38 protein-coding genes are annotated in these 41,502 nt (G+C 51.0%); 24 read left to right on the forward strand and 14 right to left on the reverse strand.

Annotated elements, in window-relative coordinates:
* Positions 1-372 precede the first annotated feature (372 nt).
* Entirely contained in the window at positions 373-840 is a 468-nt protein-coding gene (locus E1189_RS15870; RefSeq protein ID WP_155161350.1) for a NifB/NifX family molybdenum-iron cluster-binding protein, read from the forward strand.
* Positions 841-957: 117 nt separating this feature from the next.
* Here E1189_RS15870 and miaB read toward each other — a convergent pair whose 3' ends face one another.
* From miaB to E1189_RS25945, 3 genes are all read right to left on the reverse strand, one after another.
* Positions 958-2,328, reverse strand: coding sequence for a tRNA (N6-isopentenyl adenosine(37)-C2)-methylthiotransferase MiaB (gene miaB / locus E1189_RS15875; RefSeq protein WP_155161352.1), 1,371 nt, complete (start codon positions 2,326-2,328; stop codon positions 958-960).
* Positions 2,329-2,592: 264 nt separating this feature from the next.
* The gene (locus tag E1189_RS15880) at positions 2,593-3,243 is read right to left on the reverse strand and encodes a hypothetical protein (protein WP_155161355.1); all 651 of its coding nucleotides are present in this window, start codon (positions 3,241-3,243) and stop codon (positions 2,593-2,595) included.
* A 50-nt stretch (positions 3,244-3,293) separates the two neighbouring features.
* Complete coding sequence (locus E1189_RS25945) at positions 3,294-4,610, reverse strand: J domain-containing protein (protein ID WP_155161357.1); 1,317 nt, start codon at positions 4,608-4,610, stop codon at positions 3,294-3,296.
* A gap of 210 nt (positions 4,611-4,820) precedes the next feature.
* Between E1189_RS25945 and E1189_RS15890 the strand changes: the two genes are divergently transcribed.
* The 5 genes from E1189_RS15890 (at position 4,821) to E1189_RS15910 (ending at position 11,326) form a co-directional block, all read left to right on the forward strand.
* Positions 4,821-5,267: a YiiD C-terminal domain-containing protein gene (locus E1189_RS15890; protein ID WP_155161359.1), complete on the forward strand. Its 447-nt coding sequence runs from the start codon at positions 4,821-4,823 to the stop codon at positions 5,265-5,267.
* A gap of 155 nt (positions 5,268-5,422) precedes the next feature.
* On the forward strand, positions 5,423-7,039 hold the full coding sequence (locus E1189_RS15895; RefSeq protein WP_155161361.1) for an FAD-binding oxidoreductase: 1,617 nt from the start codon (positions 5,423-5,425) through the stop codon (positions 7,037-7,039).
* On the forward strand, positions 7,036-8,628 hold the full coding sequence (locus tag E1189_RS15900; RefSeq protein WP_155161363.1) for a glycerol-3-phosphate dehydrogenase/oxidase: 1,593 nt from the start codon (positions 7,036-7,038) through the stop codon (positions 8,626-8,628). Before E1189_RS15895 ends, E1189_RS15900 begins: the two co-directional genes overlap by 4 nt.
* 62 nt (positions 8,629-8,690) lie before the next feature.
* Positions 8,691-10,274, forward strand: coding sequence for an FGGY-family carbohydrate kinase (locus E1189_RS15905; protein WP_155161366.1), 1,584 nt, complete (start codon positions 8,691-8,693; stop codon positions 10,272-10,274).
* A 71-nt stretch (positions 10,275-10,345) separates the two neighbouring features.
* The gene (locus tag E1189_RS15910) at positions 10,346-11,326 is read left to right on the forward strand and encodes a CAP domain-containing protein (protein ID WP_155161368.1); all 981 of its coding nucleotides are present in this window, start codon (positions 10,346-10,348) and stop codon (positions 11,324-11,326) included.
* 75 nt (positions 11,327-11,401) lie between these two features.
* Here the strand turns inward: E1189_RS15910 and E1189_RS15915 are convergent, their stop codons facing one another.
* The 3 genes from E1189_RS15915 to thiE are packed head-to-tail and all read right to left on the reverse strand — an operon-like array spanning position 11,402 to position 13,967.
* On the reverse strand, positions 11,402-12,034 hold the full coding sequence (locus tag E1189_RS15915) for a hypothetical protein (protein ID WP_155161370.1): 633 nt from the start codon (positions 12,032-12,034) through the stop codon (positions 11,402-11,404).
* Positions 12,034-13,317 carry a glutamate-1-semialdehyde 2,1-aminomutase gene (gene hemL, locus E1189_RS15920; RefSeq protein WP_155161372.1) on the reverse strand — a complete coding sequence of 428 codons (1,284 nt, stop codon included), beginning with the start codon at positions 13,315-13,317 and terminating at the stop codon, positions 12,034-12,036. The genes E1189_RS15915 and hemL overlap by 1 nt, the downstream gene beginning before the upstream one ends.
* A gap of 14 nt (positions 13,318-13,331) precedes the next feature.
* Positions 13,332-13,967, reverse strand: a complete 636-nt coding sequence (thiE, locus tag E1189_RS15925; RefSeq protein ID WP_155161375.1) for a thiamine phosphate synthase — start codon at positions 13,965-13,967, stop codon at positions 13,332-13,334.
* Between the two features lie 137 nt (positions 13,968-14,104).
* On the opposite strand from thiE, the gene E1189_RS15930 reads away from it, so the two are divergent.
* The 5 genes from E1189_RS15930 (at position 14,105) to galE (ending at position 20,975) form a co-directional block, all read left to right on the forward strand.
* The gene (locus E1189_RS15930; RefSeq protein WP_155161377.1) at positions 14,105-16,144 is read left to right on the forward strand and encodes a protein kinase domain-containing protein; all 2,040 of its coding nucleotides are present in this window, start codon (positions 14,105-14,107) and stop codon (positions 16,142-16,144) included.
* A 73-nt stretch (positions 16,145-16,217) separates the two neighbouring features.
* Positions 16,218-17,417 carry a dicarboxylate/amino acid:cation symporter gene (locus tag E1189_RS15935; protein WP_329602076.1) on the forward strand — a complete coding sequence of 400 codons (1,200 nt, stop codon included), beginning with the start codon at positions 16,218-16,220 and terminating at the stop codon, positions 17,415-17,417.
* 31 nt (positions 17,418-17,448) lie between these two features.
* On the forward strand, positions 17,449-18,105 hold the full coding sequence (locus E1189_RS15940) for a dioxygenase family protein (RefSeq protein ID WP_196221475.1): 657 nt from the start codon (positions 17,449-17,451) through the stop codon (positions 18,103-18,105).
* A gap of 106 nt (positions 18,106-18,211) precedes the next feature.
* Complete coding sequence (locus E1189_RS15945) at positions 18,212-19,588, forward strand: MATE family efflux transporter (protein ID WP_155161384.1); 1,377 nt, start codon at positions 18,212-18,214, stop codon at positions 19,586-19,588.
* A 370-nt stretch (positions 19,589-19,958) separates the two neighbouring features.
* On the forward strand, positions 19,959-20,975 hold the full coding sequence (galE, locus tag E1189_RS15950; protein ID WP_329602077.1) for a UDP-glucose 4-epimerase GalE: 1,017 nt from the start codon (positions 19,959-19,961) through the stop codon (positions 20,973-20,975).
* A 110-nt stretch (positions 20,976-21,085) separates the two neighbouring features.
* On the opposite strand, the gene E1189_RS15955 is transcribed toward galE, so the two are convergent.
* The 7 genes from E1189_RS15955 to E1189_RS15985 all read right to left on the reverse strand — a co-directional run bounded on the left by E1189_RS15955 (position 21,086) and on the right by E1189_RS15985 (position 28,418).
* The gene (locus E1189_RS15955; protein WP_155161388.1) at positions 21,086-21,502 is read right to left on the reverse strand and encodes an RING finger domain-containing protein; all 417 of its coding nucleotides are present in this window, start codon (positions 21,500-21,502) and stop codon (positions 21,086-21,088) included.
* A 61-nt stretch (positions 21,503-21,563) separates the two neighbouring features.
* On the reverse strand, positions 21,564-22,157 hold the full coding sequence (locus tag E1189_RS15960) for a lipid-binding SYLF domain-containing protein (protein WP_230460443.1): 594 nt from the start codon (positions 22,155-22,157) through the stop codon (positions 21,564-21,566).
* Positions 22,158-22,345: 188 nt separating this feature from the next.
* Positions 22,346-24,004: an energy-dependent translational throttle protein EttA gene (ettA, locus tag E1189_RS15965; RefSeq protein ID WP_155161390.1), complete on the reverse strand. Its 1,659-nt coding sequence runs from the start codon at positions 24,002-24,004 to the stop codon at positions 22,346-22,348.
* Between the two features lie 161 nt (positions 24,005-24,165).
* The gene (gene ugpC, locus E1189_RS15970; protein ID WP_155161392.1) at positions 24,166-25,275 is read right to left on the reverse strand and encodes a sn-glycerol-3-phosphate ABC transporter ATP-binding protein UgpC; all 1,110 of its coding nucleotides are present in this window, start codon (positions 25,273-25,275) and stop codon (positions 24,166-24,168) included.
* Between the two features lie 12 nt (positions 25,276-25,287).
* Entirely contained in the window at positions 25,288-26,139 is an 852-nt protein-coding gene (gene ugpE / locus E1189_RS15975; RefSeq protein ID WP_329602078.1) for a sn-glycerol-3-phosphate ABC transporter permease UgpE, read from the reverse strand.
* Between the two features lie 14 nt (positions 26,140-26,153).
* Entirely contained in the window at positions 26,154-27,002 is an 849-nt protein-coding gene (locus E1189_RS15980; protein WP_329602079.1) for an ABC transporter permease subunit, read from the reverse strand.
* A 111-nt stretch (positions 27,003-27,113) separates the two neighbouring features.
* Positions 27,114-28,418 carry an extracellular solute-binding protein gene (locus E1189_RS15985; RefSeq protein WP_155161397.1) on the reverse strand — a complete coding sequence of 435 codons (1,305 nt, stop codon included), beginning with the start codon at positions 28,416-28,418 and terminating at the stop codon, positions 27,114-27,116.
* A 171-nt stretch (positions 28,419-28,589) separates the two neighbouring features.
* Here E1189_RS15985 and E1189_RS15990 point away from each other — a divergent pair, with 171 nt between their 5' ends.
* The 5 genes from E1189_RS15990 (at position 28,590) to E1189_RS16010 (ending at position 33,135) form a co-directional block, all read left to right on the forward strand.
* Positions 28,590-29,789: a paraquat-inducible protein A gene (locus E1189_RS15990; RefSeq protein ID WP_155161399.1), complete on the forward strand. Its 1,200-nt coding sequence runs from the start codon at positions 28,590-28,592 to the stop codon at positions 29,787-29,789.
* The gene (pqiB, locus tag E1189_RS15995; RefSeq protein ID WP_155161401.1) at positions 29,786-31,414 is read left to right on the forward strand and encodes an intermembrane transport protein PqiB; all 1,629 of its coding nucleotides are present in this window, start codon (positions 29,786-29,788) and stop codon (positions 31,412-31,414) included. Before E1189_RS15990 ends, pqiB begins: the two co-directional genes overlap by 4 nt.
* Before the next feature lies 1 nt (position 31,415).
* Entirely contained in the window at positions 31,416-31,961 is a 546-nt protein-coding gene (locus E1189_RS16000) for a PqiC family protein (protein WP_155161404.1), read from the forward strand.
* 67 nt (positions 31,962-32,028) lie between these two features.
* Positions 32,029-32,418, forward strand: a complete 390-nt coding sequence (locus tag E1189_RS16005; RefSeq protein ID WP_155161406.1) for a hypothetical protein — start codon at positions 32,029-32,031, stop codon at positions 32,416-32,418.
* A 24-nt stretch (positions 32,419-32,442) separates the two neighbouring features.
* Complete coding sequence (locus E1189_RS16010; protein WP_329602080.1) at positions 32,443-33,135, forward strand: YoaK family protein; 693 nt, start codon at positions 32,443-32,445, stop codon at positions 33,133-33,135.
* Positions 33,136-33,180: 45 nt separating this feature from the next.
* Here the strand turns inward: E1189_RS16010 and E1189_RS16015 are convergent, their stop codons facing one another.
* Entirely contained in the window at positions 33,181-34,206 is a 1,026-nt protein-coding gene (locus E1189_RS16015; protein ID WP_155161408.1) for a threonine aldolase family protein, read from the reverse strand.
* A gap of 310 nt (positions 34,207-34,516) precedes the next feature.
* Here E1189_RS16015 and glyA point away from each other — a divergent pair, with 310 nt between their 5' ends.
* The 8 genes from glyA to thiL all read left to right on the forward strand — a co-directional run bounded on the left by glyA (position 34,517) and on the right by thiL (position 41,433).
* Positions 34,517-35,782: a serine hydroxymethyltransferase gene (glyA, locus tag E1189_RS16020; RefSeq protein ID WP_155161410.1), complete on the forward strand. Its 1,266-nt coding sequence runs from the start codon at positions 34,517-34,519 to the stop codon at positions 35,780-35,782.
* Between the two features lie 187 nt (positions 35,783-35,969).
* On the forward strand, positions 35,970-36,449 hold the full coding sequence (gene nrdR, locus E1189_RS16025; RefSeq protein ID WP_155161412.1) for a transcriptional regulator NrdR: 480 nt from the start codon (positions 35,970-35,972) through the stop codon (positions 36,447-36,449).
* 3 nt (positions 36,450-36,452) lie between these two features.
* Positions 36,453-37,577, forward strand: a complete 1,125-nt coding sequence (gene ribD, locus E1189_RS16030) for a bifunctional diaminohydroxyphosphoribosylaminopyrimidine deaminase/5-amino-6-(5-phosphoribosylamino)uracil reductase RibD (RefSeq protein ID WP_155161414.1) — start codon at positions 36,453-36,455, stop codon at positions 37,575-37,577.
* A 15-nt stretch (positions 37,578-37,592) separates the two neighbouring features.
* Positions 37,593-38,273 (forward strand): riboflavin synthase, encoded by a 681-nt coding sequence (locus E1189_RS16035; protein ID WP_329602081.1) that lies wholly within the window; start codon positions 37,593-37,595, stop codon positions 38,271-38,273.
* Positions 38,274-38,331: 58 nt separating this feature from the next.
* On the forward strand, positions 38,332-39,441 hold the full coding sequence (ribBA, locus tag E1189_RS16040) for a bifunctional 3,4-dihydroxy-2-butanone-4-phosphate synthase/GTP cyclohydrolase II (protein ID WP_155161416.1): 1,110 nt from the start codon (positions 38,332-38,334) through the stop codon (positions 39,439-39,441).
* A 12-nt stretch (positions 39,442-39,453) separates the two neighbouring features.
* On the forward strand, positions 39,454-39,930 hold the full coding sequence (ribH, locus tag E1189_RS16045) for a 6,7-dimethyl-8-ribityllumazine synthase (protein WP_155161418.1): 477 nt from the start codon (positions 39,454-39,456) through the stop codon (positions 39,928-39,930).
* 85 nt (positions 39,931-40,015) lie between these two features.
* Positions 40,016-40,459 (forward strand): transcription antitermination factor NusB, encoded by a 444-nt coding sequence (gene nusB, locus E1189_RS16050; protein WP_329602084.1) that lies wholly within the window; start codon positions 40,016-40,018, stop codon positions 40,457-40,459.
* Positions 40,460-40,494: 35 nt separating this feature from the next.
* Positions 40,495-41,433 (forward strand): thiamine-phosphate kinase, encoded by a 939-nt coding sequence (thiL, locus tag E1189_RS16055; protein WP_155161423.1) that lies wholly within the window; start codon positions 40,495-40,497, stop codon positions 41,431-41,433.
* Positions 41,434-41,502: the final 69 nt, after the last annotated feature.

Raw genomic sequence — 41,502 nt, forward strand, 5'->3', positions numbered from 1 at the left:
CCCGGACGACAACAGAGTCAGGGTCAGCAGGGGCTTGGCAAGGAGATTGGACGCGCTTTCCATAACTCACCTCATAGCGGCAGTTTCACAACAGCGAGGCAGTGCAGTATAGTAGCGCCGGGTGACAAGCCAATTATTGGTAAGTGCTCAGTGAATCCATAGCTCCCCCGCCATTCTTCGCACAGGCCTGCAGGTATTCACTCAGCCAGATGACGAAGAAGAAAAACTAAGAGTGCCTAAATCATCGGAGACTGTCTGAAGCTCCGGTTTTCAAAGTGGTTGGGGTTTAAGTCAGAGAACAGCTGTCGTATTCCAGCAAGAATAACCGGTTGTCGAATTGCTCTCACGCTGATTTATGAACAGGGCTGGTTTATGAAAAGGATTGTTGTTACGACTCAAAATCGCCGTACCGTCACAGGTTATGCGGCTCGCTGTCGGAATCATCAGGTTTTTATTGTACAGCCAGAGCGCAAACGCATTGTCAGCTGTGAAGTGCATGAGCTGTTCAAGAATGAAACCTGGTTTGATACCGAGAGCGGGCAAGCTCACCCCTTCGATGAAATGGATGTTCTGATTACCGCCGGAATGGGCAGTGGCCTGCAGGCGGAGTTGGCGAATCGGGGGATTGAAGGGCTGGTCACAACGGAGAAAGACCCGAAGCTGGCGGTGAAAATGTATCTTCGTGGCACGCTGCCCCAGGCTGAAATCGCCGAGTTTCACGACACGGATGATTACATTGAAGACCTGAGTCGTCTTCCCAATGAAGTGCGTAATAAGTGCTGTGGTAATACCGATTTGAATGGTGGTTGCTGTGGCCGGGGCTTGAGAGGGCTGGTTTGATGATAACTGAATATGCCAGACGAGCCATTATCTGCCAAGACGATAAGATAACTACCCGGAACCATCAGCTCTTTCTTCTCCTTTAAAGAAGAATACGAAAGAGCTGATGTTTAAGCGTTAGGCGCTAGCCGCCGCAGTCCACTCGCTATCCAGCTCGGAGCAAACCATCTCACCACGCAGGCTGTGTGGCAGAGCCTCACCAATCTTCACATCCGCAAAGTGGCCGATCATACGCGGGTTGTCGCAGCGGAAGTTCACCACACGGTTACACTCAGTACGACCCTGCAGCTGGCCGGGATCCTTCTTGGAGTAGCCGGTAACCAAGATACGCTGAGTTGTACCTACCAGACGACGGCTGATCTGCATCACCTGCTGGTCAATGCGGTTCTGCAAAATCTTCAAACGCTGCTTCTTGGTCTCTTCGGTCACATCATCCGGGTAATCAACCGCAGGGGTGCCAGGGCGCTTGCTGTAGATAAAGCTGAAGGAAGCATCGAAACCTACTTCGGCAATCAGATTCATAGTGTCTTCGAAGTCCTGGTCGGTTTCACCGGGAAAACCTACGATAAAGTCGGAGGACATTTTCAGCTCAGGGCGAATCGCTTTCAGACGGTTAACCTTGCTCAGGTATTCGTCGGTGGAGTGATCACGCTTCATGGCCGCAAGAATGTTGTTGGAACCACTCTGAACCGGCAGGTGCAGATGACTCACCAGCTCAGGCACTTCGCCGTATACCTCAATCAAGCTGTCGGAGAATTCCATAGGGTGAGAGGTGGTGAAGCGGATACGGTCGATGCCGTCGATAGCTGCAACGACAGTAATCAGCTCGGCCAGATCAGCCGTATCGCCATCGTGACGATCGCCACGGTAGGCGTTTACGTTCTGGCCCAGCAGGTTGATTTCCCGCACACCCTGTTCCGCAAGGCCCACACATTCGGCGATAACGTCGTCAAACGGGCGGCTGACTTCTGCGCCACGGGTAAAGGGCACGATGCAGTAGGTGCAGTACTTGCTGCAGCCTTCCATGATGGAAACGAAGGCGGTTGGGCCGTCAACGCTGGGCTCTGGCAGGTTGTCGAATTTCTCGATTTCCGGGAAGGTCACGTCCACCACTGGGATGCCCTGGGCTTTGGTGGCGTCGATCATCTCTGGTACGCGGTGCAGGGTCTGAGGGCCGAAGACCATATCCACGTGACGGGCACGCTTGCGGATGGCTTCGCCTTCCTGACTGGCTACGCAGCCACCCACACCAATCACCAGATCGGGGTTTTCTTCTTTCAGTTTTTTCCAGCGACCCAGCTGATGGAAGAGTTTTTCCTGAGCCTTTTCCCGCACAGAACAGGTGTTCACCAGCAGGACATCGGCTTCCTCAGGGTTGTCCGTCAGTTCCAGTTCGTGGGTTTCTCCGAGCAAATCCGCCATACGGGCAGAATCGTACTCGTTCATCTGGCAACCGTGGGTCTTGATAAAAAGCTTCTTTGTAGCCATGCGCAGTTGATGTCACCGTATTCTTCAGGGGCTGCACCCGTTTTTGCATGTATGTTTGTGTTTACTTACAAACTGCCGGGTGCGAAATCGGAGCATTATAATAGCCAACTGCACAGGTGCCTAGTTGAGCTTTGTCTGATCGTTTTGGGGTGATTACTGTTTTTTTGCAGCAACTACGGAAACTTCTACCAACAGCTCTGGGCGAGCCCTACGGACTTCTCCCCTCTCTGTTCGGGACGTGAGAGAGGAGAGTCAGTGAAGAAGCTATTGGGATTTGTTCAGGGTGACGGAGCGGTCGTTGACATTGATGCCATTGCCTTTGAGTACCATGGAGCCGGACAGTGAACCGTTCTGATAATCCAGTATGAGTTTACCGCTCAGTGAGCCCGGTACGGAGGCGGCGGCTCCCCAGGCAAATGTTAGCTGAGTTCCCTTACAGATTTTGGGTTCCATATGAGGAGGTGGGGGTTTGTGGGGATGCGGCCCCCGACAGCCGCCATGCCGGCGTTCGTGGTGAGGTCGTGGTCCTTCGTCCTCCCAGTAGGGACCCTCGCCTCTATGAGGCCCACATTTTCCTCTCGGGCCGTGGTGGGGGCCCCTCGGAGGTGTTGCCAGATATTCTTTCTGACTGCCTTGATCCGCCACAATAACAACCGGCATGCCCTGTTGGATGAAGAGGGTGACAGACACCTTTTCATTTTGCTCGAGCAAGCCGTATAGCTGATAGCGATCATCAGGAATATCACACCTGGGAGGTGGCTGGTGGAAATCCATGGGGGGACCATCAAATCCGTGTGGTCCGCCATGGTGAGCGCTGGCGGCGAGGGGCGTCAGAAGTAAACCAAGTGCGAGCGGCAGGGCTTGCGGTTTCTGGAAAAATGTCAGTTTACTGGTGGCTTGGCTGTTTATCATCATACATCCTTGTGATTGTGATAACTCAGAAGTAAGTATAGGTTGTGGTGCAATTACTCTGTCAGTAGCGTATAGGCTTCATTAACCTTCTGAAATATTGACGTGTAGACTTCAACATTATCCGGGTGTTTGTCTGGATGGTTTGCCAGTGCTTTTTGCTTATAGGCTTTTCTGAGGTCTGCATCGGTGCAGCTTTCTGTAACACCAAGAATTTTTCGTGCCTCTTTCAGCCGGGTCTCTTTTGCATTGCTCTTGCTGTTCTTCATATTGGGGTAAGTACGCTGTCCTTCTCTGGTGCTTCTTATTTGTTCGACATTCATTTCCAGAAAATCAGATGCTAATTGTGTTTCGATGTCCGCGAACTGCCGGTCTGTTTTCCCAAGGCCGGCTTCACCTTCCAGGCTTTCCAAGTGATGTATGGCCTCGTCGCGAATAGGTAAGCCATGCTCGCTCACATGTGTGGAGGCTTTTTGCAGAATGTCGTGAATCTTTTCCAGTGCTGTTTTTTCTGGAGAATTGTCAGGCCATTGGCTGGGGTTGAATTTGGCAGCTTCTTCATAGAGGCTGTTAGCGATTTCTCTGTGTTTGGCGATATAGCTATCGTGTAACCGCCTTTTCAATATTCTCAACTGGGACGAGGCATTAACGTCTTGCTCCCTGACAATGACTCTCAGGCTTTTATAGTGAACAGAGAGTTCACCACAAAGGCTTTCAAGGGCGCGTGCTCGCTTATCGGCGTCCATGATTTTTCGTACCTGCCCATACCGAACCATAATCCCAGCCCGCTGCCTGCGATATTCACACATGGCCTGCGTTTGCTGCAGTACTGCCGTTTCGACAATAGATGAAGCCTCTTGTTTGAGTGCGTTGGCGATGTCCAGAGCCTTCTGGTAGATACCATCCACATACTCCTGCGCGGCTTCTGGCGTAAGAATATGAGAGTCGACCATGGGTTTGTTGAACTCTTGCGCCTGTATTTTCTGGTGTTCTTCTCTCTCTTTTTGCCGCGTTTCAGAGAGAGCTTTTCCACGGAAAAACAGAGGTGTGCTTCCCTGAGGGGGCTGCATATGGTCAGGCCTGGGTGCTTTGAAAGAACCTCTCAGCATCTCAAGGGATTTGCGGGCATAGGGGTAGCCAGGTATCGGTTTTGCAGAGGTTTGACTGATACGCCGGGGCTTTTGGCTTTCCGGCAAAGAGCTATCTGTGGCCGAAAGAGAATGTGATGTATGCAGAGGAACCATCCTGACCCTTTTTCTCTGCAGTGTTGAGGAAGATTGGCTGGCGATTTCTGTTTCTGGTGGCTCACTGGTCGCTGGTCGAGTGCGCACCACGGGTTTTAATCCGTAGGAGATATTAAATTTTGTGTACACAGCACTGTCCCTCAGTAGCGTCAGAAAATCCTTGTGTCAGATAAGACTGAATAATCGGAGTCCGGTTCCACTGCGAGAAGAGCTGACCAAGATGTTATTTCCAGTCAGTGTGAATGGTTTCTCCGGTAAATGCCGAGTCTGTGAACTTCCATTACGCTAGTAACCGTTATCAAGGCAATCAATATTGTTACTGAACCTAACGAAGGTGTTATGAAACTGACAGAAGAGATGCTGAAAAGCTTCGCTCAGGAAAAGATCGAGTTTGTACATCGAACCGGTTTGCAGGTTCTGGAAGCAAAACCCGGTTATGTGAAGTGCCTGATGCCAGCCAGGGGCAATGAAAACCACATGGGTACTATGTATGCAGGAGCCATGTTTACTCTGGCTGAAATTCCCGGTGGTGTGATGTCGCTGGCGTGTTTTGAGTTGGGGACATATGTTCCCATTCTGAAAAATATGTCTATCAGATACCTCAAGCCTGCCAGGGGCGATATTACTTTTGAAACAACGCTGCCTGATGAAGAGATAGCCCGTGTGGCCAGCGATGCACAGGAAAACGGTAAAGCGGACTTCATTTTAACCGGAGAGCTGAAGGATGCTGATGGCCTTGTGGTTGCGATAACAGAAGGGCTTTATCAGGTGCGTGCGACCTTTTAAGCCTATGCTGATGGCCGTAAATGACTGAGAGTATCTGTAGGCTGTCAATGACAGTGAGTTTCTCTTAGCTAGAATGCTTCTAACAATAAAAACAGTACCCCGAGCCTTTCGTTGTTAACACAACACGCCTCGGGTTGTCTTTTGCGGAGTAAAACATGCGCTACTGGAACAGCTGGGGTCACGACGGTACAGAAAAACCGCCTCTTACAGATGCTGCTCTGATATTTGTTAAACACACACTGGGCGACAGTTCCCCATTACCGGAAGCCACTCTTGAGCAGGTGTGCAGTAGGGTTCCCGTATCCCGCTTGCCCGACCATCCTCTTATCGAAAAAAATCCGGAAATTCGTGTGCGGCACGCCCGTGGTCAGTCTTTACCTGACTGGATTGCCATGAAGAGTGGTAACTTTGGCTGCTTCCCTGATGGCGTTGCTTTGCCAGAAACTCCCGAACAGATTCGTGAACTCATGGATCTGGCCCGAACAGAAGACTTTACTGTGATTCCTTATGGTGGTGGCACCAGCGTTGTGGGTCATATCAACCCGCAAAAGCAGGAGCGTGCTGTGCTCACCGTCAGCCTGGAGCGTATGACTCGCCTGCTGGATTTGAATGAAGAAAGCCAGATTGCCACCTTCGGCCCCGGCACTCCCGGCCCTATGGTGGAAGCACAACTGGCGGCCAAAGGGTATACGCTTGGGCACTTCCCGCAGTCTTTTGAACTGTCCACTATTGGTGGCTGGGTAGCCAGCCGTTCCAGCGGGCAGCAATCTTTGCGTTATGGGCGTATTGAACAGATGTTTGCCGGTGGTCGTTTAGAAACTTTTGATGGCACCATGCCGATTCCTACTATTCCGGCCTCCTCTGCGGGCCCCGATCTTCGGGAAATGGTGATGGGGTCGGAAGGCCGTTTTGGCGTGATCTCGGAAGTGAAGGTGCGGGTCACCCGTGCGCCGGAAAAAGAAGAGTTTATCGTCGTTTACTTCCCGAATTGGAGTAGCGCCTATTCCTTCTGCCGGGAGGCCACGCAAAAGAAACTCCAGCTCTCCATGCTGCGAGCCTCTAATGCAGTGGAAACCTGGAGCCAGTTCAAGCTTGCCGGTCACGATGACCTTGTTGCATGGCTGGAGCGTTACCTGCGCCTGCGGGGTGTGGATGAAGGCAAGTGCATGGTGACCTTCGGTATCACGGGCACCAAAGCACAGGTGAAAGCGGCGAAGAAGCAAACTCATAAAATGGTTCATCAGCACAATGGCGTAGGCATGACAGGGCTTGGGCCAAGGATTGGCAGGCTTTGGGAGAAAGGTCGTTTCCGCTACCCTTATCTGCGGGAAAATCTGTGGAAACACGGCTATGCGGTAGACACGCTGGAAACCAGTGTGAACTGGGACAAAACCAATACCACTATCGATGCCATTGAGAGTGGGTTGCGCAATGCGCTGGTGGATGAAGGGGAAACCGTTCACGTATTCACTCACCTCTCCCATGTGTACACGCAGGGTTCCAGCATCTACACCACCTATCTGTTCCGCTTTGGCAAAACCCACGAAGAGACGCTGGTCCGTTGGAAAAAGCTCAAGGCTGCAGGTTCAACAGCCGTTGTCGAGAGCGGTGGCACTATCAGCCATCAGCACGGTGTCGGGCGTGACCACGCACCCTATCTGGCAGCAGAGAAAGGGCCTCTGGGTATGGCGGCATTGAGCAAACTCAGTGAACATTTCGACCCCCAAAAACGTCTCGTACCCGGAGTGCTGCTTGAGGAGACAGAGGCATGATAGACCCCAATCTGACTATCAGTGCTCTGCAAAAGCAGGAGTGGGATCTGATTGTTGTAGGGGGCGGCATAACGGGCGCGGGTATTCTGCGGGAAGCGGCCCGGTGTGATTTGAAGGCGCTGCTGGTGGAGCAGCGAGATTATGCCTGGGGTACATCGAGCCGCTCTTCCAAGATGGTTCATGGCGGCTTGCGCTATATCGCTCAGGGGCAGATCAAAGTGACGCGGGAATCTGTATTGGAGCGGGAGCGTTTAGTAAAAGAAGCGCCGGGGCTGGTGAACTTTGGTGGTTTCACCATGCCCCACTACAAAGGCAAGTTTCCCGGCCCTCTGGCATTTGGGGCTTTACTCACGGTTTATGATTTTCTGGCCGGGCGTAAAGACCACAGCTTTTCTAATTCTATTCATGTTGATCATAGTTTGATGCCTGGTTTACGGCAGGAAGGCTTGCAGGGGGCAACCAGCTTTCAGGATGCGTTTGTGGACGACGCTCGTCTTGTGCTTCGCACCCTTGATGAGGCACGTATAGACGGTGGCGTGACAACAAATTACTGCAAGGTTGTTGAGTTGCTGAAAGGCAATGCTAAAGGCCGTGAACAAGTAAGCGGCGTGATAGTAGAAGATAGCCTGTCGAAAGAACGAGCAAGAATCAAAGCCAAAGTGGTGATCAGTGCCACGGGAGCCTGGAGCGACATTTTGCGGGAGAAAACCGGCCAAAAGCCCGTTGTGCGCCCACTACGAGGGAGTCATCTGGTGCTTCCATTCTGGCGCGTGCCTGTGGCTCAGGTTTGTTGTTTTATGCACCCGGATGATGGTCGGCCAGTGTATGTGTATCCCTGGGAGGGGAGCACGGTGATTGGCACCACAGATCTTGACCATCCTGCATCTCTGAATGATGAACCGGCTATTACCAGTGGAGAAATTGATTACCTTTTGAAAGCAGCAAATGGTGAGTTTCCCAGCGCTCATATTCAACGTGACGATATTACCTCAACATGGTCGGGTGTAAGACCGGTGATCAGTAGCGGTAAAAATATTGATCCATCTAAAGAGAATCGTGAGCACGCAATCTGGGACGACAGTGGTCTTATTTCTGTGTGTGGCGGCAAGCTGACAACCTTCCGTCTTATCGCTCGGCAGGCTCTCGCCAAGGCTGCTCGCTATTTGCCTGATGTGGTTATTCCCGCTGCGGAAGATCAGTCGACACTGTTCCGCCGTTATACCGGTGGAATCATTGATGAGCGTTTTGCTGCGTTGGAAACCGGACAGAAAACCCGCCTGCATGGTCGCTTTGGTGTGCATTTGCCTGCCGTGTTGAATTTGGCGAAAGATTCTGAATTTGAGCGTGTAGGTGCCACCGATTATCTCTGGCTTGAGCTACGCTGGGCAGCGCGCAATGAACAGGTGCGGCACTTGGATGACCTGCTGCTTCGCCGGACTCGCATAGGGAACCTTTTGCCGGCAGGTGCCACAGAGTATCTGGATCGCGTTGGGCAGATACTATCGGAAGAAGCTGGCTGGTCGGAGCAGCACTGGCAGAATGAGGTTGCCCGTTATCGGAAGCTCTGGCGGACAGCTTACAGCATCTGATTGCTTATCTGTGTCGGCTGCCAACGTCACTGTTTTATGGCATGTATGAAAGGTCAGGCCTTATGACTGCAGTAAAAAATAATAAGAATATCGACGAATCTGAAGACCTTATTCTTGCTATCGACAACGGCACCCAGAGCGTACGAGCGCTGTTGTTTGATTTGACAGGTAATGTTGTTGGCAAGAGCAAGGTTGAGCTTGATCCCTATTTTTCCCGCGAGCCGGGCTGGGCAGAGCAGGAACCCATATATTACTGGGAGTCTCTGTGTCAGGCTTGCCAGCGATTATGGGAAAGCACGGACATTGATAAGAGCCGCATCAAAGGTATAACCCTCACCTGTCAGCGTGGTACCACAATGTGTGTGGACGACAATGGGCAGCCATTGCGCCCTGCGGTTGTGTGGCTGGATCAACGGCGTGCCAACACGGATGATCCTATCGGCAGTTTCTGGGGGCCGCTGGGAACGATGACTGGCCTGAAAGGGCTGGTGAACTATTTTCGCAGCAAGTGCAGTTCCCGCTGGATTGCTCAACATGAACCTGAGGTTTGGGCGAAAACCAAACATTTCCTGCTGCTGTCTGGCTGGCACACATTCAAGCTCACCGGCGAGTACAAAGACTCCGTTGGCGGCACTGTTGGTTATCTCCCTTTTGATTATCGCAAGTTGAACTGGGCGCCCCATTGGGATTGGAGCTGGGGCGCAACCTGTTTGAAGCGGGAGCAGCTGGCAGAGCTGGTAAAGCCCGGTGAGCTGCTTGGAAGCATCACCGATGACGCTGCCCGGCAAACAGGTATTCCACAAGGTTTGCCTTTGATTGCTGCTGGGGCTGACAAGGCCTGTGAGGTGATTGGTTCAGGCTGTTATGAGAAAAATACTGGCTGCCTGAGCTACGGCACAACGGCCACCATCAATGTGGTACACGACAGGTTTCGAGAGCCACAGTTTCTTGTGCCCCCCTGGCCTGCAGCTATTCCCGACACGTGGAACAGCGAGTTTATGGTGTACCGGGGCTACTGGATGGTGAGCTGGTTTAAGCAACAGTTTGGCCATCATGAGTGTTCGGTGGCGGAGCGTGAAGGCGTGTTGCCGGAGGAGCTGTTTGAGGATTTGATTGATCAGGCTCCAGCCGGTTCTATGGGGCTTATGCTCCAGCCTTACTGGTCACCGGGGCTAAAAAATCAGGAAGCAAAGGGCGGGATTATTGGCTTTGGGGATGTCCACCACCGTGCCCATGTGTATCGCGCTATCGTTGAAGGTTTAGCCTATGCCTTGCGGGAAGGAAAGGAAAAACTAGAGAAGAAAGGACGGCTAAAGCTCCATCGTCTGGTGGTGTCTGGCGGTGGTTCCCAGAGTGATGGTGCGTTGCAGCTGACAGCGGATATTTTCAACCTGCCGGTTATTCGCCCTCATACGTATGAAACCTCAGGGCTGGGGGCTGCTATCAATGTTGCCGTCGGGCTGGGTTATTACCCGGACTACAGCTCTGCTATTCGCGGGATGACACGGGCGGATAAAACCTTTGATCCAAACCCTGATAACGTGAAAATCTATAACCGTTTGTACTCTGAGGTGTATTTGAAAATGTACAAACAGCTTCAACCCCTCTACCGGAAAATTCGTGAAATCACCGGTTATCCGGAGTGATGAAGCCGTCAGGAACTTTTCTACGTTCGTCTGTCTAAAAGCCAGATTGTTCTGCTATTGGGCTTTCGCGTGTGCTTTTAAAAGGGTTTCTCTGGCTGGTGGTTTGTTGTGCTGTTGCGATAGGGGCCGCAGCAGATACCGATGATTCTGCCGTTGCGCTGGAGTTTATTAATCAGGCTCGTTCAGGCCTTCAGCCTTTGTCCTGTCATCCTCTCCTTTCGAAGGTCGCCTGGCACCACAGCCGTTATATGGCTGCTAATAATTCTCGAGGGCACAGGGAGCAGGAGGATTGTCCAGAATTTACCGGGGTAACCTGTGCTGAGCGTTTGGTCACTTCGGGGCACCCTTCCCGTATGTATATTGAAAACCTGTCTACTGGTCAGCTTTCCTGGCAACACTCTGTTCAGGAGCTGATGAGTGCTATTTATCATCGCCTTGGTTTTTTAAGTTTTTATATCGACAGTATTGGTTTAGCCAGAGCTACAGCTATTCATAAGGCTTATTCAAAGGAGAGGAAACCTTTTTACAGCTATGTGATGACGTACTCCGGTTATGAACTTCTGTGTGCAAAAGGTATTAGTGGGGATGTGAATACCATTTGCAGTGATACGAATATCACTGTCGATAGCCGTGAACTCTATAAAACCATTGATGAACCCGCTCTTAAAAGCGTGGAGTTTGTCGTTTATCCATGGAATGAACAACAAGGCGTGGTTCCATACTTTATTAACAACGAACAACCATCACCTATTGCCGGGAAAGACATTGTGGGTCAGCCCTTTTCTATTCACTTTAATCCGGCAAAATTCTATGGTGTGCCTATTTTGGTGCTGAAAGTCGAGCTGGTAAGTGAACAGCAGGAGGTGATTAATCTGTTACCGGGAATGAATAAGGCTACTGATCCAAATCGTAAATTCACAGCGTTTGACTTTGCCTGGTTTCCGGAAGAGCCTTTGGAAGACAATACCCAATACACCGTACGGCTTTTGGTGGTGATTGGGAGAAAGCCCCAACCTATTAGCTGGAGCTTCCACACAGGGACAAGCAATTGACTCAAGCACGCGTCGTAATCTATCGATTAGATTGTCGGGCTTAGCTTCGCTCAACACCGGTCTACGGGTAATGCATTAGTTCTTGAATACCTGCTTCAACATAATAAAAATGCCGCTTGCTGCAAACAGGTTGCCCAGTGCCAGCAGGTAGCGATAAAGGTCCAGGCGCAGATAACCCGCCAGTGAACCTTCGGTACCAATCACCAGTGCTGCAAGGCCGTAGGCTGCTACCGCAATAATCATAAACAGCCCAAAAAATCGTTCACGCTTAAGCATGGTCACGGCTGCTGCACCCGTCACAATCAGAGATATTGTGATGGTGGTTGTGATGAAATGCTCGTGATAACCAGACTGACGGCACAGTTCAAAACCTGCCATCAGTCCAATTAATAACCGCCACCAGGCTGGACGGCTCCAGCCTAATTTCCAGCAGAATTCTGCCATGGAGAGTGCCAGTAAAGGTGGAGCCAGCGTTTTTGCAGCGGTGGTCATCGTGTTATGAGGCCCTGCCCATGCGGAAGAAAGCCCGAAGTGCAGAGTGCCCAGAATGGCACTTATACCAACCAGAAGAAACGATATGATAACGCCGGTCACTGGCATTCTTTCACTGGTGAGACGATAACTCTGCGTCATCAGAAACACACCAAAGAAACTGGAGAAAGCCAGTATGGCATCTGAGATAGCTAATGAAGTCCAGGTATATTGCATCAGGCTATCCGGGAAAAAGCTCTTTCAGCTGCGTCCAGAGTGCTCTGAATATCTTCATCGCTGTGGGCGCTGGAGATAAAGCCGGCCTCAAAAGAGGCGGGGGCCAGATAAACGCCTTCTTCCAGCATGGCATGGAAGAAACGGTTGAAGCGCTCACCGTCGCAAGCCATCACTTCTTTGAAGTTGGTTACAGCGTTCTGCTCGGTGAAGAATAGCCCGAACATAGCGCCTACCTGATTGGTGCGCAGGGCAATGCCAGCGGCCCTGGCACGCTCTTTCAGACCATCCAGCAGGTAGGTCAGCTTCTCTGTCACAGACTGGTGGAAGCCGGGTTTTGCTATCAGGTTCAGAGCGGTCAGACCAGCGGTCATGGCAACAGGGTTACCGGACAGAGTACCCGCTTGATACACAGGGCCAAGAGGGGCGATCTGTTCCATGATTTCACGCTTACCACCAAAGGCGCCAACGGGCATACCGCCACCGATAACTTTACCCAGAGTGATCAGGTCAGCCTTCACATTGTACTGCTCCTGAGCACCGCCCAGAGCCACACGGAAACCGGTCATCACTTCGTCAAAAATCAAAACGGTGCCGTACTCATCACAGATGCTGCGCAGTCCTTCCAGGAAACCGGGAACAGGTGGTACGCAGTTCATATTGCCCGCCACAGGTTCAACGATGATACAGGCAATATCGGAGCCGGACTGTTCAAAGGCAGCGCGCACGCTGTCCATATCGTTGTAGTTTACGGTGATGGTGTGCTGGGCCAGATCAGCCGGTACGCCAGGGGAATCAGGAATACCCAGAGTCAGTGCACCGGAACCGGCCTTGACCAGCAGGGAGTCGGAATGACCGTGGTAGCAGCCTTCAAACTTCATGATTTTGTCGCGGCCGGTGTAACCACGGGCCAGACGAATGGCAGACATGGTGGCTTCGGTACCAGAGTTCACCATGCGTACCATATCCATGTTAGGTACGATTTCGCACACGCGGTCGGCCATCGAGATTTCGATAGCAGTAGGGGCGCCAAAGCTCAGGCCCAGATCAACCTGCTTGTGAACGGCAGCAATAATATCCGGGTGGTTATGACCCAGAATCATGGGGCCCCAGGAGCCTACGTAATCAATGTAGGATTTGCCATCCTCATCAATCACTTTGGAGCCACTGGCTTCACGGAAAAAGACAGGAGTGCCGCCAACGCCTTTAAAGGCGCGAACAGGAGAATTTACACCCCCGGGAATGTGCTGTCGTGCCTGTTCAAACAGAATTTCGGAACGGCTCATATCTTGGGTCCTGTCTAAAAGAGTTGGTGATAGCTTTGGGCGCGACGGGTAATCGTAGCCGGCGTTTCGGGAGAGAACAGATCGTTCACTACCGCCAGCATATCCGCACCAGCTTCTACGAGTTGCGGCGCATTATCTCTGGTAATTCCGCCGATAGCTACCACTGGCAGCCGGAACTCTTTTCGGGCTTCGTTCAGCAGGGAGAGCGGTGCGGGTTTGGCATCGGGTTTTGTAACAGAAGGGAAGAAGCGACCGAAGGCAATATAGTCCGCTCCCTGCGCTGTAGCCGTGCGTGCCAGCGCCAGTGAGTTTTCACAGGTGATACCAATAATGGCTCTTTCTCCCAGCCGCTTACGGGCACTGGTGAGACCTTCATCGCTCTGACCGAGGTGAACACCGTGGGCACCGCAGGCTTCAGCCAGATCCACATCGTCATTGATTAAGAACAGAACGCCAGCCCTGTCGCACAGCGCCATCAGCATTTTAGCCTGACGCAGACGGCGTTCCTGATCCTGGCTTTTATCCCGGTACTGGAGAATAGTCATGCCACCATCAATGGCTGCCATCACACGCTCTTCGAGGGTTGCATCATCAGGCATAAGTTTGGAATCAGTAATGCCATAAAGGCCACGCAGGGCTGGAACAGACATGGGAGTCCTAAAACAAGAATGAGTATTGGCGGGTATTGTTAGTGGGGAGTGGCAGGAAAACAAGCTTTTGAACTACTCTTGCCGCGAATAATAAAAACGGATAACGGAAAGCTTTGAACTCTTTTGCTCATGTTGTAATGCTGCTCATTGTAATCGCCTATACAGGAGCGGCGCAGGCCGTCGATTTGGTCGATGAGCAAAACCTGAAAACGTATAATGTGTTTGCCAGCTCTCCGATTTATGTCACACCGTCGGGCACATTTATTCGTTACAAAGAACAGACGGTATTTGTTCAGGGTGTCCATTTACCCCATCAGGTTGTCAGCACCCTGCTGCAGGCCGGGGCAGAGGCCATTCTTCCCAAGCTGATGCATCACTTTATGGTGTTTGGCATGGCTCGGGCTGAGGGGTATATATCAGAATACAGTTACCAGAAACTAAAACGCTGGTTTCGGGAAGGGACTTTACTGAAACCTCTCGATTTCTGGTACTGGCTCAACTCATTGCGGCGTGCAGTTACACTGGGGCTGGCGACTTACGGGGAAGCTCGCAGTCGTTATCTCAATATTAAAATGGGAGATCACTTAGGGCACATTCCGTTTTATATGGGAAACCGGCTGGAACAATCTGTCTTTATTGATGTGTTCTTTGCGGAGTCAACGAACACCAGCCTCTCGGACACTGATGTGTCCCGTATTGAAGTGACCCCTCTCGCAGCTCCTGTTGACTTTCAGTGCAAGAGCTCCTGGGAGATGGCACTGGCTTATCTTGTGCACACTCTTTTAAAACATGGCGTGAAGCAGCTGCAAATACTTGAAAGGGCAGAGGGTGAACTGTTTCTCAGATGGTTTCAGGAACGAGAGGGGAGAGGTGAGGAGAGAGGTGAGGAGAGAGGTGAGGGGAAAGGTGAATGGATAAAACACTTTTTCCGCAAAGCATACTCTGTAACCGGCGAGTTGCGCAGAGAGCGGAATCTGCTTTCAGCCTTATCTCCTGAGAACCTGTACTGTGTTGCTGAGATAGTTGCCGGTAAAGCCTGCAACTGTGCTGTAGACGAAGCTTTAACCATTACAGGGGAGAAGACATTGCATCTTGCGCCTCTCCACGCTTTAGTGGGAACAGGGTATTTACGCTTTTCCGGTAGCCAGTCTTGGTCACCCGGATTGCCGGGGCAATTGTCCCTTGTAAACAGTATCTACGAGCCGGAAGTCTCTGGCCTTTCCCACCAGTTTCGTTTGCCTTACTGGGCTGCTTTGTGGGCTGAAGAGTTATTCCATCAATTGGCCGTTACTGTTGTCCGGCAGTCTGTTGATGCTGGTGAGGCGCTTTTAAATCAGTGGCTCCATCACTCTCACAGCTACACAGTTACGAAGGTTTTAAAGACAGAAGCTAATCTGGCGGGAGAAAAAAAACCAACGGTTGAGCTTGTACAAGATCGGTCAGGAAAGTCATGGGTAAGAAAATCAGCCCCATGGAAACCCATATGTTCAACCAATCAGTATTGTTTTCTTCACCTTGCGGAGGAAGCTCATATTCTTTCCCACTTAAATCACAAAAATATAGTGAAGTATCACGACAGCTGGCTGGAGAGATCGGGCAGTGATCAGACGCGATTGCTCATGATTGAGGAATATGGAGGAGCGGTCACACGTGAAAATCCACCGAAAAACCTCAGGGAGTTTAAAACCATGATGACGGATGCGCTGAAGGCGGTTGAGGCAGCAGAGAATGCAGGTGTCGCTCACTTTGATATCAGCGATGCCAATTTGGTGAAAGATGAAAGCGATGTTGTTCGACTGATTGATTTTGGTGTGGCACGCCATTTAGATAAAAGCGGGCACGCCTACCCTCAGCGCGGTACGGATACTTACTTGGATCCCAATCGATATAGCTGGAAGAAAACATCCCATAAAACAGATATCTGGGCTTTGGGAACAGTAGGGCTTAACTGGATTCGCAATTTCAAAATAAAAGGAGCTGACATAGCAGGGCGTGCCCTGATGGTGGCGAATAGAAATCGTGAACCGTTTGACCTTGGAAACTATCTGGATACAGATTCAGAGTTGTTTAATTTCCTCAATAGTATGCTGAGCCAGGATATGGACAGGCGCCCCACGGCCAGAGATCTGCTGAAACATAAGTTTCTGCAGGAGAGAACATCTCCCAGATCCCGTTAACAGAATAGTTAGCAAACCCTATGGTAAATCCGTCTATGCTTTCCCAAGATTGATAAGAAAGGTTGTTCGACACGTGAAACTAATAATCAGATTAGTGCTGGGGATTGTTGCTGGGGTGCTCATTGGACTGTTTTTGCCGGAGGTTGTTACAAAGGCTTTGGTGACATTCAAAGGAGTCTTCGGAGAGTTTTTGAATTTCACTGTGCCTCTTATCATTTTGTTTTATGTGATGTCCGGAATCGGCAGCATGCAAAAAGGCTCTGGTCGCATGCTGGGATTGACACTGTTTTTTTCCTATGCCTCAACCATTGCTGCGGGCGTGTTGGCATTTCTGGTTGCCAGAGAAGTTCTTCCTGTACTGGTGAACACTTCCGCTGAAAATGTCACTCAGGGAGCCATTATCACACCCTGGATTTCAATAGATTTACCTCCTATCCTCAGCGTCGCCACAGCACTGGTCACTGCTTTTATGTTTGGTATGGGTGTGTCCGTTACCCGAAGCAGGGAGTTGCTTGAGCTGATGGATCATGCTCGAGATATTGTTGAACTTGTTCTTTTGAAGGTCATACTTCCGGGGCTTCCTCTTTATATCTGTTCAGTTTTCGCGGAAATGGGCGCGTCTGGCACTGTGTTCTCAACACTCTCAACTTTTGCCTGGGTTTTGGGCATGGCTATCATTCTGCATTGGGTATGGTTGTTGATACTGTTCTCTATTGTGGGAGCAGGAACGGGCCGTAACCCGTTGAATATGATGAAAATCATGATGCCCAGCTATATTACAGCGGTAGGAACGCTGTCCAGTGCGGCTGCCATCCCGGTTACCGTAGACTGCGCCCGCAAGCTGCGCCTCAATGCTCATGTTGTAGATTTCGCAATTCCCCTATGTGCCACGATTCATCTCTCTGGCAGTGCAATTACCCTGACAGTGTGCGCCTCGGCTGTGATGCTGATGTCGGCGACAGGCCTGGTGAGTATTGGCGTATTCTTTCCCTTTTTGATGACACTGGGAGTAACACTGGTGGCGGCACCGGGTATTCCCGGTGGTGCGGTGATGGCCTCTATCGGTTTGTTGGTGAGCATGCTGGGTTTTGATGACTCTGCCGTAGCTTTAATGATTGCGCTTTATCTGGCTCAGGACAGTTTTGGTACTGCCTGTAATGTAACTGGTGATGGGGCTATTGCTACGATTGTGGATTATATCGGAGCGGACAGATGGGAACATGCCGAAGGCGACTCCCGGCATCGCCATACCGAGAATCAAAGTCAGGGATAGGCGAATAATCAGCTATTTCCTGGAGATAGAAATGAAAAGAAGACGCTTTTTAGGCAACCTTGTTACCGCCAGCGCACTGGCAGGCGCGTCCAGTGTATATGGTGGTCAGTGTATAAAAGTACCTGCCAGTGGGGCTGGCCCTATGAAACCTTTGAATAAACCATTTCTCGAGAACGACCTTACCCGTGTTTACCCTAATGGCCCAGAAGCGGTTGGCCAGAAAATGACATTATCAGGTCAAGTGGTAAATGAAGATTGTGAACCTTACAGTGGCGCGGAGGTTGTGATCTGGCAGGCTTGTGTGAATGGCATCTACAACCATCCCAACGAGGCAAGAAAAGGTTGGCGTGACCCAAACTTTCGTTATGAAGGCCGGTATATGACCGGCGACAATGGCGCCTATATTTTCCACACAATTCTGCCGGGCTCTTACCCTGTTCCAGCACGAGCCGATGCTGAGCGAGGGCTGGTGGCTTTTCGTGCGCCCCATGTACATTTCACTGTTACAATTCCCGGGCAGGAACCCTTCACTTCACAGATGTTTTTTGACTTGTTCGAGCTGACGAATCGGTTTGATCTGGTGCTTTACAAGAAAACGGAGAAACAGTGCGCACTGCTCACGGCAAGGGTGGAGGAACCGGAAAATCAGAGTCTCCCGATGAGGGCGCACTTTGATATCGTGATTTAAATAAGCGGCAATGCAGGTATAACTACTCACTCCCAGTTTATAAGAGGGAGAATATGATTGCTTGGTTCAGCTTACTCAGAATTAAAAAGAGAAACCAGGCAGCATTATGGATCACCTCAAAAAACTGGGGACGCAACCGGTTGGCCAGTTACTATGGAACATGTCTTTGCCCGCTGGTGCCGGGCTAATGTCCATCATGCTTTACAACGTTGTGGATACCATCTTTGTAGGACGCTTTGCCGGCCCCCTGGCAATTGCCGGGGTCTCCATTGTTATTCCTGTTCTGAATCTGTTGCCCACCTTTGGCATGGCCATTGGCATAGGCGCGGGTTCGGTGATTTCCCGTGCTTTGGGGGCTGAAAACCGCCCGCAGGCTCACAGAGCATTTGGGAATGCTGTTTCCTCTGCAGCAGTCATCTGTGTTCTTCTCACAGTGTTCGGTTATTTGTTTACCGATGAGGTTTTGGCAGCCTTCGGTGCCCGGGGTGATATGTTGCCTTATGCCCGCACTTATTACCGCACTGCTCTGCTTGGCATTCCCTTTGTTGGCGTATGGATGTGCCTGAACAGTATTCTGCGGGCTGAGGGCCACAGCCGTCAGGCCATGGGAGGCATGTGGTTCGGCGCTATTTTGAATGTCATCCTCGATGCTGTTCTGATTGCTGGATTTGGTATGGGGCTGACCGGTGCGGCTATCGCGACTGTTATCTCACAGGCTTTATCGTTGCTTTACTCCCTGCACTTTTATTCCCGGGGACGTAGTATTTTCAGTTTCTCCCTGAAAGATATGGTGTGGGAGAAACCTCTGTTGAAGGAGATCCTTTCTCTGGGAGCATCCTCCCTTGCACGACAAGGTGCGGGCAGCATGATGGTGGTTGCCCTGAACTATAACCTTTACCTGTACGGCGGCAGTATGGCCGTTGCAGTGTATGGAGTTATCAACCGTATTTTCTCCCTGATGATGGTTCCGACCATGGGAACGACGCAAGGTTTTCTTCCCGTGGCAGGCTATAACTACGGTGCCAGGCGTTATGACCGTGTTAAAGAAAGTCTTCTGACCTCTATCAAAACCACCTCGATTCTGAACGTCTTTATTGGTGGCTCAGTGTTTTTATTTCCGGAAGCCGCTATTGGCGTATTTACTGATGAACCGCTGGTGATGGAGTACGGCACGCTGGGCCTTCGTACTCTAACTTTGTTTATGCCGCTGATTCCTGTTCAGATCATTGGCAGTGGTTATTTTCAGGCGGTGGGTAAGCCGCTTTATGCCTTGTGTTTAACCATAAGCCGGCAGATTGTTTTATTGATTCCGCTGATCTTTATTCTGGGGCACTTTTATCAGGTTGCTGGAGTGTGGATGGCTTATCCAGTGTCGGATATGCTCTCCAGTTTGCTGGTGCTGGGTTTTCTACGCAAGGAGTGGCTGAAGCTCGAGCAGGAAGAGACGTTGAAAGCGAAAGCAGAGTATGCGCAGGCAGCCTGAGAAGACATTCTGACAATCGTTTTTTGTTTCTCTGGCTATGATAAGTACCCAACCCCTTATTCCTTGGAGAGCGGCTCGGGTACTTAGGTGGCATGTTAATGTCATTTGAGTTGTCTGCAAAGAGTTCTTATCTCCTGGATACTTGGAGGTTCGCATGCATAGTTGGTTTCCAGGTTCTTTATTCCTGTTGTTTAAGTACCCGGGCCATTGCTTTCGCATAATGATGGCGAGTGGATTTTTTCGCTCTTCAAGGAACAGCGTCGGGAGCGTAGCCCGCTACGTGATAAGAGTTGTGACGCAGCAAGGGCGGAAAAAGACGCCGCCAGACTATGCGAAAGCAATGGTCCGGGTACTTATCTTAATGTGCCCAGTGAGCAATGCTGACACCATTTTGGTCACAGGAGGCCTGGGCTATATCGGCTCCCATGTCGTACTGGAACTCATGGAGGAAGGTCATTCTGTTGTGGTTTTTGATAATGGCTCAAATGCCTCGCGGGATGTTATAGACTCTGTCAGTCGACTTGCTGCTGGCAAGGGGAGGGTTGATCTTTTTGAGGGGGATATAACAGAGCCAGCACAAATGGATAAAGTGTTTCAGGAGTACAGCGCTATAAGCACTGTTATACATTGCGCAGGGTTGAAATCTGTTGCGGAGTCTGAACGAGAACCTGATCTTTACAGGGCAGTAAACGTAACAGGAACCAGCCATTTGCTCAGTGCTATGGAGCGGGCAGGAGTGAAACATTTTATTTTCAGTTCATCAGCAACAGTATACGGAAACTCGGCTATTTTACCTATGCTGGAAACAGCACCTTTGAGCCCTCAAAGTCAGTATGGAAAAAACAAAGTAGAGATTGAGAAGAATTTGCATGCATGGCAGAAAAAGAATGGTGGAATCGTCGTTGTTCTTCGCTACTTCAACCCTATTGGTGCTCACAAATCTGGCCTGTTGGGTGATCGCCCTAAAAAAGAGGCTGCGAATCTGTTACCCGCTATTCTTGAAACTGTCAGTGGAAAGCGCCCTGAACTGACGATATATGGAGGATACAATACTCCGGACGGAACAGGCATTCGGGACTATATCCATGTTGTCGATCTTGCCCGAGGTCACCTTCAAGCCCTGAAATATGAACCCGATAACGATGGTGTTTATATATTCAATCTGGGTCTTGGGAAGGGTTATAGCACACAGCAGGTAGTGGATGCTTTCATCCAGGAGACAGGGCTAACTATTAAACAAAGAAGGGGGCAACGACGTGAAGGAGATGTTGACGCCTGCTATGCCGATAACACACGCGCTCTTCAACAGCTCAATTGGAAACCTGAATACCAGCTTAATGATATGCTCAGCCATGCATGGTTGAGCCATAAATCTTCACTGATGTGATGGGATGGTTCGCCCCGTTTTCAAGAGTCCGCACATCATCGCGTACGGCAACAAGCTGCCTGAGACGCCTTCGGCGCCTCACACGCAGGCTACATGGACTCGTTATGCTCTCAATCATAATCTTGCTCTAATAAATCCTTTAAACGGTCTATTTCTTGTTTGTGACTTTCTCTTAATTGATCTCGTTCTTCTCTCTGCTTTTGAATTAGTACTTGTTTTTCAAATGTTCTAGTTCCTTGTCGCTGCTCATCTTGGATTCTCTGGAGGATTGTCATTTCACATGAGTGCCTAAAATATAGTCGATTTACATATCTTTTTATTTCTTCTTTGCTTGGTCTTCCACACATTGGGCAAATCGGATTAACGGAAAGGCAATACTCAATACAATCGCTATGAAAAATGTGATGGCACTCTAAGGTTTTTGCATCACCTTCAATATTGCATAGGCATATTGCGCAGGTTTCATTTGCTTGTAGCTGTTGGCTCATTAGGGTTATATAAGATAAAAAAATGATAAGGGTTTTCATGCCTTACTTACCTTTAGGTGAGAGCTGGAACGGAGCCAGTTCTCACCATGTATATTCCAAATTAATTCAACTCTTTATCTTTCCAGAATTTAGTGCCTTTGATGGTGGCTTGCAGGGCTAAACCGGTTTCTGTCATGGTATACACTGTAACGTCACCGTAATAGGCTTCGCCTTCGAGCGAGCCGCCTTTCTTAGCTGCTTTAGCAGAAGCATCGGCATTACCGCCAAAAGTCCAACCATTGTCAATAAAGTGATTCATGGCAGCCGCTGTGTGGAATACCATCACAATGCGGTAATCCTTGGCACCAAGCCCTAAGCCCACACCAGCTTCTGCCATATTCATATATGTATGTTGCTTAGTCTGCCTATTTGTCACTACGCCGTAACCAGTGCCAGCCGACAAAAGGATAAGATTAATATTAGCGTTGCTGAAAACGGCATAGCCTGGGGCTGAATTGATCTGTGCACGGGTATTTGGTTTTTTAGCAAAGAGCTGCGCTAGAACCTCATCCTTCATTTTAAGGATCTCCCGCTGTTTTTCTGCTTTACTACCATCGCCCATTGATGCACAGCCGACCAGAGTAAAAATCAGCAAAAAAATAGTGGTAAGGCGGAACGTTGACATGGTGTACCCTTTCTTCACTAAAAAAATCATATGAGAAGGCTTATTTTACACTACAAACAACGACAATGATCGTATATAAAAGCCGCATCCCAAAACCTGCAAAGTAGCACACCAGTCTGGTATCCGCAGTTTCAGAAACTCTGCCCGGCGAGCAGGAGCTCCCCGGTTCAGAAATTTTTTAGCTTCAATGCCCGACGAAGAGTTTCACAACTGCAGCTTCAGCCATCAATCCTCTTGTACTTCATTCGATGCGGATTAAGCTTCTGTTCTTCGGGTAATGAAGCCTCGTACTCGGTGTAGTTACCTTCAAAGAAGGTCACCTTGGAATCACCTTCGTAAGCCAGAATGTGAGTGGCTACGCGGTCGAGGAACCAGCGGTCGTGGGAGATCACCATGGCGCAGCCGGGGAAGGCCAGCATGGCTTCTTCCAGTGCACGCAGGGTTTCTACGTCCAGGTCGTTGGAGGGTTCGTCCAACAGCAGTACGTTACCGCCGTGCTTCAGGGTTGCGGCCAGTTGCAGACGACCACGCTCACCACCAGACAATTCACCCACACGCTTCTGCTGATCACCGCCCTTGAAGTTAAAGCGACCAATGTAGTTGCGGGAAGGTACTTCATAGTTGTTGATGCGCAGGATGTCCTGACCGTCGGAAATTGCTTCCCATACAGTTTTGGTGTCGTCCAGATCATCACGCAGCTGCTGCACGTTGGAGATCTTCACGGTTTCACCCAGCTCGATGGAACCGGCATCAGGTTGTTCCTGACCGGTGATCATCTTGAACAGAGTGGACTTACCGGCACCGTTACCACCGATGATGCCGACAATGGCACCCTTGGGAACGCTGAAGCTCAGGTCGTCGATCAGCAGGCGGCCATCAAAGCCCTTGGATATGCCGTTAACCTCGATCACCTTGTCACCCAGACGTGGGCCGGGTGGAATGTAGATTTCGTTGGTTTCGTTACGGGCCTGGAATTCCTGTGACTGCATCTCTTCAAAGCGTGCCAGACGCGCCTTGGACTTGGACTGACGACCCTTGGCGTTAGAACGTGCCCATTCCAGTTCGTGGGCCATGGCTTTGCGGTGAGCGTCCTGCTGTTTCTGCTCAGTTTCCAGGCGGGCTTCTTTCTGCTCCAGCCAGTTGCTGTAGTTGCCTTCCCATGGAATACCGTATCCACGGTCCAGTTCCAGAATCCAGTTAGCCGCATTGTCGAGGAAGTAGCGATCGTGGGTGATCGCCACAACAGTACCGGGGTATTCGCACAGGAATCGTTCCAGCCAGCCTACAGATTCAGCGTCCAGGTGGTTGGTAGGTTCGTCCAGCAGCAGCATGTCCGGGTTGGACAGTAATAAACGACACAGGGCTACACGACGACGTTCACCACCGGAGAGATTGGCAACGTTGGCATCCCACTCTGGAAGACGCAGGGCATCGGCGGCCACATCCAGCTTACGCTCGATGTTGTGGGCGTCGGCGGCCTGGATAATGTTTTCCCACTTGGCCTGTTCTTTGGCCAGTTTGTCGAAGTCGGCATCAGGCTCTGCGTAGGCTGCGTAAACAGCGTCCAGCTTGGTCTGGGCTTCTTTCAGCTCGCTCAGGGCTTCTTCAACCACTTCACGAACAGTTTTGTTTGGATCGAGTTCTGGCTCCTGTGGCAGGTAGCCAACATTCAGATCAGGTTGTGGACGGGCTTCACCGTCGAACTCCTGATCAACACCCGCCATGATGCGCAGCAGAGTGGACTTACCGGCACCGTTAAGGCCGAGGACACCAATTTTCGCGCCGGGGAAGAAGGACAGGGAAATATCCTTCAGGATCGTGCGCTTGGGTGGCACGATCTTACTGACGCGGTTCATGGTATAAACGTATTGAGCCATCAGACAATGTCTCTCGGAAAGGAAGGAATGAAGTAAACCGCTAAACATACTGAATAGAGGGGAATAGGGCAATCATTCCGGTGATTCCCGTCCGGGAATCTGGCCTGATCGACCACCACAGGGTTTGCCCGGGTGGCCGGTGTAACTTTTAAAAACGAATCTTATACGGCAATGGCCTGTTGAGGAGCGTTTTGAGTGGTGAATAGACTATCCACCCGTTGTCCGGTATCAGCGTCAAACCAGTGCCAGTGGTTACGGTTAATCTTCAGGGGAAGTGTCATGCCCTCTTCTAAGTGCTCTGATTTGTTCAGCTTCACAATCAGCTTTTCCGTCGTACCTTGCAGAACACCAACAGCCTGCAGCTCTGAGCCAAGCTGCTCCACCAACTCTACGGACATTGTAAAGTCTGCCTGTGCCGGTGTGCTGCACGTCAGGTCTTCAGCACGTAAGCCGAGGGTGATGGTGCGCGAGTCTGATACACCGGCAATCTTGATGTGTTCGCCGTTGGATAACTGCGCACCTGTGGCAGTGAGCTGAACATCAAGAAAATTGATAGACGGCGTACCCAGAAAGCCTGCCACAAATCGGGTGGCCGGACGACTGTAAAGCTCTTCCGGAGTTCCTGTTTGTTCGGGGTGGCCGTTATCCATAACCACCAGCCGGTCAGCCAGTGTCATGGCTTCAATCTGATCATGGGTCACATAAAGTGCGGTGGTGCCCAGCTGACGCTGCAGTTTTTTGATCTCGATGCGCATTTGTCCACGAAGCTTGGCATCAAGGTTAGAGAGAGGCTCGTCAAACAGAAACAGCTTCGGGTCACGGACAATCGCCCGTCCCATAGCCACACGCTGACGCTGACCACCGGACAGCTGGCCGGGCTTACGATCAAGAAGGTGCGTCAGTTGAAGAACCTCTGCCGCCTGTTGAACCTTTGAGGCAATTTTGTCCTTGGGCACTTTTCTGTTTTTCAGGCCGTAGGCCATATTGTTGAAAACGGTCATATGGGGATACAGGGCATAGTTTTGAAACACCATAGCGATGTCCCGCTCTGCCGGTTCCCGCTCATTGACGAATGTTTCGTCAATGAGCAATTTGCCAGAGGTGATCTCTTCCAGGCCGGCAACCATACGCAGCAGTGTTGATTTGCCACAGCCCGATGGGCCAACGATGACGACAAACTCTCCGTCGTTGATTTCAAGATCAATACCGTGAATTGCCTGAAAACCATTGTCGTAGGTTTTTGCCAGTTGATGAAAACTTACCTGAGCCATTCTGAAGTCCTGTTATTTTTCGGTTTCCACAAGCCCTTTGACAAACATCTTCTGGAAGATAACAACAACCAGAACAGGCGGGATAGTGGCCAGTACAGTTAAGCCAAAAGCGATATTAAACTGAGGTAACGTGCCGCCCTCATTGAGAGTCTGGAAGACCTGACGAATACCAATCACAATGCTGTAATATTCCGGGTCAGTGGTCATAAGCAGGGGCCAGAGATACTGATTCCAGCCTGCTACAAACATGATGATAAAAATGGCTGCCATCATGGTGGTTGAAAGTGGAATAAGAATATCTATAAAGAAACGCAGTGGGCCTGCGCCGTCGATGCGTGCGGCTTCAAGCAACTCCGCCGGAACGGATCGGTAGAACTGGCGAAAGAAGAACGTGCCGGTGGCCGAAGCGATCAAAGGGACAATCAGGCCGGTATAGCTGTTCAGCAGATTCAGTTTGGCCACAACCTCATAGGAAGGAATGATACGCACTTCCAGAGGTAGCAGCAGTGTCATGAATATCATCCAGAACAGTGGCACAGCCAGAGGGAAGCGGAAGTACACCAGGGCATAAGCGGCAATCATTGAAATAATGACTTTACCTATGGCAAACCCCAGCCCCAGAATCAGGCTGTTCAGCAGCATGCGCCAGGCGGGTGCGGAAAGCAGGTCGGAACCCATCAGTATCTGGCTGTAAGTCTCATAGCCATAGCTCCCCGGAAGAAACTGCAGCCCCTCCCTGAATAGCGCCTCTGGGCTATGGGTGGATGACATCAATGCAATCCACAAGGGCATCACTAAAAAAAGCGCTCCGCTTATTAACACACTGTGGCGAAACAGAGCCTGCAGACGTTTTTTATTGATCACTGTTTTCACCTGCATCAATAGTGCACTTTTTTGTCGATAAATTTGAACTGGAACACTGTTAGCACCACCACAAAAACCATAAGCATGACGGACTGTGCAGAGCTGCCACCAAAGTCAGCTCCCAGGAATCCATCCTGATAAATTTTATAGACAAGTGTCGTCGTAGAACCTCCCGGGCCGCCTTTTGTGGTCAGGTCGATAATGCCGAAGGTTTCGAAGAATGCGTAGGTGGTGTTAATCACCAGCAAAAAGAATGTGGTTGGCGCCAGCAGTGGGAAAGTAATCGTCCAGAAGCGCTTAATCGCTCCGGGGCAGTCAATACGTGCCGCTTCTAAAACAGAGTTCGGTACGCTCTGCAGGCCGGAAAGAAAGAAAATAAAGTTAATGCTGAGTTGTTTCCAGACCGCGATCAGTACCACCACAAATATGGCATCACTGCTATTACGGTTGTGGTTGAAATCAAAACCGATGTTATTCAACAGTTGATACAGGTCCCCCACAAGCGGGCTGAATAGCAAGCCGCCAATCAATCCCGCAGCGGGTGGGGCAATGGCGTAGGCCCACATCAGCAGCGTTTTATAAGTGTCAGCCCCACGAATCACCTGATTGGCCTGCACCGCCAGAAGCAATGACAGAGCGATGGAAAAGACTGTCACCAGTGCGGAAAACAGCAGAGTGAACAGTACCGTGCTGGTGTACTCAGGGTCATCCAGCACCTCGGCATAGTTCAGAAAGCCAACAAACTCACTGGACAGGCCAAAGGCATCCTCCCTATAAAACGATTGTTGCACCGCCTGACCAGCGGGCCAGAGAAAGAAGATCAGGATGATAATGATCTGCGGGGCGACAAAAATATACGGCACCCAGCTGTGTTTAAACGGATGGCTTTGCACAGACGACTCGATATTTTCCGTGAGTATGAAAGAGTGCCGAAACAGAGCCGGCACACCGTATCGGTTTCTTACTTGTGCGCTTTATTTATACGTCGCGTTAAAGCGTCTCAGTAATCGGTTGGACTCTTGCTCAATGGCATGAAAGGCTGAGTCAACACTGGTTTGGCCAGAGAGCAGGCGTTCGTAGTTTTTGAACAGACTTTCACGAATCTGCACGTAGTAGCCCAGGCGGTAGCCTTTGCTCCATTCGCCGGATTCCTGGCTCAGCTGCAGCATGCCTACTTCTGCATCTGGCATCTCTTTGTAGAGGTTGGTTTTTTGGGCCAGATCGTAAGCCGCGTTAGTAATGGCGACATAACCGGTTTCTTTGTGCCAGAGCAGCTGGGTTTCCGGGCTGGTCAGGAACTTGAAGAACTCGGCAACGCCTTTGTATTCATCTTTACTGTGTCCTGAAAAACTGAAAAGTGCCGCACCGCCGATAAAGGTGCTTTTGGGTTCATCAATCAGGTTGCTCCAGTAGGGCAGGAAGGTTGTGCCGAACTCGAAGTCTGTCGTTTGCTTCAGGTTGCCGAAGGAGCCGGAAGAACCCAGCCACATAGCGACTTTTCCCTGAACAAAGGCATCCTGGTTATCACCCCAGTTACGGCCGTAGTAACCGTAGTAGCCTTCATCCAGCCAGTCCTTGACTTTGGACCAGTGCATTTTCAGGGCATCATTGTTATAAAGAATTTTTACGTCAGTGGTGTCGTAACCGTTATTGCCGGTAGCCATTGGCAGGTTATGACGAGAGTGGAAGTTCTCGGAGAATATCCAGGGGCTGTGGGACTGAGACAGTGCAGTGTAACCGGCCGCTTTCAGTTTGGGTGCGATGGTCTCAAATTCTTCCCAGGTAGCTGGAGGCTCGGCAATACCGGCTTTCTTCAGCGCTTCCTTGTTGTAATACAGCAAAGGAGTGGAGCTGTTAAAAGGCATTCCGATCATTTTCCCGTCAGAATCCGCATAGAAGTAGCGAACGCCGGACAGGTAGTCATTTTTGTCAAATGCCGCACCACTGTCTTCCAGCAGATCCTGAACCGGATACACCGCACCTTTCGCGTTAATGATTGTGGCGGCACCGGCATCGAACACCTGGATAATATGGGGAGCATTTCTGGCCCGAAAGGCTGCGATACCTGCTGTCATCGTATCTTCATACCCGCCTTTGTTGATGGCGGTCAGCCTGTATTCACTCTGACTTTCGTTGAACTGGTTAACGATGGTCGTCACCATCTCACCATTACGACCGGCCATGGCGTGCCAGAAGGTTAGCTCTGTCACAGCGTGAGCCGCGATGGAGGATGCGGTTAAACCAGCGACCGCAATTGCTTTCAGGAATGTTGTTTTCATTATGACTCTGCCTGTTGGATGTTCAGGTGGAGTCTAAGAGCCACTTATGACGGTTTTGTGACTATACAAAAACCTTACCCTATAAAAATGTTTTCGTTTGGTGACCATGGATACCGCTTATGCTAGCCTCCCCGCGAAATTTTTATCCCTATCAAATTACAGGTGTAATCAATGCGGGTGTTAGCCTGCCATGAATGTGGAATTAAGCAGCTTGCTCCCCGGACGATTCCCCATGCCGAAAGTGGTTATCGTGTACAGTGCGTCCGATGTGACGGGACGCTGATTACTAATCGCCCCGGCTTTGAAGACCGCGTGCTTGGCTTTTCCCTTGCCGGGCTGATTATGTTAGCCATGTCGTTTGTCTTTCCATTTCTGACGCTGGAAATATCTGGCCGCATTCAGCATATGACGCTGCTCTCAGGGCTGGAAACCGTTTGGCAGCAGGGCTATGGGTTTCTGGCAGTGATTACCGGGCTGATGGTGGGTGTTTTGCCCGCAGGTTTGCTGATTGCGTTGGCCTACTGTGTGCTGGTTTACCGTTTTACCCATCAGGCCCCCAAACACACGCTCTGGCTGGAGAAGGTGCTGGAGTGGTTTATTGGCTGGAATATGGCGGATGTTTTTCTGGTGGGTGTGTTGGTGTCGCTGGTGAAACTGTCATCTTTGGCGAGTGTTGTGCCCGGCCTTTCCTTTGTCGCTTATATCGCCTTCAGTCTTTGTTTGATTATGGCTATGGCCAGCCTTGATCACCATCAACTGGAATCCTGGTTTACGGATAATCACTCTCTTGAAAGTCAGAAGGCCCCTGTTAACCCGTCGATAATGCTGCAGCGTTGCTGGGCTTTACTGATAGCCGCTGCCATTTGTTTTATCCCTGCAAATCTTCTCCCGATCACTGTCACCACGGTCTTAGGCAAAAGCAGCCCGAGCACCATTATGGGAGGGGTTGTGGTGCTGTGGGAGATGGGGTCTTACCCTGTGGCCTGTGTCGTTTTCTTTGCCAGTATTTTTGTGCCCGTAGCCAAGATTCTCTCTTTGGCCTTTCTGTTTATCAGCGTTCAACGGGGCATGGATACACGACAAAAGGAACGTATAGCGCTATATCGGCTGACTGAACTCTTTGGGCGCTGGTCCATGATTGATGTGTTTGTGGTGGTCATGCTGGTGTCCCTTGTGCAGTTTAATACGCTGGTGGCCTTTTATGTGGGGCCTGCCGTGTATGCATTTTTGGCTGTGGTTGTGCTAACCATGCTGGCGGCGGAGAGCTTTGATCCAAAAACCATCTGGTCTGAAGCAGATCGTCTTCAACAAAACCAACAATCTTCCAAAGATTGTTTAAATCCAGCTTCAGCCCACGGACATGTCCAATGATGAAAACCGAGTCGACCTCCATGCCTGAAGCCCGTGTTGTACGAGGGCGTAAACTCTCCATTTTGTGGTTGTTGCCGCTGTTAGCCCTGATGATTGGCGGCTGGATGCTGTGGTATCACTACTCCCATATGGGGCCGAGAATTACTATCAGCTTTCATACGGCTGATGGCATTGAATCGGGTAAAACACAGGTGAAGTTCCGCAATGTGGTGGTGGGTGAAGTTGTTGGGGTTCAGCTTGATAATGACTTGAGCGGGATTAATGCCACGGTTCAGATGACAGCCGAAAGCACAAAGCTGATTCACGACGACACCCGCTTCTGGATTGTGCGACCACGGGTGTCTGCTGGCGGAATCTCCGGTTTAAGCACCTTGCTCTCCGGTACCTATATTGAGTTGAGCCCTGGTACCAGCGATGTGTCTGCGGAGCGGTTTGTGGGGGATGAGAATCCGCCGGTGTCGCAGCCGGATGCTGCGGGTTTGCGGGTGTCTCTCTATAGTCACAAACGGGGTTCGCTAAGTATTGGCGATCCTGTTCTTTATAGCGGTTTTCAGGTGGGCAAAGTAGAAGAGGTAAGCTTTGACCTCAAAAACCGGCAGGTACGCTATCAGCTGTTTATCAACGAGCCTTACAACCAGCTTGTATCAGACGAAACCCGGTTCTGGAATGCCAGTGGTATTGATTTAAAGGCCGATGCGGCTGGCGTTGTCCTACGAATGGAAGGCTTGGAAACCGTGCTAAGTGGAGGTGTTGCTTTTGCGACACCAGAAGGCGCAACAGCCAGTGTGCCAGTGAGCGATAATCATATCTTTAAGCTTTATCCTGATTTCAACAGCACAACGGAGCAGGAGTACTCGGTCGGTTATGATTTTGTGTTGCTGTTTGATGAAACAGTACGAGGGCTGGAGCCCGGTGCTGAGGTGAGCTTTCGTGGTATCAAAATCGGTTATGTGAAGCGGATCGCTTTGGATATTTTCACCAAGAAGGTGGGCAGCCAGAAAAATGCGATCCCTGTAGTGATCTCTGTTCAGCCGGAACGAATCGGTAAACCGGGAGCCTCAAAGAAGGAGGTCGTCCAAATGCTTAACGATGCTATTCATGAAGGTATGCGCGCCTCGTTGAAATCTGGCAACCTGTTAACCGGTGGCAAGTTTGTGGATGTGGATTTTTATGAGCACGAAGCCACCAAAAAAGTGAAGTTGACAATGTTTCACAACTATCCGGTTCTGCCGACAAAGCCCGGAGAGTTTTCTGGGATTGGTGAACAGGTTTCCACGCTGCTCACAAAGCTGAACGATCTTCCCCTTGAGAAAACCGTAGCGGACTTGAATCGCACTCTGAGTGCTGCAGAAAAAAGCATGGCCAGTCTCCATAGTCTTCTGGATGACAAAAACACAAAACAGCTGCCTGACAGTGCTGCGCAAACTCTGAAAACGGCCCGGAAGTTACTCGGTGATTACTCTGCACAAGGCGCTGCTTATAAAGACCTGCAGGGCACACTGAACAGCCTGCAAACATTGGTGTGGCAGCTCAAACCTATAGTGCGAGAGCTCAGTCAACAGCCTAATTCTCTGATATTCAATCGGGAGCCTGAAAAGGATCCTCAACCGGCTCAGGGCCAATAAAATGCTGAAGATTGTTAAAGCCCCGGTTTTGCTGGCTCTATTGTTCCTCACAGGTTGCGCCAGCAATACGACAGCGCCTGTTTACCTTTTGCTGAATGAGTCTGCACCTGTGCAGAGCGAGAATGTGTCTCTGCAACCGGTTAGCAATAAGACTGTAAGGGTGACAGTGGCTGACTACCTGCGCCAGCCCCAGCTGGCTATTTCAGTAGGCAATGGCAAGGTGCAGTTCAGTGATAACTATTACTGGGCTGAGCCTCTGGATAAGGCCATCAAGTATGTTCTGAGGCAGCAGCTTGAGCAGGTTGCACCAGGGAAGCTTTTGTCTGTTGAAGTGGATGTGCAGCGACTGAATATCTTCTCCAGCGGAACAGTGGAGATTAGCGGCGAGATTCGTGTGGATCGAGGCAATGGGTTTGTTGGGCAGCGCTTTCGGCTGATGAGGGAGAACGCTTTTACTGACTATTCGGATGTTGCTGGAGTGGTACCGGATATGTTTGGGGAGTTGGCTTGGGTACTTAACAGGCATTTGAGCTCAGGGTGCGATTAACCACGATTTTTGTGGCTTTTAGTGTCTGTAACAATATGCAGACATTTCACATATGTACCTATACACGATGAAGAACTTACTTATTGCTGCACTCCTGCTAAGTCTCACAGGCTGTGCTTCTATCGTTTCTAAAAGTGATTACCCGGTTCGTATTACTGCCAGTGAAAAAAATGTTAATTACACCATCAAGGATGAAAATGGTGTTGAAGTCGCCACTGGTCAAACTCCTGATGTTGTTACTCTGCCCGCTTATGATGGTTTTTTTGATGGGCAAACCTACACAGTCAAAGCAGAAAAAGGCGATAAAAAGGGAGCTGAAATCCTGGATTCAAAAATTGATGGCTGGTACTTGGGTGGCAACATTTTTGTAGGTGGACTTATTGGCTGGTTTATTGTTGACCCTGCAACAGGTGCAATGTGGCGCCTGCCTGATAACGTGCACGTGAATATGAAATAGTTCTGCAGTTGGGTTGGTCATAGAGTGGCGATTCGTAAACTGCCAACCTGGGTCTGGTTTGGAGGTGTTCTGCTCACCTGCAATGCGGGCATGGTTAACGCTATTGTGTTTATGAGCTTTGCCCGTCAGTCGGTTACTCACGTAACGGGTTCTATTACCCTTGCAGGCAGTGCGCTGGCTCAGGGACAATTTAATGATGCCATGCATCTGGCATTTGTGATTCTGTCGTTTTTTCTGGGTTCTGTACTGAGCGGGATTATTACCCGGGGTAGCAAGCTCAGGCTCGGCCGCCGTTATGGTTTTGCGTTGCTGGTTGAAAGTTTAATGCTGGTTGCATCCATGCTTCTGTTTAAAGACGGAATGGCGGCTGGGAAGTATCTGGCATCCATGGCCTGTGGGCTGCAGAATGGTATGCTGACAACCTTCAGCAGTGCCATTATAAGAACAACCCATTTAACGGGAATGGTGACCGACCTTGGCACAAAGATTGGCCACTGGATGACGGGGAAGACGATCGATAAACGACGGTTTTTTCTCTACGTACTATTGATCTGCGGTTTCTTCACCGGCGCAATAACAGGTTCTCTCATGTTTTCCCGAATCGGCTACAATGCTCTGATGGTGCCAGCAATGGTGACCGGGTTCACCGGAATTCTATATACCTATTACGTGAACCATCTCCGCAAAACCAACGGCAGTATTATGATTGGCGAGTAAGGCAGCTGGGGAGTAAGGCCATGGGAGTGCACGGCCTTGGTCGTTTTACTGGTTTGTCAGTGTATTGAAGAGCTCAAGCAAGTTATCAACATCTTCTTCGGTATTGTCGTGGGAGGTAATGAGTCGCACCAGATTCTGGCCTGGGTCAAATGTGTAAAAGGGGTAAGCCTCCTGCAGCGGTGCAATTACTTTTTCTGGCAGCTGAACAAACAGCTGGTTGCTCTCTATAGGGAATGCAGCGGTTGCCAGCCCAGAGTCTTCTAACCCCTTCCATAAACGCTGTGCCAGTGCATTGGCATGGGCGGCGGCTTTCAGGCCCAATCCATCAGCCATCAACGCCTTGAACTGCGCAGACACATAACGTGTTTTGGACATCAACTGCAGCCCCAGTTTCTGGCGGCGGTCAAAGTTCTTTCCCAGTGTATGGTTGATGAATATTATGGCCTCACCAAACATTAAACCTGCTTTTGTACCACCAAGGCAGAGAATATCAGCATACTGGGCAATATCTGCCAGAGAGCAGTTGAGCGCAGCAGCGGCATTGAACAGGCGGGCGCCGTCAATGTGCAGGTACAGGTTCAGCTCATCACACACGGTACGAATAGCGGCCAGTTCGTCCAGTGTGTAAACAGTACCGAACTCAGTGGTTTGGGCAATGCTTACGGCCCTTGGTAAAGTGGAGTGGCGACCCCAGAAGGTTTCGCCAGTGTATAACTGACGGATACCTTCAGGCGTTAATTTGCCTTCGATATTTGGTGTGGTCTGGATTTTTGAGCCGGTCAGATGGGCAGGAGCGCCAGCTTCCTGAATGTTTATGTGGGCGCTATCCGCACATATGATACTCTCGAAATCCTTTACCATGGTTTTGAGTGTCAGTGTGTTCGCTGCTGTGCCGGTTGCCACAAAATATACGGGAGCTGTTGTATTGAGTTCCTTCTGGATTAATGCAATGGCTTCAGCGGTAATAGGGTCGTCACCGTAGGCTTTGGCATGGCCGACATTTGCTTCAGTCAGTGCCGACAAAACTTCGGGAAGTGCGCTGGCGTAATTATCACTAGCAAAGGAAATCATTATTGATTGAGCTCCATCTACGGTCTTGGAGAAACGGGTGTAACGGGCATCTTATCCCTGCAGGGCTGCAGAGAGCGATATTCACTTTCCGCAGCCAGATTACGATTTGAGGAGCTGGCCGGGTTATTTCTTGTAGCCTTTCGTAATCCTATAGTTTTGGGAACCCGTGCTCTGGAATCAGGAGCAGTTATCCCTGACATTCCGTTACATACCCGGTGGTTACAGTCTATCTATTTGTCTGCGCTGTATTAGAATGTGCCACAAAGCAGATATTCAGAACACAAATCACAATCTGATGGGGGATACGACAATGTTTAAAAGCTATTCAAAAATCTCTGACTATGATCCTGAACTGCACGCAGCCATGGCGGCAGAAGCGAAGCGTCAGGAAGAACATATCGAGCTGATCGCATCTGAAAACTACACCAGCCCACGGGTGATGGAAGCCCAGGGCAGTGTGCTGACCAACAAGTACGCTGAAGGCTACCCACGCAAGCGCTACTACGGTGGTTGTGAGCATGTTGATGTGGTTGAACAGCTGGCTATCGACCGTGCTAAAGAGCTGTTTAATGCTGAGTACGCCAACGTTCAGCCTCACTCCGGCTCTCAGGCTAACGCCGCTGTTTACATGGCTCTGTGCCAGCCCGGCGACACTGTTCTGGGTATGAGTCTGGCCCACGGCGGTCACCTGACCCACGGTGCCAAGGTGAGCTTCTCCGGCCGTATCTACAACGCTGTTCAGTATGGCCTGCACCCGGAAACCGGCGAGATCGATTACGACGAAGTGGAACGTCTGGCAGAAGAACACAAGCCAAAGATGATTATCGGTGGCTTCTCCGCTTACTCCCGTGTGGCTGATTGGGCACGTTTCCGTAAGATCGCCGATAAGGTTGGCGCTTACCTGTTCGTGGATATGGCTCACATTGCTGGCCTGGTTGCTGTGGGTGAATACCCAAGCCCTGTGCCTTTCGCGGATGTGTGCACCACAACCACTCATAAAACCCTGGGTGGCCCACGTGGTGGCTTGATTATCTCCAACTCCCATGATGAGGAGCTGCACAAGCGCCTGAACTTTGCCGTGTTCCCTGAAAGTCAGGGCGGCCCGCTGTGTCACATCATTGCTGCAAAAGCCGTGTGCTTCAAAGAGTGTCTGGAAGACGAATACAAAAATTATCAGAAGCAGGTTGCGGCCAATGCCAAAGCACTGGCTGGTACACTGCTGGAGCGCAAGATCAATGTGGTATCCGGCGGTACCGACAACCACCTGTTCCTGGTGGATCTGATCGGCAAGGAATACTCCGGTAAGGATGCAGAAGCGGCTCTGGGTAACGCTAACATCACTGTGAACAAGAACTCTGTTCCCAACGATCCCCGCTCCCCATTTGTTACCAGTGGCCTGCGTATTGGCTCCCCGGCCATTACCCGCCGTGGCTTCAATGCTGTGGATTGCACAAATCTGGGTAACTGGATTGCTGACGTATTGGACAGCATCGGTACTGACAGCCACGAAGAGGTTGTAGCAGAGGTGAAAGGCAAGGTTCTGGAAATCTGCCAGCGTCTGCCTGTGTACCAGTAATTTTTGATGTCTAACCGTTCCACCCAACGCCGCAGGTTTTGCCTGCGGCGTTTTTGTATTTGAATGCACGTGATGTTTTTCGCCGGTAGAGCTTTGTTTACGCCCCAGCGCTTGTTTTTCGTGCCCTTCGGGGTACTATCTGCTCTCCTGAACCCAATTTTCTCTAAAGAAGCTATCCCCAGCCATCATGCATTGTCCCTTTTGTAACGCGGAAGATACCAAGGTCATAGACTCTCGACTGGTTGCAGACGGATCTCAGGTTCGTCGTCGGCGAGAATGCACGACCTGCACAGAACGGTTCACCACCTACGAAGGTGCTGAGCTGGTTATGCCGCGTTTGATCAAGCGGGATGGTTCCCGGGAGCCTTTTGATGAAGAGAAACTCCGGGCGGGCTTGCAGCGGGCACTGGAAAAGCGCCCGGTCAGCACAGAACAGATTGAAGAGGCCATCAACCGCATCAAGCAACGGCTACGTGCCACCGGTGAGCGGGAGGTGAAATCCTTCACCCTTGGAGAAGAGGTGATGAGTGCCCTGAAAGATCTCGATGAGGTGGCTTATATCCGCTTTGCTTCCGTTTACCGTCAGTTCCAGGATCTTGAGCAATTCCGCGAAGAGATTGAACGACTTGAGAAGGTTCCCCACGGGTCTCTCACCAGAGACAAGTGATTTATGTCTGACTTTTCTACCGCAGATCACGCCTTTATGGCGCGAGCCCTACATCTTGCCCGAAAAGGAATTTACACCACCATGCCCAACCCTTCAGTGGGCTGTGTGCTGGTGCGTGATGGAAAAGTGATTGGCGAAGGTTTTACCAGCCCGGCTGGTGGCCCCCACGGCGAAATCAATGCTCTGAGATCCGTAAACGGTTCTGCAAAAGGTGCCACGGCTTATGTAACCCTGGAACCCTGCGCCCACTACGGCCGAACGCCTCCCTGCGCTAAAACCCTTGTTGAGGCGGGCGTGGTGAAAGTGGTTGCAGCCATGACTGACCCGAACCCCAGAGTCAGCGGCGGTGGTTTCAAGATTCTGGAAGACGCCGGAATCGAAACAGTCTCAGGCTTACTGGAAGCCGACGCCCGCACCCTGAACCAAGGCTTTTTCAAGCGCATGGAAACCGGCAAACCCTACGTGCGCTGCAAAATGGCTATGAGTGTCGATGGCCGAACGGCGATGGAGTCTGGCGAATCTCAGTGGATTACCGGTTCTGCTGCCCGAGCTGATGTGCAGCAGTGGCGTGCCCGCTCCTGCGCGGTTGTGACTGGCGTGGATTCCATTATCCACGATGATTCGTCCCTCACTGTGCGAGCGAACGAACTGCGCATTGAAAACCCGGAAGCAGCGGCAGAGAAGCAGCCCCTGCGGGTGGTTGTGGATTCTACCCTGCGCATTCCCCTGGATGCGAAGATTCTCAGCTTGCCCGGCACAACCTTGCTGGCAGGTGTGAATCCCGATCAAAACAAACTCAAAACCCTTGCTGAAAAGGGAATTGAGGTTATGGTTCTACCTGCAAACGAGAGCGGCAGTGTCGATCTCGAAGCCCTGATGACGGAGCTGGCGCGCAGAGACTGTAATGAAGTGTTGCTGGAAACCGGCGCAACACTGGCAGGTTCCGCTGTGGAAGCAGGTCTGGTGGATGAATTACTGATTTATATGGCGCCGGTGCTGATGGGCTCCGATGCCCGGCCGCTGTTCCAGCTGCCTTTCTCCAAAATGGCAGAAAAGCGGCCACTGGCTATTGAAGATATTCGCGCCTTTGGTAACGACTGGCGATTGATTTGTAAGCCAACTGATTGAGTATGAGGAAGTTGAGTGTTCACAGGCATTATTGAAGCTGTTGGCTCTATTCGTCGTCTGGAAAACCGTGGTGGTGACATGCGCCTGCACGTGGCGACCGGTGATCTGGATTTGAGCGATGTGAAACTGGGTGACAGCATTGCGACCAACGGTGTTTGTCTTACCGCTGTTGCTCTGCCCGGCGATGGTTTTGCTGCGGATGTTTCTCTGGTCTCCTTGCAGCGTACGGGTTTGGGTGAACTGTCTACCGGCAGCCCAGTCAATCTGGAAAAGGCTATGCAGCCTACATCCCGCTTTGGCGGCCATATTGTCAGCGGACATGTGGATGGTGTCGGGCGGATCGTGGATATCGGTTCTGCGGGTCGATCCCTGGTTTACCGCGTGGAAGCACCGACCGAGCTGTCTCGCTATATCGCCGAGAAGGGGTCGATCACTGTGGATGGCGTCAGCCTCACCGTGAATGCCATTGAAGGAAACATCTTTAGCCTCAATATTGTTCCTCACACCGCACAGGAAACAGTGATTACCCATTATCGTCCGGGTAGCCGTGTGAACCTGGAAGTGGATATTATTGCCCGCTATCTCGAGCGACTCCTGACAGGCGGCGCCGGGCAAAGTGAGCAGAATGAAGCAAAACCGGAAAGCCAGCTGACTGAGGGCTTTCTGGCGGAACATGGTTTTTTCAGAAGACGTTAACCCTCTCTGAGATGCAACCACCACAAGAATTGTGACTTCCCTTTAGAAGGAAAAGGCCATGCAGCTGAATACCGCACAAGAGCTGATTGAAGATATTCGTCAGGGTCGAATGATCATCCTGATGGATGACGAAGACCGTGAAAATGAAGGTGACCTGATTATTGCGGCGGAGAAAATCACTCCGGAGATTATCAATTTCATGTGCACACACGCCCGTGGCCTGATCTGTATGCCCATGACAGCCGAGCGCTGTGATTACCTTGGCCTGCACCAGATGACGGCGAATAACCAGGAAGCCCAGAGCACTGCGTTCACTGTGTCCATTGAAGCAGCGACGGGCGTAACCACGGGTATTTCTGCCGCAGACCGCGCCCGCACTGTGCAGGTGGCGATCAACCCTATGTCCCGCGCTCAGGATATCGTTCAGCCCGGCCACATCTTCCCGCTGCGTGCGATGGAGGGGGGCGTACTGCAGCGTGCAGGCCATACCGAAGCGGGTGTGGATCTGGCGCGCATGGCTGGCCTGGAAGCCGGTGCCGCGATTGTTGAAATCATGAACGAAGACGGTACTATGGCTCGCCGCCCGGACCTCGAACGTTTCGCAGAAACCCATGGATTGAAGATCGGTACTATTGCTGACCTGATTCATTACCGGATTCTTAACGAAAAAACGGTTAACCGAGAGAGTGAGCGGGTATTGTCTACGGTATATGGCGACTTCCGTATGACCGAATACCGAGACACAATGTCCGGTCGCACTCACCTGGCTCTGGCTATGGGGCAGCCCGAAGCGGATAAGCCTACACTTGTGCGGGTTCATCAGGCGGAAACCTTCCGGGATTTTCTTGGTGTCCGCAAGGAAGGCAGCACCAGCTGGCCTCTGCCTGCCGCTATGGCGCGCATTGCCAAAGAGGGTGAAGGCGTCCTCGTACTGCTGGATTCCGATGAATACGATGACCTCGGAACCAGTTTGGCGAGCTTTTCCAGCAAGGAAAAAACTCACCACAGCACAGGAGCCCATGCCGGGGTTTACATGACCATCGGGACAGGGTCTCAGATTCTTCGGGATCAGGGCGTTGGCAAAATGCGCCTGCTGAGTTCACCTCTGCGTTTCAGCGCGATTTCCGGTTTTGACCTGGAAGTCACAGAAAATATTCCCTGCGAGTAAAGAGGAAAGGCCATGAGTGGCATGAGAACAATTGAAGGAATGATGACCCCGAACGACGGTCGTTACGCCATCGTGGTAACACGTTGGAACGCCTACGTGGTGGACAGCCTGGTTGAAGGTGCTGTGGATTCTCTCAAGCGTCACGGTGTCAGCGAAGATCAGATTACGATCGTTCGTTGCCCCGGTGCGTTTGAACTGCCTCTGGTAGTGAAAAAAGTGGCTGCCTCTGGCCGTTACGATGCGGTTATTGCCCTGGGTGCAGTCATTCGCGGTGGCACACCGCACTTTGAATATGTTGCAGGAGAGTGCACCAAGGGTATGGCTAATGTCATGCTGGATCAGGAAATTCCTGTGTCCTTTGGTGTGCTGACAGTTGATACGATCGAGCAGGCCATTGAACGGGCCGGTACCAAGATGGGTAACAAGGGCGAAGAAGCTGCCCTGGCCGCGTTTGAAATGGTGAGCCTGCTCAAGAATCTGGAGTCTTGATTTGAGCGTTCAGAACCCTCTCGATCAAAAGAGAGCCGGCCAAAAGTCTACTGATAAGGCTGACACCAAAAAGGGCCGCACCCAGATCCGCCGCAAGGCGCGTGAACTGGCGCTGCAGGCTCTGTATCAGTGGCAGATGGCTGGTGCTTCCATTGTCGATATTGAAGCCCAGTTCCGGGCCCGTAACGACATGACCCGCGTTGACGGCGGTTTCTTCCATGAGCTGCTGTCGGGCGTTGCCCATCAGGTGAGTGATCTGGATAACACCATTTCCCCCCTGCTGGACCGCAGCTTTGACCAGCTGGACCCGGTTGAGCGAGCAGCGCTGCGTCTGGGTTGTTACGAGATGATGAAGCGCACCGATGTACCTTACCGTGTGGTCATTAACGAAGGCATTGAACTGGCTAAGAAGTACGGTGCTCAGGATTCACACAAGTACATCAACGGTATCCTCGACAAGCTGGCCGAGACACTGCGTCCGGTGGAAGTGAAGGAATACCGTAGCAACCGTCGCGGTTCTCGCAAGTAAGAGCCGTATCACAACTGTTGTAAGAGGGCAGAACCATGGATGAATTTGCTCTGATCCGGTCGATCTTCCAACGGCCTGGGCTTACAACAGTGGGCGGGCACCTCGATAAGGGCATTGGCGATGACTGTGCTCTTATTTCTCCACCTGCAGGGGAACAGCTGGTACAGAGTATTGATACTCTTGTGGCGGATGTGCATTTTCCTGCTGGTGGTGATCCCTTTCTGATCGGTTACCGCTCCCTTGCAGTGAGCGTCAGTGACCTCGCTGCCATGGGTGCGACTCCCCACAGTTTTTTTCTTGCTCTTTCCCTTCCTGAAGTTAACAGCGAATGGCTGAATGGGTTCAGTCGTGGGCTTGCTACGATGGCACAGGAGTGTGGCATTTCATTAGCCGGTGGCGATACGACCCGTGGTCCGCTCACCATATCCGTGCATGTGCAGGGCTTTATTCCCAAAGGCAGAGCCTTAATGCGCAGTGGTGCAAAACCGGGTGATATCATATACGTCAGTGGCTTGCTGGGTGATGCCTGTGGTGCACTGCCTTATATCCTTAATCAGAAGCCTGTTACGACAGAGGCTGAACAATATCTTGTTGATCGTTACTGGCAGCCAACGCCTCGTGTTGAGCTGGGTCAGTGGCTGGTTGGGCAGGGCGCAACAGCGGCTCTGGATATTTCAGATGGGTTGGTTGGAGACCTTGGTCATATCCTCAAAGCATCCGGGTGTGGTGCAGAGCTAAAGAGTTGCAATATTCCCATGTCAGATGCCTTACAAAAGGTGTGTAAGGATAAAGCTCTGGAGGCTGCTTTAGCCGGAGGGGATGATTACGAACTGTGCTTTACTTTGCCAGCCTGCTGTCCCCTTCCCCAAACTGCTCCTGTTCCTGTCACAGCCGTAGGTGTCATAACCCCATCTGCCAGTGCCCTGCTGCTTGATGGTATAGCCCTTAGTGTTAAGGGCTATACACACTTTTAACCAGCTTTCAGGCTGAACCGCAGTTAAAGCTTTTTTTTTCCTGATGGTAAGGGAGTCGGAAAATGAAGA

The sequence above is a fragment of the Parendozoicomonas verongulae genome (assembly GCF_009711465.1).
In the GTDB taxonomy this organism is placed as follows: Bacteria; Pseudomonadota; Gammaproteobacteria; order Pseudomonadales; family Endozoicomonadaceae; genus Sansalvadorimonas; species Sansalvadorimonas verongulae.

Bases quoted from the DNA above. Each gene is read 5' to 3' on its own strand.
- E1189_RS15870 (WP_155161350.1), top strand. From the start codon at position 373: ATGAAAAGGATTGTTGTTACGACTCAAAATCGCCGTACCGTCACAGGT.
- miaB (WP_155161352.1), bottom strand. From the start codon at position 2,328: ATGGCTACAAAGAAGCTTTTTATCAAGACCCACGGTTGCCAGATGAAC.
- E1189_RS15880 (WP_155161355.1), bottom strand. From the start codon at position 3,243: ATGATGATAAACAGCCAAGCCACCAGTAAACTGACATTTTTCCAGAAA.
- E1189_RS15890 (WP_155161359.1), top strand. From the start codon at position 4,821: ATGAAACTGACAGAAGAGATGCTGAAAAGCTTCGCTCAGGAAAAGATC.
- E1189_RS15895 (WP_155161361.1), top strand. From the start codon at position 5,423: ATGCGCTACTGGAACAGCTGGGGTCACGACGGTACAGAAAAACCGCCT.
- E1189_RS15900 (WP_155161363.1), top strand. From the start codon at position 7,036: ATGATAGACCCCAATCTGACTATCAGTGCTCTGCAAAAGCAGGAGTGG.
- E1189_RS15905 (WP_155161366.1), top strand. From the start codon at position 8,691: ATGACTGCAGTAAAAAATAATAAGAATATCGACGAATCTGAAGACCTT.
- E1189_RS15915 (WP_155161370.1), bottom strand. From the start codon at position 12,034: ATGCAATATACCTGGACTTCATTAGCTATCTCAGATGCCATACTGGCT.
- hemL (WP_155161372.1), bottom strand. From the start codon at position 13,317: ATGAGCCGTTCCGAAATTCTGTTTGAACAGGCACGACAGCACATTCCC.
- thiE (WP_155161375.1), bottom strand. From the start codon at position 13,967: ATGTCTGTTCCAGCCCTGCGTGGCCTTTATGGCATTACTGATTCCAAA.
- E1189_RS15930 (WP_155161377.1), top strand. From the start codon at position 14,105: ATGCTGCTCATTGTAATCGCCTATACAGGAGCGGCGCAGGCCGTCGAT.
- E1189_RS15940 (WP_196221475.1), top strand. From the start codon at position 17,449: ATGAAAAGAAGACGCTTTTTAGGCAACCTTGTTACCGCCAGCGCACTG.
- E1189_RS15945 (WP_155161384.1), top strand. From the start codon at position 18,212: ATGGATCACCTCAAAAAACTGGGGACGCAACCGGTTGGCCAGTTACTA.
- E1189_RS15955 (WP_155161388.1), bottom strand. From the start codon at position 21,502: ATGAAAACCCTTATCATTTTTTTATCTTATATAACCCTAATGAGCCAA.
- E1189_RS15960 (WP_230460443.1), bottom strand. From the start codon at position 22,157: ATGATTTTTTTAGTGAAGAAAGGGTACACCATGTCAACGTTCCGCCTT.
- ettA (WP_155161390.1), bottom strand. From the start codon at position 24,004: ATGGCTCAATACGTTTATACCATGAACCGCGTCAGTAAGATCGTGCCA.
- ugpC (WP_155161392.1), bottom strand. From the start codon at position 25,275: ATGGCTCAGGTAAGTTTTCATCAACTGGCAAAAACCTACGACAATGGT.
- E1189_RS15985 (WP_155161397.1), bottom strand. From the start codon at position 28,418: ATGAAAACAACATTCCTGAAAGCAATTGCGGTCGCTGGTTTAACCGCA.
- E1189_RS15990 (WP_155161399.1), top strand. From the start codon at position 28,590: ATGCGGGTGTTAGCCTGCCATGAATGTGGAATTAAGCAGCTTGCTCCC.
- pqiB (WP_155161401.1), top strand. From the start codon at position 29,786: ATGATGAAAACCGAGTCGACCTCCATGCCTGAAGCCCGTGTTGTACGA.
- E1189_RS16000 (WP_155161404.1), top strand. From the start codon at position 31,416: ATGCTGAAGATTGTTAAAGCCCCGGTTTTGCTGGCTCTATTGTTCCTC.
- E1189_RS16005 (WP_155161406.1), top strand. From the start codon at position 32,029: ATGAAGAACTTACTTATTGCTGCACTCCTGCTAAGTCTCACAGGCTGT.
- E1189_RS16015 (WP_155161408.1), bottom strand. From the start codon at position 34,206: ATGATTTCCTTTGCTAGTGATAATTACGCCAGCGCACTTCCCGAAGTT.
- glyA (WP_155161410.1), top strand. From the start codon at position 34,517: ATGTTTAAAAGCTATTCAAAAATCTCTGACTATGATCCTGAACTGCAC.
- nrdR (WP_155161412.1), top strand. From the start codon at position 35,970: ATGCATTGTCCCTTTTGTAACGCGGAAGATACCAAGGTCATAGACTCT.
- ribD (WP_155161414.1), top strand. From the start codon at position 36,453: ATGTCTGACTTTTCTACCGCAGATCACGCCTTTATGGCGCGAGCCCTA.
- ribBA (WP_155161416.1), top strand. From the start codon at position 38,332: ATGCAGCTGAATACCGCACAAGAGCTGATTGAAGATATTCGTCAGGGT.
- ribH (WP_155161418.1), top strand. From the start codon at position 39,454: ATGAGTGGCATGAGAACAATTGAAGGAATGATGACCCCGAACGACGGT.
- thiL (WP_155161423.1), top strand. From the start codon at position 40,495: ATGGATGAATTTGCTCTGATCCGGTCGATCTTCCAACGGCCTGGGCTT.